Annotated in this window: 56 protein-coding genes and 4 pseudogenes (1 of these 60 cut by a window edge); 19 read left to right on the top strand and 41 right to left on the bottom strand. The window is 45.3% G+C overall.

Going from position 1 to position 57,671, the window contains the following annotated elements:
• The 8 genes from JOY44_RS24300 to JOY44_RS24265 form a co-directional block, all read right to left on the bottom strand.
• Positions 1-346 carry the start of a hypothetical protein gene (locus JOY44_RS24300; protein ID WP_171575894.1) on the bottom strand. The gene continues 482 nt to the left of window position 1, outside the view, so the window shows 346 of its 828 coding nt (coding positions 1-346); it begins with the start codon at positions 344-346; its stop codon lies beyond the left edge, outside the window.
• Positions 347-385: 39 nt separating this feature from the next.
• Complete coding sequence (locus JOY44_RS24295) at positions 386-1,495, bottom strand: acyltransferase family protein (RefSeq protein ID WP_203032115.1); 1,110 nt, start codon at positions 1,493-1,495, stop codon at positions 386-388.
• Positions 1,496-1,550: 55 nt separating this feature from the next.
• Positions 1,551-2,459, bottom strand: a complete 909-nt coding sequence (locus JOY44_RS24290; protein WP_171575892.1) for a phytanoyl-CoA dioxygenase family protein — start codon at positions 2,457-2,459, stop codon at positions 1,551-1,553.
• 38 nt (positions 2,460-2,497) lie between these two features.
• Entirely contained in the window at positions 2,498-3,697 is a 1,200-nt protein-coding gene (locus JOY44_RS24285) for a glycosyltransferase family 4 protein (RefSeq protein WP_171576237.1), read from the bottom strand.
• Between the two features lie 57 nt (positions 3,698-3,754).
• Positions 3,755-5,023, bottom strand: a complete 1,269-nt coding sequence (locus tag JOY44_RS24280; RefSeq protein WP_171575891.1) for a glycosyltransferase — start codon at positions 5,021-5,023, stop codon at positions 3,755-3,757.
• A gap of 5 nt (positions 5,024-5,028) precedes the next feature.
• Positions 5,029-6,168: a glycosyltransferase gene (locus JOY44_RS24275; protein ID WP_171575890.1), complete on the bottom strand. Its 1,140-nt coding sequence runs from the start codon at positions 6,166-6,168 to the stop codon at positions 5,029-5,031.
• Between the two features lie 36 nt (positions 6,169-6,204).
• The gene (locus tag JOY44_RS24270; RefSeq protein WP_171575889.1) at positions 6,205-7,350 is read right to left on the bottom strand and encodes a glycosyltransferase family 4 protein; all 1,146 of its coding nucleotides are present in this window, start codon (positions 7,348-7,350) and stop codon (positions 6,205-6,207) included.
• Between the two features lie 76 nt (positions 7,351-7,426).
• Complete coding sequence (locus tag JOY44_RS24265) at positions 7,427-8,716, bottom strand: glycosyltransferase (protein ID WP_197985731.1); 1,290 nt, start codon at positions 8,714-8,716, stop codon at positions 7,427-7,429.
• A gap of 532 nt (positions 8,717-9,248) precedes the next feature.
• Here JOY44_RS24265 and JOY44_RS24260 point away from each other — a divergent pair.
• The 3 genes from JOY44_RS24260 to JOY44_RS24250 are packed head-to-tail and all read left to right on the top strand — an operon-like array spanning position 9,249 to position 12,464.
• Positions 9,249-10,349 carry a glycosyltransferase gene (locus JOY44_RS24260; RefSeq protein ID WP_171575888.1) on the top strand — a complete coding sequence of 367 codons (1,101 nt, stop codon included), beginning with the start codon at positions 9,249-9,251 and terminating at the stop codon, positions 10,347-10,349.
• Positions 10,350-10,353: 4 nt separating this feature from the next.
• Complete coding sequence (locus JOY44_RS24255) at positions 10,354-12,210, top strand: ABC transporter ATP-binding protein (RefSeq protein WP_245404945.1); 1,857 nt, start codon at positions 10,354-10,356, stop codon at positions 12,208-12,210.
• A gap of 29 nt (positions 12,211-12,239) precedes the next feature.
• A complete protein-coding gene (locus tag JOY44_RS24250) occupies positions 12,240-12,464 on the top strand; it encodes a glycosyltransferase family 2 protein (protein WP_171575886.1) in 225 nt (74 codons plus the stop codon).
• Here JOY44_RS24250 and JOY44_RS31695 read toward each other — a convergent pair.
• Positions 12,447-13,561, bottom strand: a pseudogene (locus JOY44_RS31695) (ISAs1 family transposase). The gene JOY44_RS24250 and the pseudogene JOY44_RS31695 sit on opposite strands and share 18 nt — an antisense overlap.
• 68 nt (positions 13,562-13,629) lie before the next feature.
• On the opposite strand from JOY44_RS31695, the gene JOY44_RS32250 reads away from it, so the two are divergent.
• The 4 genes and pseudogenes from JOY44_RS32250 (at position 13,630) to JOY44_RS24220 (ending at position 17,026) form a co-directional block, all read left to right on the top strand.
• Complete coding sequence (locus JOY44_RS32250) at positions 13,630-13,926, top strand: glycosyltransferase family 2 protein (RefSeq protein ID WP_171576235.1); 297 nt, start codon at positions 13,630-13,632, stop codon at positions 13,924-13,926.
• Positions 13,886-14,638, top strand: a pseudogene (locus JOY44_RS24230) (IS1 family transposase). Before JOY44_RS32250 ends, JOY44_RS24230 begins: the two are co-directional and overlap by 41 nt.
• Positions 14,639-15,165: 527 nt before the next feature.
• On the top strand, positions 15,166-16,461 hold the full coding sequence (gene ltrA / locus JOY44_RS24225; RefSeq protein ID WP_171574412.1) for a group II intron reverse transcriptase/maturase: 1,296 nt from the start codon (positions 15,166-15,168) through the stop codon (positions 16,459-16,461).
• Positions 16,462-16,669: 208 nt separating this feature from the next.
• Positions 16,670-17,026, top strand: a complete 357-nt coding sequence (locus tag JOY44_RS24220) for a hypothetical protein (RefSeq protein WP_207211207.1) — start codon at positions 16,670-16,672, stop codon at positions 17,024-17,026.
• 9 nt (positions 17,027-17,035) lie between these two features.
• Here the strand turns inward: JOY44_RS24220 and JOY44_RS24215 are convergent, their stop codons facing one another.
• The 10 genes from JOY44_RS24215 to JOY44_RS24170 all read right to left on the bottom strand — a co-directional run bounded on the left by JOY44_RS24215 (position 17,036) and on the right by JOY44_RS24170 (position 28,377).
• Positions 17,036-19,144 carry a hypothetical protein gene (locus tag JOY44_RS24215; protein ID WP_171575885.1) on the bottom strand — a complete coding sequence of 703 codons (2,109 nt, stop codon included), beginning with the start codon at positions 19,142-19,144 and terminating at the stop codon, positions 17,036-17,038.
• Between the two features lie 251 nt (positions 19,145-19,395).
• Positions 19,396-20,595, bottom strand: coding sequence for an ISAzo13 family transposase (locus JOY44_RS24210; RefSeq protein WP_415881134.1), 1,200 nt, complete (start codon positions 20,593-20,595; stop codon positions 19,396-19,398).
• 78 nt (positions 20,596-20,673) lie between these two features.
• On the bottom strand, positions 20,674-21,951 hold the full coding sequence (locus tag JOY44_RS24205) for a glycosyltransferase (RefSeq protein ID WP_171575884.1): 1,278 nt from the start codon (positions 21,949-21,951) through the stop codon (positions 20,674-20,676).
• Positions 21,952-22,171: 220 nt separating this feature from the next.
• Positions 22,172-23,107, bottom strand: a complete 936-nt coding sequence (locus JOY44_RS24200; protein ID WP_171575883.1) for an IS5 family transposase — start codon at positions 23,105-23,107, stop codon at positions 22,172-22,174.
• A gap of 154 nt (positions 23,108-23,261) precedes the next feature.
• Positions 23,262-24,335 (bottom strand): IS630 family transposase, encoded by a 1,074-nt coding sequence (locus tag JOY44_RS24195; protein WP_171575882.1) that lies wholly within the window; start codon positions 24,333-24,335, stop codon positions 23,262-23,264.
• A gap of 39 nt (positions 24,336-24,374) precedes the next feature.
• Positions 24,375-24,635, bottom strand: a complete 261-nt coding sequence (locus JOY44_RS24190; RefSeq protein ID WP_203032114.1) for a transposase — start codon at positions 24,633-24,635, stop codon at positions 24,375-24,377.
• 25 nt (positions 24,636-24,660) lie between these two features.
• Entirely contained in the window at positions 24,661-25,029 is a 369-nt protein-coding gene (locus JOY44_RS24185) for a helix-turn-helix domain-containing protein (RefSeq protein ID WP_171575880.1), read from the bottom strand.
• Between the two features lie 175 nt (positions 25,030-25,204).
• On the bottom strand, positions 25,205-26,446 hold the full coding sequence (locus JOY44_RS24180; RefSeq protein WP_171575879.1) for a glycosyltransferase family 4 protein: 1,242 nt from the start codon (positions 26,444-26,446) through the stop codon (positions 25,205-25,207).
• On the bottom strand, positions 26,436-27,401 hold the full coding sequence (locus tag JOY44_RS24175) for a hypothetical protein (RefSeq protein WP_171575878.1): 966 nt from the start codon (positions 27,399-27,401) through the stop codon (positions 26,436-26,438). Before JOY44_RS24175 ends, JOY44_RS24180 begins: the two co-directional genes overlap by 11 nt.
• Before the next feature lie 73 nt (positions 27,402-27,474).
• Entirely contained in the window at positions 27,475-28,377 is a 903-nt protein-coding gene (locus JOY44_RS24170) for a glycosyltransferase family 2 protein (RefSeq protein ID WP_171575877.1), read from the bottom strand.
• 555 nt (positions 28,378-28,932) lie between these two features.
• Here JOY44_RS24170 and JOY44_RS24165 point away from each other — a divergent pair.
• Entirely contained in the window at positions 28,933-30,510 is a 1,578-nt protein-coding gene (locus JOY44_RS24165; protein ID WP_171574974.1) for a DUF6399 domain-containing protein, read from the top strand.
• Here the strand turns inward: JOY44_RS24165 and JOY44_RS24160 are convergent.
• Complete coding sequence (locus JOY44_RS24160; RefSeq protein WP_203032113.1) at positions 30,507-31,070, bottom strand: hypothetical protein; 564 nt, start codon at positions 31,068-31,070, stop codon at positions 30,507-30,509. The genes JOY44_RS24165 and JOY44_RS24160 overlap by 4 nt on opposite strands.
• 185 nt (positions 31,071-31,255) lie before the next feature.
• On the opposite strand from JOY44_RS24160, the gene JOY44_RS33040 reads away from it, so the two are divergent.
• A protein-coding gene (locus tag JOY44_RS33040) for an IS1 family transposase (protein ID WP_415881097.1) occupies positions 31,256-32,006 on the top strand; the annotation gives its coding sequence in 2 pieces (ribosomal slippage) (positions 31,256-31,525 and positions 31,527-32,006; 750 coding nt in all).
• Positions 32,007-32,029: 23 nt separating this feature from the next.
• On the opposite strand, the gene JOY44_RS24145 is transcribed toward JOY44_RS33040, so the two are convergent.
• Positions 32,030-32,278, bottom strand: coding sequence for a glycosyltransferase (locus tag JOY44_RS24145; RefSeq protein ID WP_171575875.1), 249 nt, complete (start codon positions 32,276-32,278; stop codon positions 32,030-32,032).
• Positions 32,279-32,413: 135 nt separating this feature from the next.
• Entirely contained in the window at positions 32,414-32,713 is a 300-nt protein-coding gene (locus JOY44_RS24140; protein ID WP_171575874.1) for a hypothetical protein, read from the bottom strand.
• Positions 32,714-32,744: 31 nt separating this feature from the next.
• Here JOY44_RS24140 and JOY44_RS24135 point away from each other — a divergent pair, with 31 nt between their 5' ends.
• Together JOY44_RS24135 and JOY44_RS24130 are read left to right on the top strand one after the other, a co-directional pair.
• Positions 32,745-33,161, top strand: a complete 417-nt coding sequence (locus tag JOY44_RS24135) for a helix-turn-helix domain-containing protein (RefSeq protein WP_171571820.1) — start codon at positions 32,745-32,747, stop codon at positions 33,159-33,161.
• Entirely contained in the window at positions 33,074-33,715 is a 642-nt protein-coding gene (locus JOY44_RS24130) for an IS630 family transposase (RefSeq protein ID WP_171571819.1), read from the top strand. The genes JOY44_RS24135 and JOY44_RS24130 overlap by 88 nt, the downstream gene beginning before the upstream one ends.
• Before the next feature lie 228 nt (positions 33,716-33,943).
• On the opposite strand, the gene JOY44_RS24125 is transcribed toward JOY44_RS24130, so the two are convergent.
• The 16 genes and pseudogenes from JOY44_RS24125 to JOY44_RS24045 all read right to left on the bottom strand — a co-directional run bounded on the left by JOY44_RS24125 (position 33,944) and on the right by JOY44_RS24045 (position 51,152).
• A complete protein-coding gene (locus JOY44_RS24125; RefSeq protein ID WP_171575873.1) occupies positions 33,944-34,543 on the bottom strand; it encodes an ISAs1 family transposase in 600 nt (199 codons plus the stop codon).
• Positions 34,544-34,772: 229 nt separating this feature from the next.
• Complete coding sequence (locus tag JOY44_RS32245) at positions 34,773-34,913, bottom strand: hypothetical protein (RefSeq protein WP_197985727.1); 141 nt, start codon at positions 34,911-34,913, stop codon at positions 34,773-34,775.
• Positions 34,914-34,980: 67 nt separating this feature from the next.
• Positions 34,981-35,952: a glycosyltransferase family 8 protein gene (locus tag JOY44_RS24115; protein ID WP_203032112.1), complete on the bottom strand. Its 972-nt coding sequence runs from the start codon at positions 35,950-35,952 to the stop codon at positions 34,981-34,983.
• A 49-nt stretch (positions 35,953-36,001) separates the two neighbouring features.
• Positions 36,002-36,289: an ABC transporter ATP-binding protein gene (locus tag JOY44_RS24110; protein WP_307822064.1), complete on the bottom strand. Its 288-nt coding sequence runs from the start codon at positions 36,287-36,289 to the stop codon at positions 36,002-36,004.
• Positions 36,290-36,361: 72 nt separating this feature from the next.
• Positions 36,362-37,495 carry a transposase gene (locus JOY44_RS24105; RefSeq protein ID WP_197985726.1) on the bottom strand — a complete coding sequence of 378 codons (1,134 nt, stop codon included), beginning with the start codon at positions 37,493-37,495 and terminating at the stop codon, positions 36,362-36,364.
• A 70-nt stretch (positions 37,496-37,565) separates the two neighbouring features.
• Positions 37,566-37,808, bottom strand: a complete 243-nt coding sequence (locus JOY44_RS33035) for a transposase (protein ID WP_171576231.1) — start codon at positions 37,806-37,808, stop codon at positions 37,566-37,568.
• A 12-nt stretch (positions 37,809-37,820) separates the two neighbouring features.
• Positions 37,821-38,935, bottom strand: a pseudogene (locus JOY44_RS31690) (ISAs1 family transposase).
• A 116-nt stretch (positions 38,936-39,051) separates the two neighbouring features.
• Positions 39,052-39,906: a class I SAM-dependent methyltransferase gene (locus JOY44_RS24085; protein ID WP_197985725.1), complete on the bottom strand. Its 855-nt coding sequence runs from the start codon at positions 39,904-39,906 to the stop codon at positions 39,052-39,054.
• Between the two features lie 75 nt (positions 39,907-39,981).
• Positions 39,982-40,143: a hypothetical protein gene (locus tag JOY44_RS24080; protein WP_171575870.1), complete on the bottom strand. Its 162-nt coding sequence runs from the start codon at positions 40,141-40,143 to the stop codon at positions 39,982-39,984.
• A gap of 461 nt (positions 40,144-40,604) precedes the next feature.
• Positions 40,605-42,356: a serine/threonine-protein kinase gene (locus JOY44_RS24075; RefSeq protein WP_171575869.1), complete on the bottom strand. Its 1,752-nt coding sequence runs from the start codon at positions 42,354-42,356 to the stop codon at positions 40,605-40,607.
• Positions 42,357-42,468: 112 nt separating this feature from the next.
• Positions 42,469-43,182: a YdcF family protein gene (locus tag JOY44_RS24070; RefSeq protein ID WP_171575868.1), complete on the bottom strand. Its 714-nt coding sequence runs from the start codon at positions 43,180-43,182 to the stop codon at positions 42,469-42,471.
• Between the two features lie 57 nt (positions 43,183-43,239).
• Positions 43,240-45,522, bottom strand: coding sequence for a GumC family protein (locus tag JOY44_RS24065; protein WP_171575867.1), 2,283 nt, complete (start codon positions 45,520-45,522; stop codon positions 43,240-43,242).
• 139 nt (positions 45,523-45,661) lie between these two features.
• Entirely contained in the window at positions 45,662-47,131 is a 1,470-nt protein-coding gene (locus JOY44_RS24060) for an SLBB domain-containing protein (RefSeq protein ID WP_171575866.1), read from the bottom strand.
• A gap of 356 nt (positions 47,132-47,487) precedes the next feature.
• Entirely contained in the window at positions 47,488-48,900 is a 1,413-nt protein-coding gene (locus JOY44_RS24055; protein ID WP_171575865.1) for a UDP-glucose dehydrogenase family protein, read from the bottom strand.
• Positions 48,901-48,984: 84 nt separating this feature from the next.
• Positions 48,985-49,953: a UDP-glucuronic acid decarboxylase family protein gene (locus JOY44_RS24050; protein WP_171575864.1), complete on the bottom strand. Its 969-nt coding sequence runs from the start codon at positions 49,951-49,953 to the stop codon at positions 48,985-48,987.
• Positions 49,954-50,897: 944 nt separating this feature from the next.
• Complete coding sequence (locus JOY44_RS24045; RefSeq protein ID WP_171575863.1) at positions 50,898-51,152, bottom strand: hypothetical protein; 255 nt, start codon at positions 51,150-51,152, stop codon at positions 50,898-50,900.
• 350 nt (positions 51,153-51,502) lie between these two features.
• On the opposite strand from JOY44_RS24045, the pseudogene JOY44_RS33030 reads away from it, so the two are divergent.
• A pseudogene (locus JOY44_RS33030) lies at positions 51,503-52,057 on the top strand (reverse transcriptase N-terminal domain-containing protein); the annotation flags it as partial.
• Between the two features lie 33 nt (positions 52,058-52,090).
• Here the strand turns inward: JOY44_RS33030 and JOY44_RS32240 are convergent.
• The 3 genes from JOY44_RS32240 to JOY44_RS24030 are packed head-to-tail and all read right to left on the bottom strand — an operon-like array spanning position 52,091 to position 54,015.
• On the bottom strand, positions 52,091-52,957 hold the full coding sequence (locus JOY44_RS32240) for a zinc ribbon domain-containing protein (RefSeq protein ID WP_245404944.1): 867 nt from the start codon (positions 52,955-52,957) through the stop codon (positions 52,091-52,093).
• A gap of 31 nt (positions 52,958-52,988) precedes the next feature.
• Positions 52,989-53,819 (bottom strand): recombinase family protein, encoded by an 831-nt coding sequence (locus tag JOY44_RS24035; RefSeq protein WP_171573165.1) that lies wholly within the window; start codon positions 53,817-53,819, stop codon positions 52,989-52,991.
• Positions 53,806-54,015, bottom strand: coding sequence for a hypothetical protein (locus JOY44_RS24030; RefSeq protein ID WP_171573166.1), 210 nt, complete (start codon positions 54,013-54,015; stop codon positions 53,806-53,808). Before JOY44_RS24030 ends, JOY44_RS24035 begins: the two co-directional genes overlap by 14 nt.
• A 252-nt stretch (positions 54,016-54,267) precedes the next feature.
• On the opposite strand from JOY44_RS24030, the gene JOY44_RS24025 reads away from it, so the two are divergent.
• From JOY44_RS24025 to JOY44_RS23995, 7 genes are all read left to right on the top strand, one after another.
• Positions 54,268-55,143, top strand: coding sequence for a group II intron reverse transcriptase (locus tag JOY44_RS24025; RefSeq protein ID WP_197985068.1), 876 nt, complete (start codon positions 54,268-54,270; stop codon positions 55,141-55,143).
• Positions 55,144-55,450: 307 nt separating this feature from the next.
• Positions 55,451-55,897: a metallophosphoesterase family protein gene (locus JOY44_RS24020; protein ID WP_171575861.1), complete on the top strand. Its 447-nt coding sequence runs from the start codon at positions 55,451-55,453 to the stop codon at positions 55,895-55,897.
• Positions 55,898-56,076: 179 nt separating this feature from the next.
• Entirely contained in the window at positions 56,077-56,361 is a 285-nt protein-coding gene (locus JOY44_RS24015) for an HNH endonuclease (RefSeq protein ID WP_171575860.1), read from the top strand.
• Between the two features lie 171 nt (positions 56,362-56,532).
• The gene (locus tag JOY44_RS24010; protein WP_203032110.1) at positions 56,533-56,715 is read left to right on the top strand and encodes a hypothetical protein; all 183 of its coding nucleotides are present in this window, start codon (positions 56,533-56,535) and stop codon (positions 56,713-56,715) included.
• 41 nt (positions 56,716-56,756) lie between these two features.
• Entirely contained in the window at positions 56,757-56,990 is a 234-nt protein-coding gene (locus tag JOY44_RS24005; protein WP_203032109.1) for a hypothetical protein, read from the top strand.
• The gene (locus JOY44_RS24000) at positions 56,962-57,282 is read left to right on the top strand and encodes a transposase (protein WP_242541829.1); all 321 of its coding nucleotides are present in this window, start codon (positions 56,962-56,964) and stop codon (positions 57,280-57,282) included. Before JOY44_RS24005 ends, JOY44_RS24000 begins: the two co-directional genes overlap by 29 nt.
• A gap of 136 nt (positions 57,283-57,418) precedes the next feature.
• On the top strand, positions 57,419-57,598 hold the full coding sequence (locus JOY44_RS23995; protein ID WP_171571961.1) for a hypothetical protein: 180 nt from the start codon (positions 57,419-57,421) through the stop codon (positions 57,596-57,598).
• Positions 57,599-57,671: the final 73 nt, after the last annotated feature.

Here is a 57,671-nt window from a genome sequence, read left to right as displayed (position 1 = left end):
AAAAATCAACTGAATCCCTTAAATATTGGCTATTTTCAAGGGCATACTCAACAATTTTGCCCTCTCCATATCCTTTGCCATATTTTTGGGCACCATCATTGCCTTGAAAAAGAATGACTTCTAGTATTTTTCCCTGACTACTTGCAAATTCAATAATCTTTGAAAAATCATAAGGAGTATTCGTATTTTCACAAAAAACAATTGTTTTAATATTAGTTAGCTTGATCCAGGAAACCAAACCAATTAAATATTGAAGTAATCTTTCTTCCTTATCCGTAATAGATACATAGGGAGTAGCTTTTATATTGATAGACGCTGTTACAAGCAACACTTCATTGGATGACATAAAAAAACCTATTGATAAAAGACTTAATTTGCTGATGTTCTAACGTACAAGAGCTTTGAAGCCAAACCGATCGATCTGAACAGCCACACCCAACGAAATAAATAGCAAAATAATCCAGCCGATTAATCTAAATGCAATAACTTCTGGTAGACCAAATGTTTCACCCTTAAAAATAGAATGACCTGCGATCGAAAATACTTGACTAAGAATGCCATTAATACAAAAAATACCTAAGCTATATCTAGAAAGTAAATAAATAGTTGGTAATAGGATTGGACTAATTTGGTTTGATTGAATTGAGCAAGCACAGAAAAATACGATAAGAGCGCTGCCAATACAAGCAATCAACGCATATTCAAACGTGTAAAAATGACTTCCAATATTTGGAATAAGATGGGCGTATTCTAGTAAGAGTAGAAAGCTAATCGTAAAAAAAGCACCTATTTTATATTTGAAAGCTATTGAAGATGATAATTTTAATAGTGATTCATGATGGTGATATAAGAAATATCCCAAAGGCAAGTAGACAAACCAGTAAATAATAAATGGACGATCAATCTGACTTAACATATAGACCGCAGCATTGCCAAAAATTCCATTGCTATGTGCCCAAACTTTAATAGCAACGAATATCGCTATCTGTAATCCAACTATAATCAAAACATTTCTAGTCTTCTGAAACCAGACACGAGTTAATACAAAAATTGGGATTAGCTGGAGTAATATCAGTAAAAAGTAAGCTCCAATAAAAATATTTCCGGTTAGGATTTCAAGTGCAATTTTGTTTAATGAGTTTCCTTTCAGTAAATTTAGAAAAGCAGTCAAGCCAAACCAAAATGCTGTGGGAATCGCAATACGCACTAATCTTTTCTTACAAATTATCCAAGGAGAGATAGTTTTGGATTTATTCAAGTCTCTTTCAAGTAGAAAGAAAGAAATAATCAATAGAAGTGGCACACAAAATCTTAAAGGACAAGAGAGAATAAGCTCTGGAATAGCAACCGAAAAGTAAGTATCGATCGGTAAAAAAAGTGCATGAAAAAAAACTACAATACTGATATTCACTGCTTTTAGAAGATCCAAAAAAAAGATACGATTACCCTGATCTGTAGAAGTCATAAGTTTTGGATTAATAGTTCTTTGATTCATAGAGTAAAAATAGACTTTGCCAAGCTTAAAATCTTTATAAACCAAATAAAAATTTTCACTTCTCAGACCTACCACTAGCCTGAAGCAGTGATGCCTTTAGCTCACGGATAGGCTTGAGTAGTTTAGAGCTACGAAGAAACCAATTTGCCTTAAAGTTAAGTTGATTCAAGAGTGAATATTCTGGATGAGCACTGTAGCAAAGAACATCATCCATCTTTTTATAAGCAATTGGTTTTTGCTTGAATAAATTTCCAAACTGATAATGGGCCGGAATATAATGAGCCGTGATTGATTTTCTTGAAAAAGTTGGGTCAATTGTTGGTAATGAACCATGAATAGTTCTAGAGTTTAGTAGTAGAACATCCCCTTGCTTAAGAGCCGGCGCATCAATCTTTTCTGGATGGGAATCCACATAGTTTTTGATCCGTTTCAACCACTCTTCATGCGAGATGCCTGGGCGATCGCTGTGAAAGTCTAAATTGTCTGCATCAGTTGGAATCACGTAAAATCTGCCTGCTCGTTCATCAATATCTTCCAGTGCAATCCAAGCGATCGTTAAATGACCATTGGGAATGGTATCCAAATACCACCATTCTTGATGAGGAAATGTACCTGTATTGGCATCAAACATCATGCTTTGTACAAGATTAAAAGACTCATTATCAAATATCTGTTTCAAAGCAGACTGAATTTCAGCACTACACACAATACTACGAACATGTTGGCTAAATTCAGGGTAGTTGTGATAGTCGTGAATATCTAAAAAAGATTCCTTGACATAACCAAATTCAGTCAGTTCATTTTTAGAGTAAGAGTAAGTACTTTGCCGAAAGAAAGGACGAGAAGACTCTACAATATCTTGGTGATAATGAGTTAAAACACTTTGAATTAAGGAGCCTGGAATTAAATTTTTAAAAATTACATAACCCTGTTGTTCGTACTGTTCACGTTCGTTGCTGTTCATAATAGGAAATAGTTGATTGACTTAAGTTGATTGATTTATTAATTTATCGAAGAAGCGATTTCAGATTGTTTTTGAGGTTCGCGCAAGATAGAGGTGTAAATTTCCATCAATCGTCGATAGTTTTTATCGGGTGTATATTTCATTTCAAACTCAGCCCTGACTGTTTGCCGCATTTGCAACATTTCTTGAGGATGGCTCAACGCCCATTCAACCTGGGTAACGAGATCCTGAGAATCGCTTGCTTTAAAGTGCAGACCTGTCTGGTAAGGAGTGATTAATTCTGAAATCGCTCCAATGTTGGCGGCAATCACAGGCGTGCCTGTGGCAAACGCTTCCATTGCGACCCGTCCAAACGTTTCATACCATTCCGAAGGGAAAACCAAAAAGGATGCTTCTCCCATAAGTTGGTAAACTTCTTCCAAGGGCTTACGTCCTACCCATTCTAAGTTGGGAACCCGTGCTTGAGCCGCTTGCACAAGGGGTGCCATGGGACCGTCTCCCACAACTTTTAATGGAATTTTTTGCCCTAGTTGCTCCCAAGCATCTAGCATCACTCCTAACCCCTTCTCTGTTGAGAGCCGCCCAACAAACAAGGCATAGTTTCCCTGTCCCTGACCTACATCCGGTGCTGGATGGAGAGAATTGGTTTTAAATGCTAATTTTTCGCGGGGAATTCCGCCTTCCACAAATTTATTCCTGGCAAACTGGCTGTAGGCGATGAAGACATCGACTGCTTTTGACCATGTTTTGAGAAATGTGTGCAAACTGAGCATGGCAGCGACTCCCGCACTAGCAACCCGACTGTTTCGGTAACAGCCATGAATCACGCCGGGTAGTGGAATAGCTTTGCCTAAGCAATCCTCGCACACCTTACCTTCCCGAAAAAATAAACCATTAGGGCAGAGTAATCGATAGTTATGGAGTGTTTGAACGACTGGCACGCCTTCTGCTTGTGCAGCATAGTAAGCAGCGGGAGAAATGAGGGGGAAAGTGTTGTGAAAATGGACAATTTCAGGGCGAGTTTTGCGAATCGTTTGTCGTAGCTCCTGATAAACTTTCTGGTTCCAAAGGGTTTTAGCAGCAAGAACAAGAGGATTAGCACCTGCAATATCATCATTATGAAGACTATATAAATCGACGGTATGCCCTTTGGCTTCCAACATTGTTGACTCTGTTTCAAAGATACTTTCTTCTCCACCTCGCTGTTGATAGTAATTGTGAACCATTAAAACTCGCATTAAAGATCTCCTATCCATTGTTCAGCGCTCTTAGTGGGTTCGATCGCACTTCCTTAGTCAACCCGCAATCTCATCAGAATCATCAGTTTTTTTTGAATTCATTGATTCATCTAAAATGGTTTGATAAGTCTGCACCAGTTGTTGTCCTTTTGCTGACCAATCAAACTTTTCTTTCACCATCGTTCGTCCAGCCTGAGCCATCTGGATTCGCATTGCTCCACTCTGATTAAGCTGAGTCATGGCAATCGCCAAATCTTCTACTGCTTGTTGGGGATTTACAGCGGGGATTTTAATCCCTGTAGCGTCTGTCACTTGAACGGCTGGACCACCCAAATCAAAACAAATCACCGGACGACCTGCCGCCATCGCTTCCAAGCAAACAAATCCTCCCGATTCATGCAGGCTAGGATGCACTAGCACCTGGCATTCTGACAGCAGATGAAAGACCTTGTCACGGGGGAGTTCTTGCCAGAAGGTGATCCGATCTGCAACGCCTAATTTCTCTACCAGCGTGATCAGTGGTTGATGTTCTGGACCGTCGCCAATGATCCAGTATTCCGAATTGGCTAGATTAGCCTTGGCAAATGCTTGGACACTTAAGTGGAAGCCTTTCCAATGCAACAGTCTACCGATACTGATAAATTTGATGGAGGTGCTGTCGGCGATCGAATATTGAGAGAGGCGAGCAATTTCTTCAGTTAGCAATCCAACTTGAGAATAAACCTCTACAGGCGTTGCGCCGATTTTGAGTAAGCGTTGTCGAGTTTCCTCAGTTGTCGCTCTGGTCAAGCAGCTTCGTCGAGCTGTCATCCGAGTGAATGGATCGCGTTCCCCTAGCCAACGGCTAACGTTACGTAGTGCTTCATAGATTTTGCCTCGCAGACTAAAATCTTGTGAAAATGCCATTGGCGCAGATTCACCGCCGCCGACGGGTCCCCAAAGAAAGGGAATAGGCAACAAGGATAAGAAGCTAGGGTTAGAGTATTTGACGAAAGTAACGTGATGAACCAGATCGAAGTCAACTTCACGATGGAGTTTACGAGCGACAAAGTAAGCCTGGATTTGCCAGAGGTAGTAGTGAATCTGAAAGGCACCCACTCCTAGTTTCCAAATGCCGCCAATGATCGGCAAGGTGAAGTAAATAAAGTGGAGGTTGGGCTGAGGGTGACGGGCTAGCTCTGCTTCGATCGCCTCGCGTCCATCATCTGGGCGGGTCAACACCCACACTTCACAATGCTTGGCGACTTCCCAGACCGTATTCCAACCCACTCCCGGTTCTGTGCCGCGTCCCGGTTCACAGGCATAGGCAGATAGCAATACCTTCATGGTTCCTATCCCTCTAACTGGTACAGTGATTCATAGAACTCAAGATATTGTTTGCTAATTTTGAGGTAGTGAAAATCCTGAGATCGCTGCTTTGCTTGCTGTTGATAATGCTGCTGTAGATGTGAATCACTCAAAATTTGAACAATTCCGGCTGCCAAAGCATCCACATCTTCATTGGGCACCATCATCCCAAATTTGCCATAATCCACCACATCCTTTGATCCACCGGGCGCATCATTCACGATAATAGCGGCACCACATGCCATCGCTTCCTGAAGTGCGATCGGACAGCCCTCCCAGGCAGACGCTAAAACAAAAACACCACACCGAGCCATAAACCGATAGGGGTTATGGTCAAACCCCGGCATCTCCACCCATTGCTGCACATCTAGACTTTGGCAAAGTTTTTCCAGATCAGTCCGTAATGCACCTTCTCCTAAAATGAGCAGCCGAGCGGGGGTCTGTTTCACGACTTGAGCAAAGGCTCGAATTAAACCATCAAGCTGCTTTTGTTTGGCAAGTCGGGCAACGGTCAAAATGACTGGCGGACTGCCTGCTTGAAACCACGGGTGATTTGCAGGTTCTTCAGCCAGTTTCTCAATCCGAACCGGATCAATGGGATTAGAGACTGCCTGCATTGGAATAGACAGCGGCACCTTCATTTCAGTGACGAGATCAGAAATCGTATCTTTTGAGACTCCAATTAATCCATTGCCATAAGGATAGGTATATCGCATTAGAACTGGCAGAACATACCGAATTCGAGGGTTATTTTGATGTTCAATTTTTGCCTCTAAACTCCCGATATTATGTTCTCCAATCACAATTTTTGTCTGCGATCGGGCTAAAGCCTTTGCCCAAATTGCAATCACATTAAAGTACCAGGGCATCGGAAAAATAACATCAGGTTGTTGTTCACAGATATATTTGACGGTCTGAGGCAAAGAAAGAATGGTTCGCTTGGCATCAAGAGAGACAATCTTAACGTCTGGATAGCGACGACGATTATCAGCGCTAGCGTTTAAGACAACGATGTCACAAGTAACACCCAATTCTTCAAATCCACGAGACAAAGAGTGTGCCAGATTAGCAAATGCCCCCCCGTCCATGTCGTGTGTCAATATGGCAACTTTACGCTTATTCATTGTTTTTCTTGAAGTGTCTCTCGCCTAGCCGATTTGTTAAGCCAAAGCAGTTTCCGCAATCTTCGCTAAAACTTTCGCGGCGGCGGCTGGAGTATATTGCGACATAATATGCTGTGATTTCTCACCCATTATCGTAGACAGAGTGGGATCAGTAATGAACTGAAGCATCTGATTCGCTAGTGCTTCTGAGTCATCCGGTGAAAAAGTGTACCCATTCTCACCATCAACGATTAACTCTGAAGTGCCTGCGCCTTTAGAACACAAAACAGCTTTGCCAAACAACATTGCTTCAAGCACGACAACACCCCAGGTATCCTCTTGGGTGGGCAAAACAAAGATGTCAGCCGCTTGAAAGTAATATCCAATGTCCTTATAGTCAACTCTTCCCCGCCATTGAACGCAATCTATTAAATCATTTTGTTCACAGAATGCTTCAAGTTCTTCTTGTTGAGTTCCATCTCCAACCACCAGCAGGGTGTAGTTAGAGTGTCCCTGGGATTGCAAAATGGCACAGGCTTCTAACAGGCATTTAAGCCCTTTTCTAGGAACCACATGACCCGCAAACAAAAATGTTGGATGTTTTAATGAAGAGAAATCTACCTTGGAATCTGATGTTTCAGCCAAAAATGCATCTAATACAGGAATTTCATAGGGTTCAACAAACACTCTTTCTGCTGGAGCTTTGAGAAATTCGGTTAAATAGGCTTTGCCTGCATGGCTGTTTGTGATACAAACATCTGCTGCTGATACCATGATGCGTCGCAGGGTTAAGCGCAACCAAGAATTACGATAATCAACTCCCGGCGCACTGCCTTCATAGGCGATGATTAAACGCCATCCACCAATTGGCTTTAATAAGACTGCGAATAAAGTCCAGATTCCAAAAGAACTGGTAAAAACTAGATTGGGTCTCAACTTAAGCAATTGTCCAATAATGGCGGGAGATAAGTAGGTGAAGTTATCACCGTACCCTGTCTCAGATTTAGTTAGCCCGACGACCTTCATTTCACCCACTAACTCGATATTGACAGAATCCTCATATCCTTTAGCAAAGCCAGGAAATAATCCTGTGAATACCGTTGTTTTAGGAAATATTCGAGTGAACTCGCTCAAAACTGGTTGCCAATAAAACCAGGCAACGGGTAACAACCAGGCAACTTGCAGACTTTCATTCCCATCCATAAAATACCTTTGAAGCTGATCAATGCAGTTAACGTTTAGCTTGTCATCACTCAGTCTTAAACTAGTGTGATTATGACTATTTGAGAATATGCTCAAAAATAGTTTGGGCAAACAATCGGGCTGAATTTTTCTCTACAAATGTTTTCATTTCTGTGCGATCGCTAAATGATTGAGAAGATTCCGACAAAAACTGGGTTAGCCCTGTTGCAATTTCTTCAGGCGCGGTTGAATCGACTGTTAAACCGAGATGATGGCGCTTAACTAGCTCTCCCATCAAACCGTAGTTTGAACTTAACACTGGCTTTTGGGCTGCTGCTGCCAACAGTAAAATACCACTCATCCCCACATGCCGCTGATAAATCGCTAGCGCCACATCTGTCACCAAAAAATATTTTTCAACATCCGGATCTGGGATGAATTCAAACCGCGTTTCTATCTGAACGGGTTGATGTTGGCAAAGATGATCAATGCGAACCTGAATTCGAGCCTGTTCTTCGACGTTCGCATTGCCAACCAGCAGGATACAAATTTTTTGACACACACTAGCGGGTAAAAGTGCCAATGCATCCAATAGTTGATAGATGCCTTTGCGCTCTGCCTCAAATGACCCAAACAATAGAAAAACCTGGCGATCGGGCTGAATATTTAGCTGGCTGCGGAAGTTTTCTAGTTCAGAGTTTGAAATTACGATCGGTTCAACGGGATCGGGTAGAGAGACTGCGATCGCCTTTTTAGAGCCAGAATTTAAACATTCGACAGCAAAGGGATCAAGACAAAACAGCGTTTGCAGCTTTGGGTGATGCAGTGTACGGGTAATAAATAGTTTCTCTCGAACCTGCTGCATCCGCTCTTTCCACGATGGAACGAACTGACTTAAATCACTGTAATGAAAGGTGGGTCGAAAATAAATTCCTGAGAAAGAACAGGGTAGCTTCGCGCCTATCAGTAAGGGTAGTTCACAAGTATCCAAATACATCAATAGACAATGGGTTGCAGCAATGGACTCTGCATACTTCTGAAGTAAGTTCCATTCCCGTAGATTACGAAATGCCCGGTCAAATTTGGTCTTTCGCGAGTTAAGTGTCTCCTCCTCCTCTTCAGTAATAGCAATAAACTGAATGCCCTCTACATGACTTTCTGAGGCTAATTGCACAACATCTGAGTGTGCTTGAAGGAATTTAGGCGAGACGATAAAGATTAATTCGCCTGGTGCTTGCAGATCAATCCAATATCGGAGTAAGTGTTTGATATAAGAGGCATGGTGCCCCAAGACTGAAAGATCGAAGACGATGATGCGAGAATTGAAATCAGTCAGCCCCAATCCCGGCTTAGGTTCTATATCTGTATTGCTGATGGCAGTAAACATATAGTTTAGAAAGCCTCACAAGTTTTAGCATAGGGTAGTCAACTTAACAATTTGAGGAATTGTATCTGACTATTTAGCAGTACAATAGCTCATTAAATCTAGATCGTTATAAAGAGTTAAAAGTTCATCTTACAACTTGTACAATACAAAATATTTTTGTGGGATCAAACGCCGTCATCGGAAACTTCGCCAATTCTTTAACAAAGGCTTAGTTTCCACAATTTTTCTGCGAAGACTTAGTAAGCTGCTAAATCGAACGATCTGCGTGGAGTCAGAAGTTGCTATACATTAATAGCTAGTGGATGAAGTAGTCGAACAAGTGAGACTGCTTTATTAGACGGTTAAGTAGTTCAGTTGTGTTTCGCGGTATTTTTTTGACTGAGTAGTTAAAAATAGTTAGTCAGATTTATTTTCTGATGCATTTTTTAAAAGAGTTGAAATATTTCAATTTTTCTACTCTGCAAAGTTAGACTATGCCGTAAAAGTGCAAAAAAAATTATTTTAAGATTTTCAAAGTAGAGCCTAAATAGAGATGAAAAAGAAGGTATTAGTTATTTTTCCTAATGAGTGGCTGGCGTATACCCCAACACTGTTGAACTTAACTAAGGAAACGTCTGATGATTTTGACTTTAAAGTCTTAACGATCGATGATGGCACTTATAAAAACTCTGCTCTTTCAGGAGAGCAGTTTGATTTCATTCCAATTCATCCTTTGATTCCTAAAGTGCAATCCTGGTTAGTTAATGCGTTTGGTGCTTCAAAATTTTATCAACTAGCAAAAATCATAGTTCTTTTTATAAGAACAAAAGCCTATGTTGGCAAGGTTGATGAGGTGATTGCGATCGATTCAGCAGGGTTATGGATTGCTCAAAAAGCTTTTGGTAATTGCCACTTTATGTCTTTGGAGCTATTTACAGATCTGTTATTTAAACAATGTGATTTGAGTTTAATAGAGTCAGTCATTATTCAAACTCAAGAACGATATGATTATCTATTTGGCGATGTAGACATTAAAACTTCTTTCATTCAAAATGCTCCCGTTTATCAGCCATCTTTAATCAAGCAAAGAGACATAACCTCTAAAAAAGCGATCTTTTTGGGTAATGCAAATGCTAGAAATGGAGTTTATTACTGTATCGAAGCCATTCGGAATATTGAGGATATCTCTTTAACGATCAAGGGCACTATTTCGAGTGATGACAGAAAGCAGATAGAAACTCAGTATGCTGATCTGTTAAAGAGTAAAAAAGTGATCATTGACGATCGCTATCTTGAACAGGATGAGCTAATCGAATATCTATCCCAGTTTTATGTAGGATTTTGTTTCTATGATCTAAGCTGTACTGACGATACAACTCGATTTAATTTCGTTTCTGTCCCTTCGGGTAAGCTGTTTAATTATTATGCCGCTGGAGTTCCAGTAATCGGGTCTAGTTTGCCTGGATTGATTAGCGTCAAGGAGTTCGAGACAGGTCTTTTACTGAAAAATATTTCCACAGAAGAAGTTTTACAAGCTCTGGAATATATTGATAACAGGCATGAGGAGTTGAGTGAAAATTGCCTTAAAGCTGCTGCACACTTTGACTTTAACTCATCAGTCAAGCCTTTTAGAGAGTATCTTTTAAGCAGATAGCGCTTTGGGTCTTGTCTTTTTGTTGTTTAGTTTATATTACTCCTTAAAAATGCTTACCTACCTTTCAAGAATCTTGTATGTAGTCACAGGTAAAAAAATTGAACTCCTAATCATGGCATTCGTTTTTTTTGCCGTCTCATTATTGGATACCGTTGGAATTGGTCTAATTGGTCCCTTTATGGGGCTAGCAACCTCTCCAAATACTGTTGTTCAAAATAATTTTTTGAACAGCTTCTATACTCAGCTAGGATTTACATCTCCTTATCAATTTATTGCTTTTATAGGATTTCTCATTGTTCTGATTTTTTGCTTAAAGTCTTTTCTAAATTTTCAAATGCAAGCGTATGTATTCAGGTTTAGCTTTAGTCAATGGGGCAAGCTAGTTGAAAGATTAATTCAAGCTTATCTGGCAGCAGACTATACGTTTCACCTGCAAAGAAACACCTCTGCAATTTTACAAACGATTCTAGTTGAAACCGGGCATTTCGCAAATGCAGTTTTAATTCCAATTTTAATCTCAACTTCCAACGTAGCTGTTTTATCGTTTTTATTAATTCTTCTGGCGTGGACAAGTCCAGTTTGTACAGCGGCTGTCTTGGGAACTATATTGATTACCTATTTTATCTCAAATAGTTTTAAGGGGAAAATGTCGCTATGGAATCAAGAAAGTAACATTGCACAGAAGCAGATTATTCAGGTCGTTAACCACAGTATGGGTGGAATTAAAGAGTCCAAAGTGATTGGTTGTGAGTCTTACTTTGAAGATCAAATCAGTGGTTTAGCTAAAACGTATGCCACTTCAATGAGTTCTTCATTGGTGTTTGGTAACTTACCACGAATTTTAATTGAAGTTTTTCTAATCACTTTTTTGATTGGCTTTACCTCTTTATTTCTAATTTCTGGTCAAAACCCACAGCGACTCATCCCTGTCTTAAGTATTTTTGCGGTTGCTTCAATTCGTATGTTGCCGGCTGCTAGTGCATTATTGGGGGCTGTAACCACCGTAAGAAGCTATAGCTATGTGGTTGACAAGCTTTATTTTGATTTAAAGGAGGTAGAGGATAAACAGTATGGTGCTAATTTGGGTGCGTCTAAGTTTGGCATAGACGGATCAAAGAAAGGATGGCAAGAGTCGCAGCAAGCTATGGTTTTTTCTGATCAGGTTGTTTTGCAGGAAGTGTCCTACAGTTATCCTAATTCAGCTAGCTTAGCCACTCAAAATATCTCTCTGATGGTGAAGAAAGGGGAGGCGATCGCCTTGATTGGTAAATCAGGGGCAGGTAAAACCACCTTAGTGGATATTATCTTGGGTCTTTTGTGTCCCCAATCAGGAGATATAAAAGTTGATGGCATCTCAATTTATGACGACCTACGCCAGTGGCAAAACTTAATTGGATATATTCCTCAGTCTATTTTCTTGATGGACGATACGATTGAACGCAACATTGCCTTTGGTGTGCCCGACGATCAAATCAATTCACAGCGGTTACAAAAAGCAATTGCTGCGGCTCAAATATCTCAATTAATGGCTGAGTTACCAGAGGGAATTAAGACTCAAGTTGGAGAGCGGGGCGTTCGTTTGTCGGGTGGACAGCGACAACGAATTGGGATTGCTCGTGCACTGTATCATGAGCGCGAAATATTGGTTTTAGATGAGGCGACAGCGGCATTGGATAACGAGACGGAGCAGCTAGTGAATGATGCGATCAAATCATTGAGTGGTCAAAAAACACTGATTATTATTGCTCATCGTTTGAGTACGGTTGAACACTGCGATCGCATTTATTTAATGAAGCAGGGAAGAATTGACAAGGAAGGTAGCTATGCAGAAGTTGTTCTAGGCGAATCACCAGTTACTTAGTAATTTTAGTAAATGAAGAGAATTTGTATATGAACAGATCCACCAATCATCCTTTAGTTTCAGTCATTATTTCTTCCTATAATTACCAGCAGTATCTAGCAAACGCGATTGATAGTGTATTAGAACAAAGCTATCAACCAATTGAAATTATTGTTGTTGATGATGGTTCTTCTGACTGTTCACCTCAAATTATTAAGGATTATGGCGAGAAAGTTATTCCTATTCTTAAGACAGGGTTATTTCATTCTAAATAGCTTCTTCAACAACTTCAGCCCATAACCTGCTTTCCGCCTTGCCTGTGCCATATTAGTTTCTCCGGCATCCCGATAGAGGTTGAGGGCTAGATTCCGGGCAGTGGCAAATAGGACAGGTAGTGCGCTGACTCGGATTCTAGAACCATCTTCGCCTTGAGTCACATCTCGCACATGATGGACTTTATTCTCAACGTGCCAGTAATCCCGTATCCGTCGCCCAAACTGTTCGACTGTTTCGTCTAACGAACTGATGTAATAACGGATTTCAGGCTTTTTAATCAAGATATATTGCCCCTTGAGGATGTGCCGATAGCTCTTGACTCGAATAATGCTTCGTAATCCTGACCATTCTTCTGCTCCGGGCAACCCATCCCAGGTCTTCCACAAGCTGACGCTTCGGCGTTCGACTCGACCATGCCCCGTTTCAACGCAATTAATATGGGATTCGGACTGAAATTGTGCCGTAATTGCAGCGTAAAAATTGCCGTGGTTTCCTTTCAATGCGCCGAGATAGTCGTTTTCAGAGTCGATGATTTGCGCAGATATTTTTTTTGAGTGTTCAAAGCGTCGAAAGCAAACACCACTCCGCGTTTTGCCAGTTGCTCTAAGATCGGCGGAATCGCTTTAATTTCATTACTTTTGCAATCCACGGGCTGGGGAGGTAGGATCAGTCCTCGTTCCACGACGTATGCCGTGACTAATTGAATCGCAGGATGAGATTCTGTCGTACTCGCGTTCGTCTCAATCTGGTAAGAACCCCGTAAGACCTTACCATCAAGAGCGATCGTTTCTCCCGCTTTCGGTTCTATTGTGAAGAACTCTGAGATACAAGCTCCGTAGGATTGATAGTCCAGCGTTAATAGCACCCGACGGATCGTACTATAGGATGGTAGTCCATGTTTCGGTGACCCAAACAGGAGAATCAGGGATTCACGGTATTCCTCTAACCAATCTCCCATCGCGATAAATCCGCCACAGCCTGCACTGATCGCTAAGGTAAACAAGGCTAAACAGACGGCATACTGATGACGGCTGCCCGCGCCTCGGCGGGGGTCGGGTAGGTGAGAAAATACTTCTACGATTGCAAGCGTACTCATCACGATCAAAGGGGGGAGAATGGACTTCCATACTCTGGACCCTATGCTCACCTACTGTCTAGAATGAAATAACCCTGATTCTTAAGAGCAACGGAGGACAAGCATCTTCATTGAATGCTGGTTTTCTTGCGAGTCATGGAGAGATCATCTGCTTTCTCGACTCAGATGATTTTTACACCATTAATAAAATTGAAAAGATAGTTGAAATATTTCAGTCCTATCCTGAGATCGGTTGGTGTTTTCATCCTCTTAAATATATCGGTAATGTTCTAGACGTGTGGAAATGGGGGAGAATCAGGCAGGTCGTTTTTCCTCAATTTGTATATGGTTTTGGAACCCGTTCTTTGCCCCGACTGTGGCAGTGATGATGTGGTTAAGCATGGTCGTTCTGGGGCAGGCAAACAACGTTACAAATGTCGAAATAGGGAGTGCCGTCGTAGCACCTTCATTCGAGCATATGGCTATCGAGGTCTATCTGCCTGAAGTCAAACAGCAAATTGTTGATATGGCACTCAATGGCAGCGGGATTCGTGACACAGCAAGAGTCCTCAGAATCAGCCCGACTACAGTGATCGAAGCCTTAAAAAAAAGAGCGTCACCTGAAGGCGATTAATGAAGCCCGTTTAGCCGAGATTGAACCCACTCAAACCATCGTGCGGTTGTGTCAATGGCAGGACGTAGAAGCTGAACTCGATGAGATGTGGAGCTTTGTTCAATCCAAGAAGCACCAACGCTGGCTGTGGCATGCTCTTGACCATAATACCGGTGAGGTGCTGGCTTATGTATTATCAGATCACAAAGACATAGCCTTCTTAGAACTCAAAGTTTTGTTAGCGCCATTTGGGCATCACCCAGTTCTATACCGACGGTTGGGGAGCCTATGAACGCCATCTTGAGCCTGCTGTGCATACCATTGGTAAAGCCAATACTCAAACCATTGAACGTAAACATCTCACCTTACGTACTCGGATTAAACGACTGGCTCGAAAAACGATTTGCTTTTCCAAGTCCACTTGGTTGCATGATGCTGTCATTGGTCTATTCATCAACCGCTATGAATTTGGCTTAGACATCTAAATCTAAGGGCGATCCACAACTCTAGAAGACGAGTGCGCCGAGCGAAGCTCGGCTCTGCCAACCAGGGGAAGAACCTGGTCAGGGAAGCCTTGGCAAGGCACCAAGTACCGAGTGTTGCGCTGTCATCGGCAACGAGGACAGTGAAGCGTACACAGGGAGATGATGGGCTGCAATGCGAAAGCGTGAAGGGATTGAGCCCCGAAATTAGACATACACGTGGATGCCGACACAGTTCGTGTTGTGGAAGGCAAAACCAACAGAGCCAACTGCCAGGGTTCTGGAGGGTCCACCGGGGTCGGAGACCGTAGCACGTCATCAAGGTAGAGTCGGGAACTCGGGAGGTCCCATGAACTCCTCCATCGGGGGGTAGAGCCGCACAACCGGCAAACCGGAAGAACGCTCAACGATTCATGGGAAGTCGGATGTCCCCATAGTAGTGAAGAAGTGGGGTAACGCCCACGGAGCGAAGGGGGACACATTGGGTCGAACACTCGAAGGCAACATCAACCACACTCAGAGGTGGAAGTATGGTGACAACAGGAATCGAGCGGATAGCCGAACGGGCTCACAGAGAACCAGGGACTGTCTTCAGTGCCCTGATACACCACTATAGTGTGGAGAATCTGCGAGCCTGCTTTCAGTCGCTAGACAACAAAGCGCCTGGAATCGATGGAGTGACGAAAACGGAGTACGGACAGAACCTGGAGGAAAATCTACAGGGGTTGCACCGGAAACTGAACCAGATGTCGTATCGACCCCAAGCGGTACGACGAGTCGAGATTCCCAAAGAAGATGGCAGCTTGCGCCCTCTGGGAATTAGTTGCGTTGAAGACAAAATCGTTCAGGAGATGACTCGTCGGGTCTTAGAATCAATTTACGAACCGGTATTCCTCAGTAACTCCTATGGGTTTCGACCCCATAAAGGATGTCATGATGCCCTGCGGCAACTGCATCAGGAGGTCATGGGGCAACCCGTTGGGTGGATTGCAGACCTAGACCTGGCTCAATTCTTCGACACCATGCCGCACCAGGAAATCCTCAAGGTATTAGCCCTGCGGATTCGGGATAGAAGATTCCTACAGGTGATTGCGCGAATGCTCAAAGCCGGAGTCCAAACCCTAGGCGGCGTAGTACAGGATGAATTGGGTAGCCCGCAAGGCTCGATAGTCTCCCCCGTCATTGCAAATGTGTTCTTGGATTTTGTGCTAGATCAGTGGTTTACCACCATTGTGCGCCAGCACTGCCGAGGCTACTGCGCTCTGATCCGGTATGCGGACGATAGCATTGCCTTGTTTGAGTTCGAGGACGATGCTCGACGATTCATGCGGGTTCTGCCCAAGCGATTGGAGAAGTTCGGCTTGCGCCTCAATGAGGAGAAAACCCAACTTCTTCCCTGCGGCAAGCGGCAAGCGGGTCTAGCCCTCAAGTACGGGAGAAAATTCCCCAGCTTTGATTTTCTGGGGTTCACCCATTACTGGGGCAAGAGTCGCAACGGAAAAGCCCGATTAAAGCGCAAGACTTCAAAGAAACGATTTCGCCGTGCGTTAGTCACCCTCAATCAATGGTTGCAGCAAAAACGCAATGCTCATAAGCTGCCTCAGCTATGGCAAGCAATCGGGCAAAAGCTGCGCGGACACTTCAACTACTTTGGGGTCACCGACAACGGTCATGCGCTCTACCACTTTGAAGACGCAGTTCACAAGCTGGTCTTCAAATGGCTGAATCGACGGAGTCAACGACGTAGCTTTCGCTGGGAGAGCTTTCTACGCTATCTGGCGTGGCATCCTCTCCCCAGACCTGGTCGCTTAGTGTCGCTTTATTAGAGCAGGTGAATGGCTCAATGAAGAGGCTTGTGCGGGAAAACCGCAGGCAGGCTTCTGTGAGGGGGAGGTTTCCAACGATGCAAGGCTAAATCGTGTGACACTCTCGTATTCCGAAAGGGGAGAGCAACGGGGAATACAAAGCAAGCCTAAACATTGGAGGAACCCTCTCTACTCGACCCGTAATTATCCTGGATACTCATATTTGGGTTTGGTTTCTGACATCCAGGTATTCAAGATTGTTGCCCCAGACGGCGACATTGACTACTGGGCAACTAACGACTTGAAAATGAGTGAATTACAACGGTTGCAGTGGGCTGAGTTTGAGTGGTCGATTGAAGAATACCATCGCGGCTTAAAGCAGTGCTGCGGGGTTGAAAAAGCCCAAGTGCGTTCCTCGCGTTCTCAACGCAACCATATTGGTTTAGCCATTCGAGCCTTCTTGCGCCTGGAGATGCATTGGTTTAATACGGGCATCAGTTGCTATGAGTCTAAGCTCAGCATTGTTCGTGAGGCGGTGCGATCGTACTTGGCTGCTCCCTGGTTATCCCTCTCACCAACCGCGTAAGTCCTGACACTACCCACCCTGTCCATTTTGAAGTCGATAGATTGTCGGTTCTTTCTTAGGGTCTTGACCAAATACAAGCGTAAAATGCCCAGCAGGGTTTTCCAACCAGCGAACCTCCCGAGGTTGCCATCCCATCTTTTCTTCCAACGGACCCACTGCAACACCACTAACCTGCTGTTGTTTGAGATCATCTACCCATTGAGACAGCGATTCTGAGCGAGACGGTACATACAAAACTTTTTGCTCCCAATGCTTCCCGTAGAAAAAGTAACTGCGGTAGCTCAATAAATATCCCAGCGTTTCAGTCGGCTTCAGATTACCTGCGATATATTCATAAACGCCACCGTAAACCTCTTTGCGGTGAATGTCTCTTGCTTCCCGCGCTCCCCAACTGGTAATCACCAACAGCCCAAGAAGTATCGATATAATTGCAAATCGATTTGGTCTGTTAAATAGTTGACTTGCTTTTGCCGCTAGTATCCTGTTAACACGCGATCGTGATGCCCCCCAAACAAGCAGGACAAAAGCGATAACGTAAATCAAGATGTAGATCAGCACATTGATCAGGTTACTACTAACAATTTTAAGGAGTTGATCAACGGCAGTCGTAGGATTGCTCCTAAAACCATCCAGAATAGCACTTGCCCACCCGACACCTCCTCTAAATGCGGTCGATACCCGAATAATATCGAAAACTGTACTACTAACAATTCCAAGTAAACTGCTTACAAAAACGACCGCTGCCACCAAATAACTGGAAGTACGAAGGCTGCTAGCGGTCACAGCGGCAATAACTCCTAGCATACCCATGAATGGCATCGCGAATCTTGCTTGTTGACCGATGTACTGGTTAATTGGTTGTGGTGGTAGGGGGGGTAAAAGATTTGTTCCAGTAAATGGTGTCTTCCAGTATAAATACCCTGTACCGACTAGAACGAAGCAACAAAGACTAAACAACAATGGGGCATACGTAAATCTCTGTTTAGGCAGGAGAAGCTTTGGTAGGAGAAGCGCTTGAAAGACTAATGCCAAGAAAGGTACCTGCAATCGCACAATTGCTTGCAGCACCATAATCTTCCAATGGGAAAGATCCGTAAAGTGAAATAAATTTGCCAAACTGGTCTGCTGGAGAGTAGAAAGCTCCATTGACCCAGGAGAGAGTAAAACACCAGCAAGACTGATCTTAATGTCGCCCAGAGGATTACCAGCTTCAATAAAATTCTTTAGATACCAATAAAATCCTATAAACAATGCCCCTAAAATACTGACCACGATCGTAGGAATCGCAAGTCTGGACTGATTTAGTACATCTTTAAAGGATACTTTGTAGAGGAAAGTATTTCTAATTTCTAAAAATAGAAATATAGTGATTGGTAAGACCGCATAACCAATCGAAGACAGTTTAATTCCAAGCAGCATGAAAATGGCTATAAAGAATGAAGACAAGTCCACGAACGAGCGATTTTGGCTGTAGGAGATCGCAAAATATAAACTTGTCAGGAAAAAGGCTGCAAAGGGCAAATCAATATGCAGCGAATTCACATGTTGAATAATCAATGGAATTGTTAGAACCAATGCAGCCGCTGCAATACTGTAAATTCTTTCTGCTCCAACCTTAGTACTGAGAAGATAAACTGACAGACCAAGAATAAACCATGAGATTAAGTTTGGTAAAGTGACCAAAAAGTCTTCTCGGAAAGGCATTACAAAGAGAGTGCATAGGATCTCCCAGTTAAAAGGGTAGTACGCAATAGCGTCTGTAGCCCATTCGCCAGTTCTTGAAAATTCATCGAGGCTGACAAATTTTCCCTCCTGATACCACCTTGCCATTGTTGGAAGGTGGTACCATAGAGAGTCATAATTAATAATTACTTCAGTCGCCAACTTTACTACTAAGATAATTGCAGCTAAAAGTATAGAAGTAATGATAAGAATCTCAGCTTTAGTAAGTCGCTCTTCAAGTTTAAAAGTATCTCTGAATGAAGCTAATGTTAAGCGCTTCTTAACCGACAAAAATAGGGCTGTTCCAAATATAAAAATGCCCAATTCAAGTACAACTACTGAAACCAGAAAAAGTTGACCAACGGCTCCTAAAAGAAGAGCAACAAAGACCTGCACAGCGCACCAGCAATTTAGACCCGTTAGTATATCGTGAGCTAAACTTGACTGATGTTTCTCACTCTGAGCAATTGAAACTAGCCAGAGACATGTAGGGACAGGACCGAGGAGGATAACAAGAAATAGGATGAACTGCCAAAGGTGTTGCAGAAGTGATATGTTCATTAGAAGTAATCTTCAACATTAAAGTTTGAACAGACGAGAAGCTAAAATTGTCCTAAGAGAACTCCAAGAAAAGATTAGTCCAATAGCTAGGGCGACTTGCCCCGAATCTCGACAAACCACTTTGGCAAGCTTGGTAGTCGCTGAATTTGCTGCTCAGTCTCTGCCATAGCCTGCTTAGACAATTTGACTCCAGTCTCATAAACCTGTTTCACCAAACTAACAGCTGAATGGTTGCCCTTGAAACTCAGCGTCTCGGCAAAGCGCACGACTGTCTCGACACAATCGAGTAAACTACCATTCCAATGCTGTTCTAGCCAGCCAAAACTGCGCTCTACCGGGTTGTACTTGCTGTGGTAAGGCGGATAATAGGCCAGTTGAACCGTCAATTTGTGCTTGTCAGCAAACTCAATAATCCGCCTCATAAATTGCGTGCGACGAGAGTGATTCTCTGGCCCATTATCTTGATTGAGCACTAGGGTTTGGATGTAGCTAAAGCGCTCCTTTTCCCGCTGCCACCATTGTTCTAGCAAGTCCACAATACAATCTGCCGTAAGTGTCGAGTAGACGAAAAATAACGATAGCTCATTGTGCTCAGGCAAGAAAATTCCGTAGGGCGTTAGGCTCTGTACTTCGCCAAAATCATGGTCTAAGGCCACAGTCGGGACTCGCGTTTTGCCGCCTCGGTCAAACTCTCCAACCTTGAGCGCGACTTTGGCATCCATTGACAAGCGCAATACATGAGGCTCAGCATCGGCTTGCTGATTCACCTGATGCAGATGCTCAAAGATGGCTTCTGTCTGAGCGATGCGCTTTTTGGGCTTAATCTGAGCGACTCGTCTGAGATGGTATCCCAATTCGTTCAAGCGTTGGCGGATAGTCTCTTCACTCGGCAACGCTTCGTCTGGGTAGCCCTTCTGAAGAATCAGTTGCTGGCGCACTTGAGCCGCGCTCAGTCGAGTGTATAAGCGGCTGGACTTGAAACTGGGGTCAATTTGGCTCTGAGCATCCACGATTGCTTGGATATCTTCAAGTAGGTGCGGTAGCCGGGTTTCTACCCGCTTGCGTCCACTACGACTGTATCCATCCACCATTGCTTGTCCAGTGGTCAACTCCCTCATCCCTTTGCGAATTGTGCCACGATTCCAGCCCAGTTGTTGTTCAGCTTGGCTCTGTCCACCGATGCCAAGTCCTTTGACCACTTCTGCCATAAATTGGCGGCGGTCGGTGCCTTTGAGCTTTTGAGCCGTTTTGATATAGAGCGCTTTGAGTGCGTCCTTGAGTTCAATCATTGCAATAAGGGCTATGACGAGACAGACACAGGCTAGTTTATCAGCATTAATGGATTAATCTTTTATTGGAAGTCTCTAATACTTTGATTTCACCTCAGTTACTCGCCAGCTCAATTTCAAGTTGATCCAGAAGTTCCATAAGGTGACGATCGCGATCGCTATTAAGTTGGCTGCGTACCGATTGATACCCAAGACATTGAAGAAAAAGTTCAATATGAGGACATTCAAAATCAACCCCATTAGGCAAATAATGTTGAATTTGATAAACCGTTTTAGTCGTTGATAGTTTCCTTTTTGATGACTGGATACATCACGAAATGTCCAAAAGTCATTCCAAAAAAAGTTATTGATAATTGCTATCTCAGCAGCAATTATTTTGCTCCGAGTAAGACCCAAAGCCAATGTTGTTGGGTCACTCAGCAAGTAAAACATCGTCATGTCTACAAAAACGCCACTTAATCCTACTAATCCAAATCGGATAAACCGATCCATCGGAAATCTCAAATACCCTCTTAGATGTCCGATACGTCCTCGTGAGCGCAATTTCAAAAGGTGCAGAATGTACTCTACATATTGCTCCCAGGAAACCTTGCTTTCCCCTGCTTGTCGCTCCTGAAAAACATAGCCAACTTCAGCTATGTGTTCAATGTTCCCCCGACCCAACACTTCAATCAAAATTTTGTATCCCACTGGGTTTAGTGTTGGTCCAGCAATTGCCTGACGACGTACCAGAAAATAACCGCTCATTGGATCTGAAATACGACCCACTACTTTGGGTAATACAATCAGACCTAAAAGCTGGGCACCACGTGACAGAAACCGTCTGGCAATACTCCATTCACTTACACCTCCACCTTCTATATGGCGACTGGCAACTGCAAGATCCGCTCCTTGCTCAATTGCATCTAGAAGGTTTAATAGCACCTCTGGGGGATGCTGCAAATCGGCATCAATGACACCTAGTAAATTTCCCTTTGCTGCCTGCCATCCTCGAATTACAGCCGATGATAGCCCTCGTTCGCCTTGACGGCGCATTACCCGTACATGGGGATAGTCATCTATCAAAGCTTGTGCTACTTCCCAGGTCTGGTCTGGACTATTGTCATCTACAATAATCAATTCGTAGTTATTCACTAGCTCAGCCTTATCAAGTAAAGAAGTCAATAACTGGACAACATCCTTGATATTGCTGGACTCATTGTAAGTTGGAAGCACCAGAGAGAGCCAAATAGAACAAGATAACTCTAATTTATCTGACTCGGTAAAATCATTATTATCTGCCGTCTGAGCATGAGATAAGCTAAGTACTTTCAAATCCCCTGATGGTACCTCAAGAAGAGTTTGCGACTTCATGAAAGTTTTGCCTCTACTCTAGTTTTTGAAAAATAAAACGTTTAGGCATTTCATCTTGAGATTGATCTCACAGAATTCCTGTTTTGAGTAGAATATAAGCTTTTCCATTGACTTAAAAGTACTCTGACAGATCTTCATCAGTTTTTCATCATTGTCATTAATTACGGCTTTGTTGCATGATTGAGAAAGAGACAGAGGATGTACCTGAGAGGCTCCTCAATTAAGCTCCAACCCCATAGCTATCAGGTTTACAGATCTGGATCATGCGATTAAGAGCCGCACATTTGATAAACAATTCAACCGCTTGATTGTCAAACTTGCGCGGACTAAGATTCCCCCCAAAGATCGTTTTGAAACGAAACATCGTGGTTTCAGCCAACGAGCGGCGATGGTAATTGCTCTCTCGCTTCCAGGCTTTGCGCCCACCTTTGCGGATGCGACGGAGATTTTCATCCCGGTTGTGCCGCTCGGCTTTAGAGTTGCCATGCTGCCAGATTTTGGCTCCTTTACGCGGTGGAATGGTCGCTCTAGCATTGCGTTCTCGAATCGCGTCGTAGCACTTGCGCTGGTCGTAAGCTCCATCTGCCGACACCTGCTCAATCTCATCCTCAATTCCATCGAGAATATCGGCTAGCACTGCTCCATCGGTCATATCGTTCGTTGTCACTACTGCTGCCAGGATTTCACCCGTTTCCTCATCGACTCCTAGATGCAACTTGCGCCAAGTGCGGCGCTTGCTGACTCCATGTTGGCGGGTTTTCCATTCTCCTTCCCCATACACTTTTACCCCAGTCGAATCGACTACCACATGACGGGCACCGCTCTTCGGCAGCACTGGTAACGCGATGGCAAGCTTACCCACTCGCCGTGACAGAGTGCTGTGCTCTGGCACCGACAACTCAATGTCCATCAATTCAAAAATAGATTCTAGAAATCCCTGACATTGCCTTCCTGCCAATCGATACACGGCTTTCACCGTTGCCATCGTCATAATCGCCAAGTCGCTATAGTAGACAGACGCTCCGGGCTTACCGCTCAAGTACGGGTCAATCCATCCCTCTACCACTGCTTCGTCGATCCAGAAGGTGAGACTTCCCCGTTGCTTCAGCGCAGCGTTATACTCAGACCAGTTGCGGATGCGGTATTGAGCTTTCATGGCAGTTTTTGATGTGGTAATTAAAACCTACCATTTCTCTCCCTTCCGCAACTCCTCTTCATGCAACAACGCCATTAATTACCTTAATGTCCCACATATAGAGCCTATTTGATATCTAATACGGAATTGCGGAAAGCAGTACTTTTTGACCAGATTAAATTGCTTGAATCCAATCAAAGCCCACTTTGCCTTGAACTATCACAGGATGCTGCATCAACCATTGGCACCGCTTGACTAAGACATCCTCTAAAGCATCAAGATTGTCAAACACTTGATTAGCGATTGCTTCGCGCAGCAAAGACCAGACACATTCAGTGGGTTGCAGTTGGGGGGTATAGGGCAATAGCGGGTAGAAGAAAATGCCGGGGGGCACCTGAAGTTTTTGGCTCATATGCCACGCGGCCTGATCAACCAATAGAATGATCAACTGCTGACGATGGGGATTGACCTGAGCCGCAAATAGCTCTAACGCCATCTGCATCATGGAGACATTGGCACGGGGCAATAAAAGGAAGTAGCTCGCTCCAGTGGCAGGATGGACAAAACCATAGGTGTAGACCCATTGATAGCGGCGAGAATGATGCGCTGATGGGCGTTCTCCTATGGGTGCCCAAACCCGCCTGACAATGGGTTGCAAGCCTAATCGAGCTTCGTCTTCCGCCCAAATTACAATCTCCCGATTGGGAAACAACGAGCGCAACCACGCCACATGACCTGCTAATCCTGCTTTGAACTCTGCTTGCTGCTCAAGGGTTGCGCTTTGATGATGCACCGGATGCGGCACCTGCAAGCTCAACCCCAAACGTCGTAGATACTTCCAGGCTGTTGAGGGGTGTAAGCAAATGCCAAAGTAGGTTTCGATATACTCCCCAACTTTCGGTCCACTCCAGAGTCCGCCATCATCCGGGGCACTCTGTAAGCGTTGCCGCAATAGCCGTTGCTGTTCATCACTTAAAGCCAACCGATTGCCCCCAGGGTTCAAGCGTTGCCGATTGACTAGTCCGACTGCACCCTCGGCGTTGTAGCGACGGGCAATTTTCCGCACTCCACTACAACTGAGTCCACAAATCTCAGCGGTTTGTTCGATGCTCATCGGAGTCTTTGGATGACTGAGCAATCGAATCACCAACCAACGGTTTTTCTCGCCAGCATCTTGGCACTGAACATACCGCTGAGTTAGATCTGCGTAGTCTAGATGAGGGCTAATTTGAGTGCGGGGTCGAGGCATGGACAGAGTACCTTTTTCATCTTGCTAAATGATACTCCCCTACTCAATTCCGTATAAGAACACCTCGGTATTAACGCTGCCGACAATGCTCATGGTGGCAATCAAGCCATTGATGCTCATGCCCCCAATTAACGAAATATTCTGTCCTCGTTTAGCGGGAGTTTTTGTATCATACAAGCGCTCACCTTTTGGAGCGCGACCATACAGACGGGTGAATCTCAAATGCATCCCGGTTTCATCAATGAATACCAGATTTCGCGGGTCTACACTGCAACTCCAAAGTCGATGAGCAAAACGCATGTCTTTCACCCGTTGTGTTTCTTGCTCACAGGCTATCAATGTTTTTTTTGACGCTCAATTCAAGAGTTTGTACAGCCCTTTGCATGGTCGATAGACTCACCTGAATGCCTGTTTTCTCAGTCAAGCGCTCACATAACTCCTTTAACAAGGCATCGGGTTGAGCCTCCACTAACGCTTTGACAATCGGTAGCTGGGCGACCCCCAGTTTAGCAACCGCCCCACCTCCATGCGCTTTTGGTGCAACTGTGCCACTCTGTCGATAGTGCCGACTCAGGTCTCTGACAAAAGATAAACTGACCTTGAAGCGTTCTGCTAGTTGCCGCATTGACCCTTCTTTGGCTTGATAGCCTGCAATCACCCGTTCTCGTAAATCAACAGAAAGTGGGGCTCGCATCAGCGACGATTCCTCTTTCACTCAATGCTTCTCAATCTATCAAAATGTGGCTTACTCAATCAAGAATCGCTGTATCTTCTGAGCCAAGGGCAAGTGGTTAAGTCTGGTAGTTATCAAGAGGTCATTTTGGGCGAGTCAACGGTACATTAAAGCCCTATGGCATTTTGATGAATGTTTAAGTCTTCAAAATTTGAGTCAATAAATTCACATATTGATGAGCCTGTATCTCAAGTGCATAGGTTTGTTCAGCTTTTTTTCGAGCATTCTTTTGTAAAACATGATGGCGTTCTTGATCTTCTAGCACCCAAGCGATTCCTCTAGCCAGATCTTCAGTATCGCCATGCTCAGCGGTATAGCCATTCTCTTGATGATCAACAATATCCTGTAGCCCTGTGTCATTAAAAACGACAACGGGCGTGCCGCAGGCAAGAGACTCCGATGCAGTTTGCCCAAAGGCTTCTTCGATCGAGGGCGCAATCATCACATCTGCTGCAACATAGGCAATGCGTAGAGAGAGATCATCCTGCAATGATCCTAAATAGTGGGCTTTGAAGCCTAAATCGATCGGGTTTTCTGGTTCAGAGGAGCCAAAGATCACTAATTCAATGCGATCTCCCCATCCATCTTGGCTCAAGCGTTTTAAGGCTGCTTGCAAAAGGTGAAATCCTTTACGAGGATCTCCGGTTGCATTGATTGCACCAAACAACACTAACTGCTTATCTTGCGGCAAATTTAATAGATCACGAGCAGCCCTTAAGTCGGCTGGCTTAAACCGTTGCGTATCCAGGGCAAAGGGAATCACTTCTACTCGGAGTCCCTGAAATAGGGCTGAAGCTTTGGCACAGTCTGCCATCCAGATACTTGGAGCCACAATCGTTAAATTCAAATCTTTCCATGCCTTTACTTTACGCTGCCACACCCAGCGGGAAAGATCATTCTCCTGGTTACTGTGCAATTGAGGGCAATTGCCACAAGAACTCTGATAGCGATCGCAGCCTTCGCTATAGTGGCACCCTCCCGTAAAAGACCACATATCTTGTAGCGTCCAGATCAACGGCTTGTTGAATTTTGCTAGGGTTTCAATTTGCAGGAAGCTATTACAAACCCAGTTTAAGTTAATGATATCTGGATTGATTTGAGCAACCTTAGCCGCGATCGCATCAGGAAACCATTGGGGTGAAAAAAGCCGTGCGGTAGGAGTATTTACCTTCCAAATTAACAAGTCCGCAATGGATCTCAACTTAGTAGAGAGCTTATTTTCGGCTGCAATGACTGTTCGATTATTACTCGAACGAAATTGAACCAACATTTCGGAATCTATGCCAATCTTCTGTAATCCCTGGTGAATGCGATAGGCTGCCCGTGCTGCTCCGCCAGATGTATCAAAAGAACTCAAATGAAGAACTTTAGTGCTCATGGTTCGTCACGCTCTCAGAAATTTCTTCAGTTTCGGCTGGCAGTTTTGGGTCTCCTGTCGCTTTAAATAGATTATCCTTTCCGCCAACTCTTAATATGAGAGCATCTCGCCAGAACAAATGCCGCACTGGTCCAATGTAGTGACGAGCGACCCAGTTTTTACCTGCATATTGCGGTCTAGTCGTTATCGCATCTTCTGCAAAACAAGCGATTTCATCTCTTAACCAAATGCCACTATTCAACTGATAATTTGCTTCTGCAAAAATAGTTTGTTCTGCATCATTACAGGGTTTCTCAGCAGCCAAGTCTAGCAAAGGTTGCAATTTGCAATGCTTTAACACTTCCCCTTGAATGTAGATTAAGCCTGCATTTCGATAAGGAGGCTGAGTCAGATGGCTGAGACCGGACTCAATCAGCCGAGGATCATAGGAGGGTTGGAAGTCTTCAGAAATTTTTAAGACGGGGCGCGTATTCGTCTGATCAACTTTAGGAATATTTGGAAGTTGTTTGAACCAAAGAATATCAGAATCGCACCATAGGGTTGGTCCTTGCTCACCTGCCTTCAAAATTACCGCCAATTTCTTACCCATGACGTTACTTTGGGCAAACTGGACAATAGATCGCCGTCCTCGCTGCTCATGATACGCAACACTCTCTTCCCAAGAGCTAAACTCTTTGGTGCCCGACCACCAATGCAGGGCATTTTGCAATTCTGATACGGTTACTGAGCCATCAGAAACAATGTGCAACTTTGGCAACAGCGTCCATTCCCGATAGAGGGAAAGAAGCGATTGCTGAAGCAAGCCGATATATTTAGCTCCACACATTGAAACGAGCGTTAGATCTTGTTCTGACTTGGGAGGAGTTTGAGGGAGTGGCAAAACTTTGAGTACAAGCCTATAAACAGTTCGAGCGCGAAAAGCTACATAGTCCTTTAGAGCAGTAGGCTTAAGCATAGATTTCAACTACCTTACCGGATAAGACTTTGTGATAAACGCGGAAACATCAAAAACACCCGCTAGAAAAGAGCTACTTCAATAGACTTCTAGTCTTTCTCTGAAGTCGTGTAAAAAGATTAGGAGTAAAACCTACATTTTGGATTAACGCATCTAATTGCATATCACGAATTACAAAAGATGGATGTTTTAGAGGCAAGGTAATTGCCTCAACTGGATCACTAGCATTAGGATGATCGATGTTTACGGTGTGAGTTGCCCCAACCGTACAACCAATATTAGAGATCAAATTGACGCTGGGAAGAATCGTTAAACCACTGCGTATCCAGCAGGCGAAAAGCCATTGATAATCCCAAGTATTGATCTCGCCATCATAAACACCCTGAAAAATTTCTGACCAATACTTGACACTACGATCATCAATTAAAAGGTCTTTCATAAAACCACCATCCCGAATCTCGGGCCATAGGTCAAGACGAACATCAAAATTTTGGAAAGCTCGCCTCCAAGATGCCCATCCCCACACATGGAAATATTGAGAAAAATAATAGCTGTATTGAGTCCGGTGATACTGTAGTTGAGATTTTTGTCCAGAAATTGCCATCACTCGCTCATCATCTCGATAGCGATCGAGTAGCTGTTCACAAAAGGGAAAGAATGTTGCATGGGGAACACAGTCGTCTTCTAAAATAATCGCTTCTTCAACCGTGTCGAAAACCCATCTCAGCCCACTGGATATCCGTTCTCTACACCCTAGATTAATATCTGAGTAATTTGTTAAGACATCACACTCCCAATCAACGCGATCGATGATGGCACGAGTCTTAGAACATTGTTCAACTTCTTCTAGTCGATTAGCCCTTGCCCCATCTGCAACAACTAAAAGCTTTGCAGGTTTTGCCTGACGGATGACTTCAAACACCTTTGCAGTTGTTTCGGGGCGATTAAAGATTAAGAACGCAACGGGTGTTTTCATAACTAAAAATTTTATCCGTATTACTATTTCACTTAGAAATTTCACCTAGAATATTATTATTTTACCTAAAATCTAAAAACCTAAATAAAGTTAATTTAAAGTTGTTTCCTTATTCCTGTACAGCGTTTCCGATTCTGGCGAGGTATGGGCAAGGGGCTTACTATACTTCCAGGGCTATTTCATTCTAAATAGGTCTTTAAGAGGATGTTTGAAAAGGTTCTATTTGTCAGGTTAAGCACTTAAAGATCCCCCTAGCCCCCCTTAAAAGGGGGAAACAGCTTTGAAGTCCCTCTTTTTAAGGGGGATTTAGGGGGATCTAGATGATTTGCTACTAACATTCAGACTTCTAAGACACTCTCTAAGAGTAAACTGCACTTTACTGATTGATTAATATTGACCCAAAACAATCATGAGTTTTAGTATTAAATCTTCGGCTACCAACATAAAGCGGGACAGCAATGCCCTGAGCAGGTAGAATTGGCCTCATCATAGAAAAACCCTGTGACTAAGCGCGAGGGCAAGTATCCTACCCTCAAGAGTTAAATGAGGGAACGGATGAGACTCAATATACGAGAACGGTGTCAAAAAGTCTTCCAAGCATTTTCTGCAAAAGGACCCCTGACGATTCGAGCCATTGCTCAGGCAACCGGAATTTCCAAGAGTAGTGTGCATCGACATCAGCAAGCCATGACGCGTCGGCATCAGTATCCAGAGTCAAGGGTGTGGGAGAGTGCCATCGGAGCGCAGTGGTTAAAACGGCTGGTGGTTGCCACGGTGTTTATCTTCTGCTTCAAGCGAGGAGTGGGCTGTGAGAGCTTAGCTGAGTTCTTCCGACTGCTGGGACTAGAACAACAGGTGGGGGTTTCCGTTAGCTCCTTGCGCCAGATTCGTACCCAGATGGAGACGCAAATTCTGGACTATCAACGTCTGCAACAGTCTCAGTTGGAGCACCCTCAAACGCCGGTTGAAGCGTGTGTCAGCGTCGATGAAACGTTCCTTGACCAGGTAGTGTTAGTCCTGTTGGACTTACCCAGTGGCTTCATCCTGGTGGAGGAGATGTCCCAAGACTATCGCTACGAAACCTGGCAACAGCATACCCAGCAAGCGTTGAGCAAACTAGGGTTGAACATCCATTACTGTGTCAGTGACCGAGCCAAAGCCTTGGTCAAACTTGCGCTTGATGAACTGGGGTGTCCGAGTATCGCCGATCTGTTTCATGCGTTGCGGGAACTGTCGCAAGGGATAGGCAGTGAGTTGTCTGAACACCTGTTTCGAGTCAACCGACGACTGCGCGAGTTGGATGACTCGACAGCAAATGCCTCCTTAAAGCAGCAACTGCAAGTCCAGCAAAGTGGGTTAGAGCAGGCTCAAACCCAATACCGATCCATCTTGCATCAACTGACGACCACGCTCCATCCTTTTGCGATTCGGTTGGGCATTCCTCAGACGAGCAAAATGGTTGAATCTGAATTCCAGCAGCAAGCGACCACCCTGCGCACCCTGAAACAAACCGATCAACTGTCAGATAAACCGGGCAGTCTCTCCAAGTTTGAGCGTCAACGGCACGACTTGGCAGCCGTGGTTGACCTCTGGTGGAAGTGGGTCGAGCAAAGCTTGAGCGTTCGAGACTGTGAGCGATCCACGGGCGATTGGGTGAAGCAACACCTGTTGCCGGTCCACTACTGGCACCAGCAAAGTGTTCGCACGAAAAACCCAACCCTTAAGGCTGCTTACCAAATCGCGGCCCAACACGCTCAAGCCGCGTTAATGCGCCACCCTATCACCACGGCGATGTCTTGTGAGCAGTTCACCCAGTGGCAAACTTGGGCAACCTCGATGGTGACTAAATTCCAACGAACCTCTTCTCCGGTTGAAGGACGCAACGGCTACCTGAGTCAGATTCATCACAATCGCCGAGGTTTATCGACCCGACGCTTACGGGTGATGACCACGATCCACAACTTCCACCTCCAACGCTCTGATGGCTCGACAGCGGCTGAACGTCTTTTTGGTAAACCCTCTCCTGACCTCTTCGAGTGGCTAGTTCAACAGATGCCAGTCCTCCCGCAAGCGCGGCGCGGCAAAGCTGCTGCCAAAGCTAGAACTCCCTTCCTACCCACTGTCCCGGCTTAAATCGGTAGCCAATCTTCTAATGGATCATTGAAATGAACTTTAGAATTAAAAATATAACTCAAGCGCTGTCTCTGAGTGTTAGGCTTTCTTAAGTGAAAAAGCTCTTCTATTAAGAGTCGTTGATTTGTCGGCATATCAGGGTAAGTTTTCAAAAAGGCTTCCCCTTGAATTAAGAAATCAACAATGGGATTATTTTGAAATAGTCGCTGTAGTAAATCTTTCACTCTAAATTTGAGCCTGAACACCGGATCAGTTTTTAATTTGTGACCGATCGAGGTATTGGCAGAATGTTCTCGAAACTGAATTTGGGGTTCTGCATCATAAACAATGTGTCCAAACGCAGTGGCGACTAAATGAACCCACCCATCGTGCGAAAACTTGTCGTAAGGCTTTCCTTGAACATACAAATCTCGAATTTTGGAGCCAAACACCATTGTGCAGCCGCATGGATCGCACTCCACCAATGCATTGCCAAAATCTAAATATCGGGGATTGGGAGATAGCCCCAGCGATCGCAGATTGCTATCCACAAAAATTAGGCGACAGAAATACAAACCCATGTGAGGGTCAGAAGACTTTTGCAGAAAATTTACTGCACGAGAAATCTTTTGAGGACTCCAAACATCATCTTGATCACAAAAAGCATAAAACTCCTCTGGTTCAGATCCAGCAAGCAGCGTCGGTAATGGACTAGACCTGTAGAAACAGGTAACAATCAAAAGGGTAGTTGTCTGGAGACTTGAATATGGTGCTTGAACCGATTCTTTGCCCAACCTGCGGAAGTAACGATGTCGTCAAGCATGGTCAATCAGGTGAAGGCAAGCAACGCTACAAATGTCGCAATTCCCAATGTTCTCGCTCTACTTTTATTCGCGACTATCGGTATCGTGGATACCTCCCAGAAGTGAAACGGCAAATTGCAGATATGGCAGTCAACGGGAGTGGGATTCGAGATACCGCCCGTGTTCTCAAGATTAGCCGCACAACGGTGATTGAAACGCTAAAAAAAAGACCGTCACCTCAAAGCAATCAATGAAGCTCGTTTGGCAGAACTTGAACCGACTCAAACGATAGTGAAACTGTGCCAGTGGGAAGATCTGGAGGCTGAAGCTGACGAAATGTGGAGTTACGTCGGTTCAAAGAAACAGCAACGGTGGTTGTGGCACGCCATTGACCATCAGACGGGTGAAGTGTTGGCGTATGTGTTGTCTCATCATCAAGACAGTGCTTTCTTGGCACTCAAAGCGTTGTTAGAACCCTTTGGGATTATGCAGTTCTACACCGATGCTTGGGGTGCTTATGAAAGACACCTCGATCCAAGTCTACACAGGGTGGGTAAACGCCATACTCAGAAGATTGAGCGCAAGCATCTGACCTTACGCACCCGAATTAAACGGTTGGCTCGCAAAACCATTTGCTTTTCCAAATCCATCTGGTTGCATGATGTCGTCATTGGATTGTTCATCAACCGCTATGAGTTTGGCTTAAATGTTTAGATTTATTCCACAGGTCTAGTCCATTACCGCAGCGTCAACTCAAAGAAACTACGCTTATATCCAACGTTTTCTCCTAGTGTTAAATCGACGTTAGAAAACTGTTTTTGATAGGTTTGTAGGAAGGCAACTGTGCCATCCGTTGAGCCATCATCTCGAATATAGATAAAAATATTGGGATAATCTTGAGCTTGTAAACTATCAAGCTGCTCACCCAGAAACTCCATACCATTAAAAGTTGAAAGAAGAATGTTGACTTTGGGAAAGGCATTCATAGTTTACTCAGAATAATAAGTAAGCAGTTCAAGTTTATTAGACAACCTATAGTATGAATGTCTTATTTGCATCACGTCTTAATGACCCTGATTTAGCATTTGGACTGAGCGCTTTAACTCCCTGAAAATCCAGGGTTATTTCATTCTAAATAGCTTCTTCAACAACTTCAGCCCATAACCTGCTTTCCGCCTTGCCTGTGCCATATTAGTTTCTCCGGCATCCCGATAGAGGTTGAGGGCTAGATTCCGGGCAGTGGCAAATAGGACAGGTAGTGCGCTGACTCGGATTCTAGAACCATCTTCGCCTTGAGTCACATCTCGCACATGATGGACTTTATTCTCAACGTGCCAGTAATCCCGTATCCGTCGCCCAAACTGTTCGACTGTTTCGTCTAACGAACTGATGTAATAACGGATTTCAGGCTTTTTAATCAAGATACAGCGGATTGCAGTCAGATAGAGGACAATGAAGGATTACAACGTTGGGTCAAAAATGAAGCCGTATTCCATAGACTTTCGAGAGAAGATTGTAAGTGCTATGGAGAAGGGTGATAGCTCGATCCGAAAAGTTGCTGCCCGCTTTGCTGTCAGCAAGAGTTGCGTCGAGAGATGGATGATTCAGAAGCGCACAGAAGGTCACGTCGTTCCCCATAAGCAGGGTGGTTCGGTGAGTCCTGTGATGGAGCACAAAGACCAGTTAGTGGCGATCTTCGAGAACCAGCGCGATGCGACCTTAGCGGAATATTGTGAGCTACTCTTTGATGAGACTGGGCTATGGGTTAGCCAAAGTACTATGTGCCGAACCTTTCAGAGACTCAATTTACCGCGCAAAAAAAAACGCTCCGCTCCAGCCAAGCCACCAGCGAACGAGTCCAACTCCTGAGACAGGAGTACTGGGCACAGGTGACGAGTATAGAACTCAAAGATTTAGTGTTTCTCGATGAGATGGGTGTTCTACTGGGACTCATGCGAACCCATGCCCGTGCTGCACCTGGGGAACGAGCGTATGACTTCAAACCTTTTTATCGGGGCAAGAAGGTGAGTGTCATGGGCGCGATTACCGTCTCAAAGGTGCTGGCTGTGATGACGATAGATCAGTCGATGGACGCGGTTGTCTTTGAGGTGTACGTCTCAAAGTGTCTTGTGCCTCAACTGTGGAAAGGGGCTGTCGTGGTCATGGATAACCTGCCTGCTCACAAGGTAAAAGCCATTGCACCTTTAATTGAGGCGGTTGGAGCGAAGGTTCTGTATCTGTCTCCTTACTCTCCCGAATTTAATCCGATTGAGCATTGGTGGTCACAGTTAAAGGCTTTCCTAAGACAGTTCTCGCCGACAACCTCGAAAAGGGTAGATACCCTCATTGCCACAGCGATGGATTTGATAGATCCTCAACATTTGCACAACTGGTTTGCACACTGCTGTTACTGTCCCTCTTAACACTGCAATCCGCCGTATATTGCCCCTTGAGGATGTGCCGATAGCTCTTGACTCGAATAATGCTTCGTAATCCTGACCATTCTTCTGCTCCGGGCAACCCATCCCAGGTCTTCCACAAGCTGACGCTTCGGCGTTCGACTCGACCATGCCCCGTTTCAACGCAATTAATATGGGATTCGGACTGAAATTGTGCCGTAATTGCAGCGTAAAAATTGCCGTGGTTTCCTTTCAATGCGCCGAGATAGTCGTTTTCAGAGTCGATGATTTGCGCAGATATTTTTTTTGAGTGTTCAAAGCGTCGAAAGCAAACACCACTCCGCGTTTTGCCAGTTGCTCTAAGATCGGCGGAATCGCTTTAATTTCATTACTTTTGCAATCCACGGGCTGGGGAGGTAGGATCAGTCCTCGTTCCACGACGTATGCCGTGACTAATTGAATCGCAGGATGAGATTCTGTCGTACTCGCGTTCGTCTCAATCTGGTAAGAACCCCGTAAGACCTTACCATCAAGAGCGATCGTTTCTCCCGCTTTCGGTTCTATTGTGAAGAACTCTGAGATACAAGCTCCGTAGGATTGATAGTCCAGCGTTAATAGCACCCGACGGATCGTACTATAGGATGGTAGTCCATGTTTCGGTGACCCAAACAGGAGAATCAGGGATTCACGGTATTCCTCTAACCAATCTCCCATCGCGATAAATCCGCCACAGCCTGCACTGATCGCTAAGGTAAACAAGGCTAAACAGACGGCATACTGATGACGGCTGCCCGCGCCTCGGCGGGGGTCGGGTAGGTGAGAAAATACTTCTACGATTGCAAGCGTACTCATCACGATCAAAGGGGGGAGAATGGACTTCCATACTCTGGACCCTATGCTCACCTACTGTCTAGAATGAAATAACCCTGTCAAGAATAATGGCTTCTTCGACAAGGCCAAAAACCCAATCCAAGCCGCTGGAGACACGCTTAGCACAGCCCAGGTTGATCTCAGAATAGTTTTTGATTACTTCACACTCCCAGTCAACCTGGTCAATAATCGCGCGAACGGCAGCACACCTTTATGCTTCACCAGGTCGATCACTGCGAGAACCATCGGCAATTACAAATAATTGAGTTGGTTGTGCTTGTCGAATTGCCTCAAAAACTTTTTGAGTCGTATCTGGACGTTTAAAAATAAAAAGAGCAACTGCTGTGTTCATAGTTATTTGACTCAAAAACAGTAATTAGGATCCAAACTAAAAACACTCTTGATAAATTTTATGATGCTTAAAAAGCTTTCGTGAGCTTCTTCAAAAGCTGGTTTTGCTCCTTAAATTGTCTAGCTTTTCTAAAGACAGAAAGAATAAGAAAATTTATTTTTTCAATAATCATCTCTTCAATCACTCTTTCTCGATTCAAATAGGCATCTGACCAAGGAGACATTTTTAGATAATTCCAATAGATCTCTTTTCTGGTATCAGAACACTTTTGCCAAGGCTTAAGTGCACCGACAAAATGAATAATGGCTGCACCCTCAACTTGTCTAAATACTGGTCTATCCATATATATAGTATTATTCCACTTAGCATCTAAAGACTTAAAGCCACCATCTATAATCTTATTAATTCCATCTTGATCCCAAAAACGGATTAATTCTGGTTTTTGTTCAATAAACTCTATAGCTTTTATTGAAACTTGATCATTCATCCATTTGTTTAAATTTATTAGCATGACTCCGGTATTGAAATATCTTCCACTCGCTAGCTCAAGTTTATCAATTCTTTCCTGGTCATTTATTGGACAGGCTGCTAAAGGGAAGTCATTTATGTTGGTATTCCACAAATCGGTTAGTTCAGCATTACATACTAGATCTGCATCCAAGTAAAGGACTTTATGAATACCCTCTGAAAGTACATAAGGAATAGCTAATCTGTAGTAATTTGCCGGGGAGGCATGGAGCGAAATTTTCAGTTCTTTAAATGGATTGTCTTTTCCAAGTAGATAAAAGCTTATACACCTCCTGTAAAGATTTGATAGTATTGAGAATTTTTCAAGATCTGATTCCTGTAATTCATCACAGATTATGTGAAACTCAATATTTCTGGAATGGTTATTAACACACACAGAAGTCATGGCGCATCCTAAGTGCTGTATATAGTTTTTGTCTATGCAGAAAACAATATGTATTATTTCTTCTGACTCACAGGGCAGTACTTGTAAAGGCTTAGCTTGCAATTTATGAATTTTACAAAGTTCCACAACTAAATCCCTCAAAATAAACTTTTAGATGTCCTACTGGTTTCTTCAATTAAGCTTTAACTACCTCAACATAGCTACCTGACCTAATCACCTTGCCCTGCTCTAGTAAGTAGATTTGGTTACAGTGTTCTACTGTTGTCAGGCGATGGGCAATTATAATCACCGTTTTCTTGCCAGCTAACGCCCGAATCGCCTCACTTACCCGCCGTTCCGTTTCATTATCCAGAGCAGAAGTTGCTTCATCTAAGACCAAAATCTCGCGCTCATGGTACAAAGCCCGTGCAATGCCAATCCGCTGGCGCTGACCTCCAGATAGCATCACTCCTCGCTCTCCCACACGGGTTTGAATGCTTTATAAGGCTATACTATCTTTAATTTTATTTGTAGTAAAGCAATAGTTCGGACAATTTTAAGCGGCGATGATGCCGTAATTGCAAAGGGTTGAGTAGTTGGGGTGGGATTTAATCAAAGTTGGCTCCAAGTCGAAGGTTTCAATAAATCGGTCGAGGAGATGCTGGTTAAGCGCCCGTCGCTTCGCCGATGCCATTGAGAAGGGCACCCGCTCCTGCCCGGAATGTTGCTGGCTGGCTTCCACTTTCGCGAGGTTTAGGGCAGTTAAACTGGCATTGAAGTGGAACTCGGTCCTCACTAAGTCACGGGCTTGGCAATCCTCCAGCCCTGCAAACTGTTTGGCATCGCGGAAGAGAAACTCGATCTGGAATCGCAACTTGTAAAACTGAACGATTTGCTGCGGGTCTTGTTCGACATCGGTACTGAATAGCAAGCAGGTGCCGACTCGGTGAGGGGAACGACGGTCGATGAGGTAGACGACGCGAATCTGCCGCTTTAAGGAGACGTGCCACACCCGCTGGGTGTACAAATCCACATTCGGTTGCACGGCTTCGAGGAACGTAAAGCGGCTCAGGTCTGTGAAGGTGACTTTGCCATCATACTTGCGGGGTCTACCCCGTGGCTTCTGCTCCCCCGTGTAGAGATAGCGCAGATTGGCATCAAAACGCAATTTACTGATTACGTCCAACTGACAGCCCACTGCCCCGCTGACAAAGTGGGCTTTGGCATAGGCTCCATCCACGGTTAGATAGCGCACTTGAGGAGGTAAATGCGGACGCACGCCTTCGAGATGATAGAGATATTGATCCAGGCGCGTAATGTCCCTGGGAATTTCAGTTTGGGCAAGGGTTTGTTGAGCAGATAAGGCGTATGCTGTCTCGGTTTCAATATCCACTACACCGACTAACGAGATCTCTAGCCCTTTCTCGGCGCGACTCGCACAGCCATTCCAATACCAGTCGATGCCCTCCGTCCTCTTGCCGCTCTTGGTAATAAACGAGCCGTCCATCACTAATAGCAGAGGCTGTCCTGAACCTTGGGCGAGGCTGACCAGTTCGACGTTGAACGGCATAAAGTCAAACGCTGCCTTGAAGTGCCGTCGATACGTTTTCTCATTGAAGCGACTGTAGCGGCTCAAGTTCGTGAAGTTGACTTTGCCACACACGACCAAAATCGTCGAAAACAGCGTCACGAAAAACGTCACTTGCGGTTTGCGAAACCGCCCACTTTTGCCAGTAGGCTCTGTACAATAACTTCCATAGCTATCTATCCGGTGCTTTTTCTTTGTAACTGCACCCTATTCGATGGATAGCTTTCTTGTCAAAAATTGTCCGAACCATTGGTAAAGAGGAGGCATAGGAAAGTAAATAAGCTAGAGCTAATGGTGGAAAATCTCTTGGTAAATCATTCCAGTTACAACCATTTTTAAGTTGGTAGAGAATGCCATCAATGATTTCCCGGAGGCTCCAGTTGCTCGGTCGAGTCCGTTTCTTTCGGGGTAGGATCTCGTGTCAGGGTTATTTCATTCTAAATAGCTTCTTCAACAACTTCAGCCCATAACCTGCTTTCCGCCTTGCCTGTGCCATATTAGTTTCTCCGGCATCCCGATAGAGGTTGAGGGCTAGATTCCGGGCAGTGGCAAATAGGACAGGTAGTGCGCTGACTCGGATTCTAGAACCATCTTCGCCTTGAGTCACATCTCGCACATGATGGACTTTATTCTCAACGTGCCAGTAATCCCGTATCCGTCGCCCAAACTGTTCGACTGTTTCGTCTAACGAACTGATGTAATAACGGATTTCAGGCTTTTTAATCAAGATATATTGCCCCTTGAGGATGTGCCGATAGCTCTTGACTCGAATAATGCTTCGTAATCCTGACCATTCTTCTGCTCCGGGCAACCCATCCCAGGTCTTCCACAAGCTGACGCTTCGGCGTTCGACTCGACCATGCCCCGTTTCAACGCAATTAATATGGGATTCGGACTGAAATTGTGCCGTAATTGCAGCGTAAAAATTGCCGTGGTTTCCTTTCAATGCGCCGAGATAGTCGTTTTCAGAGTCGATGATTTGCGCAGATATTTTTTTTGAGTGTTCAAAGCGTCGAAAGCAAACACCACTCCGCGTTTTGCCAGTTGCTCTAAGATCGGCGGAATCGCTTTAATTTCATTACTTTTGCAATCCACGGGCTGGGGAGGTAGGATCAGTCCTCGTTCCACGACGTATGCCGTGACTAATTGAATCGCAGGATGAGATTCTGTCGTACTCGCGTTCGTCTCAATCTGGTAAGAACCCCGTAAGACCTTACCATCAAGAGCGATCGTTTCTCCCGCTTTCGGTTCTATTGTGAAGAACTCTGAGATACAAGCTCCGTAGGATTGATAGTCCAGCGTTAATAGCACCCGACGGATCGTACTATAGGATGGTAGTCCATGTTTCGGTGACCCAAACAGGAGAATCAGGGATTCACGGTATTCCTCTAACCAATCTCCCATCGCGATAAATCCGCCACAGCCTGCACTGATCGCTAAGGTAAACAAGGCTAAACAGACGGCATACTGATGACGGCTGCCCGCGCCTCGGCGGGGGTCGGGTAGGTGAGAAAATACTTCTACGATTGCAAGCGTACTCATCACGATCAAAGGGGGGAGAATGGACTTCCATACTCTGGACCCTATGCTCACCTACTGTCTAGAATGAAATAACCCTGCCTGAAAATCTGTGTAGAGTTAACACGATCGCATTGGAATTATTTGACTCCAATCATTGTAATTCCTCTAAAAAGTAGAGCCTTTGCTGTTTTACGCTTTAGTGACACAGGGAGTTGATCGATTAATGTTTCTAAGGTTCTAATTGCCGTTATCGTAATTGAATTTAGGGGGAAATTAATGTTCGCTCCTTTACCATATTTGTAATAGCTGATTTTGGTAAATCCAACCTGGCGAAACAAATCATACAGTTCGCTGAGGCTATATTCTTTTAGATGCCAACCCGTTGCAACATCATCAAAAAACTGGGAGGCATCATGCGGTCCAGAAAGGCGATTGGGAGTCACGCAAATGTAAGACCCACCTGGTGAGATCGCTTTATAAACATTTTGGAGTTGCTCTACTGCATCTTCTGGATGGAGATGCTCCATTAGTTGATGGCTAAATGCGAGACTAATACTGTTATTTGGTACAGGAATAGTCAATCCATCTGAAACAATAAATTCAAAATTGGCTGGAGGATTTAGCTGTTGTCCAACTTCAAACGAAACATCGATCGCATACACTCGTTTTACATGCTTTGCCACTTCAAGCGACACGCCGCAACTTCCAGCCCCAATCTCCAAAAAAACAGTGCCAGGCGTTAAGAAAGGCTCAACAAGTTCCATCCGACGAGCGACAACCCAGGCACCCACTTCCGGATCAGTTTTCTCGTGCAAAATCGGGTTAAAGGTTAACTTTTGAAAGAGGTTATCGTACAGTGAAATATAGAGTTGTTGCCGCTCTGCTTTAGTAGAATTTTTTAACCGAGTCCCTAACTCTTTTTCAAGCAGGTAAGTCTCTTCAATAATCTCAACGCTTCTTTTATACATGTCATCTTCCATTTTTACAGGCATACTCATGACTCTCTATTACAAAAGTTAAACAAAGATCAACTTGATTAAAACCTTTCTATTGGATAAATTATCTCTTTATGAAAACAATTGCGTCTGAAATTCTGGCTTACCTTTAGAGCCAGTCGATCGTGTCTGATTAATATCGAGCGCCGTTGTAGACGTAATTCCTTTAAATTGCTGCATCCAGAACGATTCTGCATTGTCGAGATCGTTTTTTCCCAGAGCTTCAGTAGGCATCACACTTTCCTTCACAATGTTCTGTAAAACTCCCAGCGATCTTAGGAGTATTCATAAGTTTCTAAATACTGATGAGTAATCAATATAGCTGTCGCCGGGTGTGTTAGGACAGATTGGTGATGAACATCAACACCCGTGAGCTTTGTGAATTGACCCTTGTCCTAAGTCTTCCGTCCGTTGCTATAAAGCAAATCTAGATATAAATTCTGAGCAGTAAAGATTGGGCAATCAACCTCATCTGACAACGAAGATTTATAGGTTTCTTTCTAGTGACAAAAATCGCACAGGAGAGCGTAAACTTTCCCAGTGTCTAGAGAATATTCTATCAAGGATTCACGCATGAATATGGCAGATCTACGTAGCAGTTCGGCGAGATGCTAGGAGAGATTCATGGAATCTTTATTAAAGAGTGTTCAATATTTTTTCTGTATAGAATTTAACGGTTATTGGCAAAGCTCGACTTATGGCTTAATTGAAAAGTGTTGTGCTTTTCTATGGTTAAGCACAACATTGGCTTGTTGTAATTGAATTTGAACTAGGAGAACGATAAGGGCGATGCTGCTGCTGATTAGGGGGAGCAGAACAAATGCTTTGGTTAAACCGATTCTAAAACCTAATCCTAGGCTGACTCCAAACGCTCCTGTGAGCAGGCTGAGGACGATCGCTAATATTTTTTGATTCCCATTCGCAATCATCTTTGCGATCGCTAAATTAAGCGCAATTCCAGCGATCGCCCCAGTCACAACCCCTAACCCTGCTCCCAATAAGACTGCTGAACCGACAACCGTTTCAATTGCACCTGAGAAAACCTGGGTGACTACAATACTGCCCAGGATTGCCGCTGGTATGGTGCTTACCACTCCAAACCGCCAACCAGAGGAGCGGATCAACCAGGTAGCAACTTCTAAACCAATTACACCTCCCACCAGCGTGCCCACTTCCGCTGATTCCACAGATCCCGCTATCGTACCGAAGACGAAGGCGAAAGAGCTAATTAACCAGGTTAAGCCCATAAAAAATACTCCCAAAAGCCCCAGAAGCCCGTAGGAAACGAGGTAGTTGGGAACAGGCATACGGGCTGTCTGCACTTGGACATTGAGGCAGTAGGTTTTTGTCAGGGTATTGCTATGCAACAGCAATTTGCGGTGATAGGTTTTGCCCGTCATCAGGTTGCTCGTGTCCACAGTAATCTGACATTTGACCTGATTGCCAGTAAAGGTTTGCGGTTCGATTGCGATCCAGCGACCTACCTCATTTAATGGATCGTGGGGATGGAATGCAACTTCCCATTGCGCTTCTAAGAGGGTCTCTGGAATTGGATTTGTAATATTCACCGTTTTGGTCAGCAATGCGCTTCGCCGACTGGCACTGAATTCCAATGTTGTTTGGCTAAATTGAGCTTCTGGTGGGCGTACCGGGGAGGTCGGGATAGCAGCTAAGGCGGAGACTGCATTGGGAAATCGATCTTTCAACCGTGGTTCTACCATCTTTTCCAGCCAGTTCACCCAATGGATATTGAGCTTGGGAACAAGATGCTTGAAGCTAACGCGATAGCTGATATCGACTAGGTCGCCAATGCTATCAGATTTCGTGTTGGTTAGTAAACAAATTAGGGACATTCCCAACCCGTAAAGGTCTGAAGCTTCGCTCAACTGCCGATTAAACAACTGCTCAGGTGGCATAAAGCCCAGCGTGCCTTTGACCACACTGCTGACACCGACCTCGCCTTCTCCCACGCGAGCAAAGCCAAAATCAATCAGATAGACATTCCCGACTTGATCAACCAGAATATTGTCTGGTTTAAGATCCCGATGAATAATGGGTGGAATCCGGTTCTGCAGGTAAACTAAAACGTCCAGAGCCGCGATCGCAATCTGTTTAATCTCGTCTGGGTTAAAACTACGGGACGTTGCCAGAGAAACTCCCTGCTTGTATTCCTGCACCATACAAAAACCATCCTGGGTCTCAAAGGCATCTAAATATCGAGGAATGCCTGGATAGTTAAGCTCTTTAAGTAATTGAATTTCGCGATCGTACGCATCATAGCTCTGCCAGCTTGAACCCAATTTGGCAAATTGAAACTGTTTGATCACCACGAGCTGCTGATTGCGCATATCGTTCGCCAAATAGGTGACGCGCCCTCCTGCCCGGTTATGACCCAACTCCTTCTCAATTTGGTAATGGTAGTGGGAAAAATCTGGAAAATCGTTCATAAGATGAGCCAGTGGGAACAAGAGAGGATAATTGGCGTTTATTTAACGATTAAAGTTTATGCGAATTTTTGATTCAGCCAAACAATTTTTTGCAGGGAGCATTGCTACCTAGCTATACTCCCCGTACTTGACAGTTCCATTCAGTAAATTTCTCAAGAATTGCAGCGGGTGGATGTTTAAGCTCAGCAATTGACCGTTGCTTAAATCGTCCCGTTAGCGCATATTGAACCAACCCGATATATTCTCGAAAGATAACTGTAATTTGCTGGAGAGAACTCCATTTATCCGGCAGCGGACTGAAATGAGGAATCACTGTAAATCCAGCACTGCGAAACAGCAGGAACGATCGCAACATGTGCGGAGTATCTGTCAGCAAAATAATCTTGCGGACATCATGCGGATAAAGGATCGCGGCGGTATAGAGGGCATTTTCTTCCGTAGTTTGTGAGCATTCCTCACCACTTAAAATGGAGCCTGGAAGCCCTTTTTGCTGAAGCCGTTCAATAATCGGTCGGGCATCCATCATTCCACTGGCAAATACACGGGGAGCGCGATCGGCTTGCCAGAGTTTATGAATCTGATCAACGCGGTGTCCTTGTAATTCCTCCCCGCGTCCCAAAACGATGATGGCATCCGTTCGATCCCCCTTATCTAGTGGTAGCGGGATGGTTAAGCCCCAGGTTGCCAGTTGAGCCATCCAGGGCGAAGTCACTAGCAATCCAGCTAGAACCAGAACCGTCATGGGCTTGATCACTCTCCGCCGCCAACGACGAGAGCTGATCAGCCAAAATATTCCAATCAGTGTCAATAGGATTAAAGCTTCCATATTAGACTTATCACCAATTCATCACTTCCTCTAGAAGCATCGTTTTGAATTTGGTCGCTATTGGTCAAGTTGTTTAAATACAGACGATGTAGATTTTTCCACAACAGACGGACTTTCTAGCTCCATCGGTTGGTAGTGATAATAAGGATCGGTGAGTGAGGTTTGTTCCCTTGAACCATTTATAACCATGCCTAAAACTGGAACCGAGAATACTTTAATTCCTTCTAGAGCTTGAGACAGAACTGAGCGCTTTGTTTTACTCAGACGCACAACCATAACTATGCCATCGGTCTTAGAAGCAATAAGCTTGGTATCGGCTAACCCGACCAGTGGAGGAGTATCGTAAATCACCAAATCATAGGCGGACTTAAACTGCCCCATCAAATTTTGCATCTTCTGGGATGATAGAAGCTTAGTTGGGTCAGGAGGAATCTGTCCAGCCGTCAGGATGAAAAGATTCCTTTCGCCGGGAGATTGCTGAATCAGCCGTTCAACTTCGAGATCTGACGAAATAGCATTACTGAGTCCAGAGGTATTTATCAATCCCATTTGCTCATGAACTTTCGGACGGCGCAGATCGGTATCCACTAACAGAACCCGCTGCCCCAACGCTGCCGCAGCTTGAGCGAGGTGCACAGAAATCGTAGATTTTCCTTCTCCTGGGGTGGATGAAGTGATGACAATGGAGCGAACCTGAGTGTCAGAACTAAGCAGACGGATATTGGTATACAGCGAACGAAAGGCTTCTGAAAAAGGAGAGGCTGTGTAATAACGAGATTTGGCACCGTTATTGAGTTTGATCTTTTGCCCCATCTGCTGCATTAGTCCACCAATGTCACCTAAGGATACGAGCTTCCCAAGAGATCCCAGTTCCTCGATATCCTCTAACTCGCGACTATGTGGAATCACACCCAGAACGGGAAATTTACTAATTTCTTTGATCTCTTCGGGATCGTGGAGAACACTGCTCAATTTGTCTAATAGCAACGCAACACCTATCCCCAGCAATACTCCTAAAATCACGCCTAACATAGTTGTCCGCTTAACGTTGGCGGCAGATGGAACTGGTTCTCCAGGGGGTGTCAAAATTTGCCAGGGAGCTTTTCGTTGTCCGGCATCAATCCGCAGTGCCTCTCGTTTCGTGAGAAATTGATTCAGGTTATCTGTTGCAATCTTCAGTTCTTGTTGAATGTCGGTGTATTGGCGCGACACAACAGATAGCTGTTTCACTTGCTGATTAAGCTGATTTGCCGCCTGCCCCAAAATGCGATCGCGGTATTCTAGCGCCCGAATCTGACTGGCAACTTCTTCCTGAACTCGTCGCCCTTCCCGCTGTAGAAGCGGTACTAGATTTTGCTGCTGCTCCTTCAGAACTTGAACATTGGGAGTATTGTCCTTAAATAGCGATGACTCTTTTGCGATTTCCCCCTCTACGGTCAAAAGCTGACTAAGCAGAGCCTGATAGCGGGCATTACCACTCAACGCTATAGAGGCTGGATCGTCTGCTCGGCGTAACAACTCCTGCAAATCGTTATAAAGTGCACGCGCCTCATTCAACTTGATCCGAGTTTCAAGACCTTGTTGACTCACCGTATTCGTCTGATCTGATAGTCGTTCTGCCGTTGAGTCTGGATCGATCAGGTTGTACTGCTGCCGAAAGGATTGCAGCCGATCCTGAACCGCATCAACCCGCTGTTGCAATTGAGGTATTTGGGCATTCACAAAATCAATCCCTTGCCGCACATCGGCTAACCGCTCCTCCAAACTGTAGTTTAGATAGGAGGCTGCCACAAGCTTCAAGACTGCTTTCACTTTCTCAGAGTCTGAATCTTGAAGGGTCACGGCTAGAATTTCACTGCTGGGAACAGGGATTACGGAAAGATTGGTCGCTATTTCCTCCTCGCTAATCGTTGGGTACTTAGATTTTAATTGGTCGGCGATCGGCGAAAGTACTTTAGGGCTTTTTAGCAGTTTTAGCTTAGTGGCATCCACAGTCACAGTTCTTTCCGATGTGGTTTCACGCTCTTTGTTCCCCAAAGTTTGAGGGACAGAGGATATAACCTGGCTTTCAACCGTCACTGGTTTCGTCAGAATCTCAAACCCAGCCTGATAGATAGGTTTACTGCTTAATGCTTTGAGCATTGCGGCAGAGGTCACAACGATGGTTACTCCAATAATTACGGGTAACCCTCGCTTCAGCGCACTAAAGACTTGCCCGAGGTTTAAACCGCCTTCATCCTCGTCGCCAGAGCGGGCTGGGTTGATTGGCGGTAGCCACTGGAACTGTCGAGCAGTATGGTTTTCTGGTGGCAATGGCTGAGAATTTTGATGATTCTCCATTTTTGTATTAGTCCGTTGGGCGGCTAGGGTGAGAAAATACGCGAAGCCTTACCTGATTTTCCATTTGATTCATGGACACGGTTGTTCCTCAATAATATGTTAGACGCAATTTTTTGCGTTGCGAAAATTTAGCAAATAACTAATTGCCAGTAATGAGTCTGTAAATGCTAAATAACGATAGAAAGTTATTGACGGGAACCAAAACGGAGCTTAAGTTATCTGAAAAAGCGGTTAACGCAGAGCGATTCACGATAATAATGTCGTCGTTATAAAGCGGAGGGTTGGTTTGATCATTGAGCTGGTTATCAAAATTGATAGCAATGTTGCGTTTGGTAATCGTGCCGTTTGGGTTTAGCCGAATCAAATCGACTGACTTAGTACGAGCCCGGGTTGTAAAGCCTCCCGCTGCCAGAACAGCCTGATTAAGCGGAGTATTCGGCGGAATTTTCACGGCTCCAGGCTGCTTCACTTCGCCGACAATATTTACCCGAATGCTATCAGGAGAAAAGCTGGCAGTCGCAATCTGGATTGATTCTGCCGGAGAGATAGTCGTTGCCGTTGGGATGACGATTGTATCTCGATCTTGTAAGAACAGATCTTGGCTTACGTCTCCTCCCTTTAACAATTTCCAGAGATCGATCGTGATCATTTGCTCAGCACCACTTTTGGTCAAACGCCGAACCTGAATTTGACGAATATCTGCCTGGGGTTTAATTCCGCCTGCAATCTGAATGGCGCGGGTGATGGTGGGTGGTGTTTCAACTCCTCCAGAACCACTTGCTTGCCCGGTTTCCCCAGCGGCACCGGTGCGGGCGGTAGCGGTGACTGTGTGTGGACCAGGACGGTAAACTTCACCGACAACAGCAACGTTTAATGCCTGACTTTTATCCGCACTAAAACTAGTTGATGCCAGTTGGATAGATTCAGCCAAATTCGTTTTGGCGAGGGTAGGAACGAAGATAGAATCTCCAGCACGGAGGGTAATATCCTGACGAGAATCACCGATTTGTAGAAAATCCCAAAGGTTGACTTTAATCACCTGCTCACCTGAATGCCGGGGCCGACGAACCTCTATCTGGCGCAGATCGGCCAGTTGAGTAATGCCACCTGCTTGTCGAAGCGCTCGTGATACTGTAGGAACTTGTCCGGTTTCCGTCAGAGTATAAGCTCCTGGACGATTAACTTCCCCTAAAATACTGGTTTGCACTGAGCGAGGGGTCAGTACATTCATACTTACAACTGGGTATTTAAGAATTCGGGCATACCCTTGGGAGACAACACTCGCCGCTTCTTTGAGCGTCATCCCTGTGACAGGGATGCTACCAACTTGGGGAAGGGTCAAGGATCCATCTGCTAAAACTTGAAACTCGCCAGAGAATTGGGGCAATTTAAGTACATCAATTCGGACGCGATCGCCGGGACCTAGAGTATAAGCATCACCTATGAGGGTGGAAGTTGCTCCCAAACTCCTTGAGCCTCCATTGGTGGAAACCCCTGGCTGAGACAGACAGGGTAAAGATGTCGTAACCGTCAACAGCGTTGATATCGTGAAGCCTGTAATGAGTTGAATAAAGCTTGTAGAATGCCCGTGAGGCAAGTTTCGTGGCATATAGTTTGAGCCTCTTGAAGGCACCTCCATTGTAATGAATGGTTAGATGTCCCAATTTTGCGTGGAGCGCACAGCTTTCAATAGAGCGGTTTGATGGTCTATCTTAAAGAGTCTTGTCGAGTGGAGGTGTCATGGTGAATATCGTTTGTGAAGCTCACTCTGACACCTTCTCCCTTAATAGATATAACAGCATCGAAACAACTAAGCCAACTGAGCTTTACTAAATTCACAGTAGCTATTGACCAATCACACTTAAGCAATTGCCGCAGCATCTGCCGCAGTTGAGCAGCTTGCCCGTTGCTCGTCAATTGACTGCGGTAGATGCTGTCAATAGGCGTTGATAAAGATCTTCGCCCTTACCGCCCAATGCCCACATAGCGAAACCCAGCAGCTTCCAAGGTCTGCTGCTGCAAGAAGTTTCGTCCATCAATGATCACAGGACTGTGCATTAAGGATGCTAAATGAGCATAGTCCAAAGTCTGAAATTCCTGCCAGTCTGTGACTAATACCAGCGCATCGCAGCCGTCGGCTAAACGCTCTGGATCGGTTTCCACAATGACATCTGACAATCCACTTCGCAATCCACTTTGGGCGATGATTGGATCGTAGGCTTTTACCTTAGTTCCCAAACGGGTAAGCTGTTCAATAATATTCAGAGCAGGGGCATCTCGCAAGTCATCTGTATTCGGCTTAAAGGTTAAACCGAGCAGCCCAACGGTTTTACCCTTCAGGATTTTGAGCACCTGTTGAAGCTTTTCTACCACCACTAGACGTTGCCGTTGGTTAACACTGACTGCCGCTTTCATCAGTTGCGCTTCAAATCCATAATCATCTGCTGTGTGGATTAGTGCAGATACATCTTTGGGAAAACAGGAGCCGCCCCAGCCAATTCCTGCCTGCAAAAACTTGTTGCCAATCCGAGAGTCTAAGCCTATGCCCTTAGCGACTTCTACTACGTCTGCCCCAACGCGATCGCAAATATTGGCAACCTCATTAATGAAGCTAATCTTAGTTGCTAAGAAAGCATTAGCAGCATACTTAATCATCTCTGCCGAACTCAAATCGGTCACCACGATAGGCACCAGTGGCAAGGTCTGATCTGCGGCAAAGTGGCGATTCACAATAGGAGCATACAGTTCCTGCATCAGCGCGATCGCCTTAGAACTGCTGCTACCCAACACAATTCGATCCGGGTTAAAAGTATCATAAACCGCTGAACCTTCTCTTAAAAACTCAGGATTGCTAACCACATCAAATTCCGGCTCTTTTGCAAAGTTGGCCGCAGTTGCCACCACATCAATCCCAGCTGCACCCACCATCACAGGCGCTTCCGACTCAGCCTTTCGCTCCGCAGAACCATCTAGCACCAGCATTCGCACCCAGTCTCCCGACCCAATCGGCACCGTGGATTTATTCACAATTACTTTGTACTCACCATTCAGATGGGAGCCAATTCCCTGCGCCACCGCCTCCACATAACGAGTATCGCTTTCTCCACTGGGTAACGCCGGAGTTCCGACCGCGATAAACAAAACTTGCCCATGCTCCACCCCTGCCTTTAAATCCGTAGTGAACTCAATCGTTCTATTCTCAATACACGATTGCAGAATTTCCGAAAGTCCCGGCTCAAAGATAGGAGACTGCCCAGATTTCATCAGCTTGACTTTCTCTTCGTTGTTGTCTACACAAACAACGTGGTGACCGATATGAGCCAAACAAGCTCCCGTAACCAAACCCACATATCCCGTACCAATCACACATACACGCATAAGGCTTTCTCTAAAAGACACAACATAATCAAGCAGAATCAAACACGGGCAAAATACATCGGATGCACAAAAAACGTGGCACGGCTAATCTACACCGACACAATCAACAGGATGCGTGGAGCCAGAAATGCCTGAGCGGGCGCGAAAGTCCTCAATGGTATGGCGTAACCCTTCTGATAGAGGTATGGTAGGCTGCCAACTCAGCAACTTTTGCGCCTTGGTAATGTCGGGTTTACGCCGGCGTGGGTCATCCTGAGGCAATGGCTCAAATCGAATATCGGTGTCTGGGTTGACCATTTTTTGAACCGTTTGAGCTAATTCAAGAATGGTATATTCCTCTGGATTGCCCAGATTGATAGGTCCTGTATGGCTCCCATTCATCAACCGGATTAAGCCGTCAACCATATCAGAAACATAGCAAAAGCTGCGAGTTTGCGACCCTGCGCCATAGACCGTTAATGGAGTTCCCTTAAGCGCCTGCACTACAAAATTACTCACCACTCGACCATCGTTTTCAAGCATACGAGGACCGTAGGTATTAAAAATTCGGGCGACCCGCACCTCAACATCATTCTGACGATGATAATCAAACGCCAACGTCTCGGCGACCCGCTTGCCTTCGTCATAGCAACTCCGAATCCCAATCGTATTCACATTGCCCCAGTACTCTTCTGTTTGAGGATGCACCTCTGGATCGCCATAAACTTCGGAGGTAGAGGCTAACAGGAGCCTCGCCTTGACCCGCTTTGCCAGTCCCAGCATGTTTAATGTGCCAATTACATTGGTCTTGATCGTTTTAACTGGATTATATTGATAGTGGACAGGCGATGCGGGACAAGCCAGATGATAAATTTGATCAACCTCTAAGCGAATTGGTTCTGTAATATCATGGCGGATTAGCTCAAAGTAGGGATGCCCAATCCATCTCAGAACATTGTGCTTCCGCCCGGTGTAAAAATTGTCCAAGCAGATCACATCATGTCCTTCGGTCATCAACCGATCAATTAGATGGGAACCGATGAAACCCGCACCACCTGTTACTAAAATTCTCATAGTTCTCAATGACCTCATACGTTAAAATAGACAGTTTCAATCTTGGAGTGAGTCAAATTAAGCCTTATGGCTCAATCCTTCCTTGATTTCGCAGTATGCAAAAAGTAATTTTCAGCGACTACCCTGACAATATAAATCATGTGGAGAAATTTAGCGTTTTCAGTGGTTTTGGGTTCAAAGATGTCGATTCAATAATTGCTAGGTTGCTATTTCCGAGTACGTGAACATAGCACCATAGAGCATATATGACCTTAATCCAACCTATACAAAAATTTTGTCGGTCACTCCGCAGCTATAACCCTTCTACTTTAAAGACCTTACGTGAAAGGATAACAAGGCAGTGAGGTACCTGTAAATACCCATTCTGCTAGCTTTATAGAAGCTTCGTAACTACTCAGATTAGAGAACTCCATAAAAAAGGTGCTCTAGTAGTCAAATTGGTTCCACCTGTCAATTTTCGGTTGATTAAGCAAATTTGCTCGGAGAACCAATATTGCTGGCATTGCCCATTGAATTCGTTGCTAAGAAATATACTCTGGAGCAGTGGGTTGAGCAATGAGGTCAAAGCCAAGAGCTAGAGCCTTTTCTTAAGATTCTTGACCACTCGTTCTTCGTCTGACAATTGTATATTCCAGATAATGGTTATTATCCGGAATATAATAAAAGAAGGATTTTGAACTGCCCACCCTGAACACCTGTTGAACGGGCGAGCGCTCAAATTCACCGGATGCTCGATTGTTGTGATACTTCCTGCGAATTGTCCTATGAACCGTCGGAAATTGATTCCTGATCGGCTTAGTTATAGCAACGGACAAAAAGTGGTCGCTAAGGCTGAAAGACTTATGAATGAAAGCTTTTAGCGGTTGCTTTACTTGGGCATCTGATGACTTTAACTGCCCCATCTTGAGCCACAAATGGGACCGTCCGAATCACAACCAATGATTTTACGCCTCTACAGGCTCCTCAGCCGTGATCGACCAAACCTCGTAAATGGGAGTGCGATTCGTTGTGAGGTGAATCACGGTAACCAGTCCGTAAATAACCTCACCAACCAAATCTAGCAATAGAGACGGTTGAACTCTCGGTCTGATGCAGGTGCAAGTCCTGCCTACCAGACTCAGGTATGACTCCTTATCTGCCCACACTGACCAGACTCGGTTTCTGGAGGGTGAAGCTGGGAGCAGGGCGCAATCAGACATTCGTTGTGGAGTGACACTGGCGCTAACAGGGAGTTCCTACGGTGAAACAGAGCCTAGAAAAGCGACCTATACGAGAGCAGGGCACAACATCCAACCCTGACTCTACTGGAGATAATTCCCGCTGCGTCTTCCCATAACAGCAGCAAGAGTCTAGGGAATCCAGTGGTTGAAGTGGCTCCACCTAACGGAACGAGCAATCTAACCGAGGGAACGAAAAGAAACGAACTGAGGGTCAAGGGGGAGGTCGAACCCCTTCGTAGGCTAGACGAGCAGCACAATTCCTTTAGTTTGGGTAGGACAGACCGTAACTGGTCTGAGGTGTTCAGAAAACACTGGTCTGGAGATAGAGCATGATTAGACACAGCAGCAATGCTAGTGAATCTTGGAAAGCGTTACCGTGGAAGCAATTCCGCCGTAACCAATTCCGCCTGCAAAAGCGAGTGTTCAAAGCGATTCAAGTGGGAGACAAGCGGAAAGCTCGGTCTCTGCAAAAGCTAATTCTGAAATCCACCGCAGCAAGATTACTAGCAATCCGTCAAGTCACGCAACTAAATGCTGGCAAAAGGACAGCAGGTGTCGATGGTCAAGCATTTCTTTCCTTTGAGGAAAGGTTTGCACTGAGTGAAGAACTCGCTTGGCAAGGCAGCAACTGGAAACACCAGAAGCTTCGGGAAATTCCCATTCCTAAACAGAATGGGCAGACCCGCATCCTAAAAGTCCCCACTATCGCAGATAGAGCCTGGCAGTGCCTGGTAAAATCCGCCTTAGAACCAGCACACGAAGCAACCTTCCATGCTAGAAGCTACGGTTTTAGAGCAGGACGCTCGGCACATGATGCCCACAAAATCCTGTTTTCAAACTTGAATTCTCATGCCAATGGAATCGAAAAACGAGTTATCGAACTTGATATCGAAAAATGCTTCGACCGGATCAATCACTCAACCATCCTGGAACAACTCATCGCCCCAAGAGGCATCAAGACCGGAATCTTCCGTTGTCTTAAAGCAGGAGTTAATCCAGCCTATCCTGAACAGGGAACCCCACATCGACGTTTGATCACGCCCTGTACAATGTTGCAAACAATCTTTATCAGAGTCAGGCACAGGTGAAAGGGGTTCGACTCTGAAGACGACATTGACCTGATCTTTGTCAATTTCTACCCGCTTGACCAAGGTGCGAATAATGTCCCGGCGCTGTTGCCAATCCAACTGTTCTAATCCAGTTTTTACTTGAGTGGCAAAGTCTTTTAATCGGCCAATGATCAGCCGAAGCTCTTGTTGGCGGGTCATTTCTGAGGTTGCTTGCGCGATCTGAGTTTCTAAGGCGGCGATCCGGACTCGCATCTGAGTGATGCGCGGCTCAAACTCAGCTTTGTGAATCACCCCCTCAGCATAACTATCAATCAGGCGCTCCAGTCCGCGTCGCAGTTTGGTCAATTGCGTTTCCAATGCGGTAAGGTGTTGTCCCTGTTTGGGCGCTTGTGCTCGACGGGTATACTCCTGAGTCAGTCGCTGCGGATTCTCTAGTAACGCCTGCACCTGCTGCCATACTGCCATTTCCAGCAAATCAGTGCGGACTTGCAAATTGCTGCAAATGCGATCTCCGCCAAAGCGATAAGCATCGGTGCCAATACAGCGGTAGTAAGCATACTCTCGAACCTTGCCTTTCGCCGCTTTGTGACTGACAGGTTTACCGTAATAAGCGTAGCCACACTGCTGACAAACTAAGAGTCCTTGCAGGAGATATTTTGCGCCTCTTTGACTTTGGCGGGCGCGTTGGCGATTCTCCTGCAACTGTTGTTGCACGGCTTCAAGTCAATCAACGCGGGCACCGGAATCAAAATCCACTGCTGCGGGTCTTTGTCGTAGATCGAATAATCTTGACGAGGAAAGGGCGACTGTCTACGACCTGGGCGTAAGCGCGGTCGCTTTGTCCCGATTGCGTGCCTTTATAGGCTGGATTGTTCAGCATTCCCCAGATGGTGGAACGATCCCAGACAGGCTTACCCTTGGGTGAGGGAATGTCCGCTTGCTGGAGGCGGCGACAGGCTTCGCCAATCGTTGCCTGTTCTCGCCCTATCCAATCGAAAATTTGGCGCACGACTGGTGCCTGTTCAGGATGGACTTCATAACGCGCTTGCCCATTGCCTTGTTGGGTATCAATGTAGTGATAGCCATAAGGCGCACCGGATAGCGGATTGACAGAACCTGAACGAGCAGCATGGCGCTTCCCACGGCGGCTTCGTTCTAGGATTTTGGCTCGTTCATATTCCGCCACCATGCCTTGAACTTGCAGTAACAGGTCATCCTCGGGAGAGTCGCCTAAAGCCCGATTGAGAAACACAATTTCCACCCCAGCTCGTTGCAGTTCATCCAGGAGCAAGACTTGATAGGCATATTTGCGAGCCAAGCGATCTGGGGAATGAATGTAAAGTCGGTCGATGCTGCCTGTCGCTGCCAGATCACGCAGTTGTTCCAGAGCTGGACGCAAGAGTGTCGCACCACTATAACCTTCATCAATAAATTGCAAATCGGGTTGTAAGACACATCCATCAGCCGTGATCTTTTCCCGCAATATTGATAGTTGACTCTCAATCGTATGAGAGGACACTTGTTGTTCTGAAGAGACACGCGCATAGATCGCCACTTGAATATCATGACTGTTCATAATTCTCTTCTCCAATTCGTTTTTCTATAGCATTGATATCGATAACGGATGCTTGTTTTGGCATTGAAGCGACGCGCCGTACAGGGGGCAAAATCTGTTCATAAGCACTGGCAAGGTACTCAGGGGAGAGTCGGGAAACTTCAAAGCTAGCGCGAACCTCCAATATCCGTTTTCGCTTCGGGTTGGGCTGATTCATGGTGGCTTCCCTCAAAGTGAGAAGAAGGGGTTAAAGCCACTTTAGGAAAAATGCACATTCAAAAGTTTGGCTCCTCCACCAACGGGATACCAAGATATCTCGAAACCTATCATTTCAGTAGTTCTGGGAAGTTTGAGCTTAAATGAAATGCAAGGGGGCACCCTGAAAGCCATCTCCATAATCAGGGCGCAGTTTCTCTCTGGAAATCGAAATTAAAAACTTTAGGGAGGTGTTTGCAACATTGTACAGGGCGTGATCAGTCCCTTACTAGCCAACATTGCCCTCAATGGGATAGAGCACATCCACCCATCCGTGAGATATGCGGATGATATGGTATTCCTGCTTAAGCCCAAAGACAATGCAGAGGCAATCCTTGAGCGAATCAGCCAGTTTCTTGCAGAACGAGGAATGAAGGTTAGCGAACAGAAGACCAAGGTCACTGCTACGACAGATGGATTTACGTTTCTCGGCTGGCACTTTCGAGTGCAAAGCAATGGAAAGTTTAGATGTGTTCCTTCCGTGAACAATTTCAAGGCGTTCCGTCAGAAAGTAAAAGACATCGTCAACAACTCGAAGTATGGTGCGAAAACTAAGGCTGAGAAATTAGCTCCTATCGTTAGAGGCTGGAGAAACTATCACCGCTTCTGCAAAATGAATGGGTCACGTTTCTCGCTGTGGCATGTCCAAAACAGGGCATTCAGGGTATTTAACAAGGAATCTAAACAGAACCGTTACACCAGCAAGAAATTGGTGAACATAGCGTTTCCATCAGTTCCTTACTCTGAAAATAAACACGGTAACGTCAAGGGGGAGAAATCACCTTTTGACGGTGATATGACCTATTGGAGTGAACGCAACAGCAAGCTCTATGATGGCGAAACTGCTCAAGCCTTAAAACGTCAGAACCATATCTGTGGCTATTGTGGCTTAAAAACGCTGAGTGACGAGAGGGTCCATCTCCATCATGTAGATGGCAATCATAACAATTGGAGAACCAAGAACCTTCTAGCCATTCACGAAAGTTGTCACAAGTATCTCCATAGACGCAAACGCGAAAGCCAAGAACATCGGGAGCCGGATGCAGGGAAACTCGCACGTCCGGATCTAACTGAGAGGGGCGGGGAGTAATGTCCCCCCTCGACTCAACCCAGTTTACTTCTACTGCTCACTAACGACCAGAATTTTTCCGCTGCTATAAATAAGTCAGGTGGAGCAGATTTTTTCATGATCGCGCTCATGGCTCCAGGAGGCGATCAAGGCATTCAGTCCGTCGATATGATTCAAGATCAAACACCTCCAAAACTTCAACGGATTATTCAAGCATGGAATCGTCTTACCAGCCTCAGGCGTCGTTAAACTAATGGTATTGAGGATTGGCTACTAGAACTAGTTGTCAATCCATACCGTGAACATCCATCTAAACCGCAACCTAGACATGAAGATTGGTGTCATCTCTGATACACACGGCTTGCTGCGCCCCCAAGCAGTCGATGCCCTAGCGGGTTCCGACCTGATTCTTCATGCCGGTGATATTGGTAAGCCAGCAGTGCTCGAAGCGTTGAAGGAGATCGCACCTGTCATTGCAGTGCGAGGCAATAATGCCCAGGGCACGTGGGCAGACGTCATAGCTGAGCGCGAAATAGTCGAGATTGGAGAGGTCTCTCACATACTCAAAGATCTGTCGATCGATCCACAAACCGCAGGCATCCAAGTTGTCATTAGTGGACATTCTCACAAACCATTAGTGGAAGAGCGTAACGGTGTCCTCTTTCTCAATCCAGGGAGTGCGGAACCGCGAAGATTTAAGCTGCCGATCACACTGGCACATTTGCATCTTGATGGCACGGCGATGCAAGCACAAATTATCGAGTTGGATGTTTGAACCAGGGGACGCTTGGCAACCATGCTGCCTGAGCTAAGTCCTATCACTCAGGATGATTGCACAGAAGTTGTGTGATTGGGTGGAATTTGAGAGGCTTTTGCTGTCATACGGGGAGGGTGATCGTTAAGATCAAACTAGCCATCATCGTTATTCCCCGACCATCCCCTCACTTCTAAGCGATGCCGCAATCCTGCGAACTCTGCCATCGAGCGATGCCCGCCCTCACAGAGCATCACTTGATTCCTCTTCAAAAGACCAAACGCAAAGGTCTTGACCCTAGCGCCACGATTCAAATCTGCGCTGCTTGCCACCGTCAGATTCACACCCTTTACGACAACTCCTATTTGGCGCTGCACCTAAACACCTTAGAAAAGTTAAAGCAAGACCCGCCGCTTCAAAAGTTCTTAGCCTGGGTTCACAAGCAAGACCCCTATAAACGAGTCAAAATTGATCGCAAGCGGTAAACCTTGCTCCGCGTCCGTTGCTCCGCGTCCTGATGTGGAATACCCGCAGTAGGGGTGTTGGGTAAAAGCGTTACTAGACCTCCTGCACGAATAGTAAAACAGTGTGCCAGTTGAGATCGCGTCGTTGCACAATCATATAGCAGGCAAAGAGCAAGTCCCGGAAAAATCGCCATGTCGTACCGAGAGATCGAGTTTCTTTCAGATGGTGAGTTCAAACGCTTATGTGGGGTGAGCCGTAAAACATGCAGTGCAATGGTCGAGGTGGTAGACCCTGCACTAGACCGACGAAGACGCAAGGGCGGTCAAGCCAAACTGAGCGTGGAAGACCAACAGTTGGTGGCATTGGAATACTAGCGAGAGTATCGCAGCCAGTTTTATATCGGGGTGAGTTGGGATTGCATGAGACCACGGTTGGGCGAATTGTGCGAAAAGTGGAAGACCTTTTGGTCAAATGTGGCAAGTTCCGGCTACCGAGCCAACGCCAGTTGTACCAACCCGGTTGGGAGTGGAAGGTGATGATGGTCGATGTGGGGGAGATAGAAATCGAGCGCCCTAAAAAAACAGAAACGTTACTACAGCGGCAAACAAAAATGTCACACCCTGAAAGCGCAAGTGGTGGCGGAGTTTGACACCGGGCAAATCATTTGTACCGCAGTGGATATAGGTAGAACGCACGACTTCAAACTGCTTAAGCAAAGTCGTTTACCGTTTGTTTCTTCGCAGTTGTGTTTAGCAGACCGAGGCTATCAAGGCTTTGCCAAACTTCATGCTGGCGCTTGTACCCCAACCAAAAAGCCTCGCAAGCAGCTATTACCAAAGGAAGAAAAGCAGCATAACCGAGCTTTAGCACGACTGCGGGTGCGAGTTGAACATGTGATTCGGCTTCAAGATCTTCCGCATCTTTTCAGGGCGTTATCGTAATCGTAGAAGGCGGTTTGGCTTACGCTTAAATATCATCGCTGGCTTGTTGAATTACGAACTGACACAGGCCTCATGATTTATGCAGGAGACATCATGAGCGATTGCTCACACCCTGGGATGAAAGTGGTAACGTCAGATGAACTGGTTTAGAGGTCGAATTGGAACTAGTGCCAATCAGCCTGAGCAGGAGACTGACCGTACCCGCCCTTGGGACACCCATTTGTGCATTTCGCCGACTGCGAGACAGCACGCAAAGCAGGATCAATTAACGACATGGCGGGTGAACCAGCTTAACCCTAATCAAGGAGAAGCCTGATGCAAGTCACCCATGAGCGCTGCGCTGGAATTGATGTTCACAAAAAGACGGTCGTGGTCTGTTGCTTAAGTTT

Origin of the sequence: Leptolyngbya sp. Cla-17 (genome assembly GCF_016807185.1) — a bacterium.
Taxonomy (GTDB): domain Bacteria; phylum Cyanobacteriota; class Cyanobacteriia; order Leptolyngbyales; family Leptolyngbyaceae; genus ULC077BIN1.
This window is presented reverse-complemented; position numbering and strand designations above follow the sequence as displayed.

Excerpts from the sequence above, each read along its gene's own strand:
- JOY44_RS24175 (WP_171575878.1), bottom strand. The coding sequence starts at position 27,401 with ATGCTTAAGCCTACTGCTCTAAAGGACTATGTAGCTTTTCGCGCTCGA.
- JOY44_RS32245 (WP_197985727.1), bottom strand. The coding sequence starts at position 34,913 with ATGAACACAGCAGTTGCTCTTTTTATTTTTAAACGTCCAGATACGACT.
- JOY44_RS24160 (WP_203032113.1), bottom strand. The coding sequence starts at position 31,070 with ATGGGTTTGTATTTCTGTCGCCTAATTTTTGTGGATAGCAATCTGCGA.
- JOY44_RS24285 (WP_171576237.1), bottom strand. The coding sequence starts at position 3,697 with ATGCGAGTTTTAATGGTTCACAATTACTATCAACAGCGAGGTGGAGAA.
- JOY44_RS24135 (WP_171571820.1), top strand. The coding sequence starts at position 32,745 with ATGAAGGATTACAACGTTGGGTCAAAAATGAAGCCGTATTCCATAGAC.
- JOY44_RS24055 (WP_171575865.1), bottom strand. The coding sequence starts at position 48,900 with ATGCGTGTATGTGTGATTGGTACGGGATATGTGGGTTTGGTTACGGGA.
- JOY44_RS24145 (WP_171575875.1), bottom strand. The coding sequence starts at position 32,278 with ATGAATGCCTTTCCCAAAGTCAACATTCTTCTTTCAACTTTTAATGGT.
- JOY44_RS24165 (WP_171574974.1), top strand. The coding sequence starts at position 28,933 with ATGAGACTCAATATACGAGAACGGTGTCAAAAAGTCTTCCAAGCATTT.
- JOY44_RS24180 (WP_171575879.1), bottom strand. The coding sequence starts at position 26,446 with ATGAGCACTAAAGTTCTTCATTTGAGTTCTTTTGATACATCTGGCGGA.
- JOY44_RS24020 (WP_171575861.1), top strand. The coding sequence starts at position 55,451 with ATGAAGATTGGTGTCATCTCTGATACACACGGCTTGCTGCGCCCCCAA.
- JOY44_RS24125 (WP_171575873.1), bottom strand. The coding sequence starts at position 34,543 with ATGAGTACGCTTGCAATCGTAGAAGTATTTTCTCACCTACCCGACCCC.
- JOY44_RS24200 (WP_171575883.1), bottom strand. The coding sequence starts at position 23,107 with ATGAAAGCTCAATACCGCATCCGCAACTGGTCTGAGTATAACGCTGCG.
- JOY44_RS24045 (WP_171575863.1), bottom strand. The coding sequence starts at position 51,152 with ATGTCTGATTGCGCCCTGCTCCCAGCTTCACCCTCCAGAAACCGAGTC.
- JOY44_RS24270 (WP_171575889.1), bottom strand. The coding sequence starts at position 7,350 with ATGGATGGGAATGAAAGTCTGCAAGTTGCCTGGTTGTTACCCGTTGCC.
- JOY44_RS24085 (WP_197985725.1), bottom strand. The coding sequence starts at position 39,906 with ATGCCTGTAAAAATGGAAGATGACATGTATAAAAGAAGCGTTGAGATT.
- JOY44_RS24205 (WP_171575884.1), bottom strand. The coding sequence starts at position 21,951 with ATGAAGTCGCAAACTCTTCTTGAGGTACCATCAGGGGATTTGAAAGTA.
- JOY44_RS24030 (WP_171573166.1), bottom strand. The coding sequence starts at position 54,015 with ATGAATCAGCCCAACCCGAAGCGAAAACGGATATTGGAGGTTCGCGCT.
- JOY44_RS24010 (WP_203032110.1), top strand. The coding sequence starts at position 56,533 with ATGTCGTACCGAGAGATCGAGTTTCTTTCAGATGGTGAGTTCAAACGC.
- JOY44_RS24035 (WP_171573165.1), bottom strand. The coding sequence starts at position 53,819 with ATGAACAGTCATGATATTCAAGTGGCGATCTATGCGCGTGTCTCTTCA.
- JOY44_RS24075 (WP_171575869.1), bottom strand. The coding sequence starts at position 42,356 with ATGAACGATTTTCCAGATTTTTCCCACTACCATTACCAAATTGAGAAG.
- JOY44_RS24015 (WP_171575860.1), top strand. The coding sequence starts at position 56,077 with ATGCCGCAATCCTGCGAACTCTGCCATCGAGCGATGCCCGCCCTCACA.
- JOY44_RS24275 (WP_171575890.1), bottom strand. The coding sequence starts at position 6,168 with ATGAATAAGCGTAAAGTTGCCATATTGACACACGACATGGACGGGGGG.
- JOY44_RS24190 (WP_203032114.1), bottom strand. The coding sequence starts at position 24,635 with ATGCGTTTTGCTCATCGACTTTGGAGTTGCAGTGTAGACCCGCGAAAT.
- JOY44_RS24295 (WP_203032115.1), bottom strand. The coding sequence starts at position 1,495 with ATGAATCAAAGAACTATTAATCCAAAACTTATGACTTCTACAGATCAG.
- JOY44_RS24170 (WP_171575877.1), bottom strand. The coding sequence starts at position 28,377 with ATGAAAACACCCGTTGCGTTCTTAATCTTTAATCGCCCCGAAACAACT.
- ltrA (WP_171574412.1), top strand. The coding sequence starts at position 15,166 with ATGGTGACAACAGGAATCGAGCGGATAGCCGAACGGGCTCACAGAGAA.
- JOY44_RS23995 (WP_171571961.1), top strand. The coding sequence starts at position 57,419 with ATGAACTGGTTTAGAGGTCGAATTGGAACTAGTGCCAATCAGCCTGAG.
- JOY44_RS24060 (WP_171575866.1), bottom strand. The coding sequence starts at position 47,131 with ATGCCACGAAACTTGCCTCACGGGCATTCTACAAGCTTTATTCAACTC.
- JOY44_RS24065 (WP_171575867.1), bottom strand. The coding sequence starts at position 45,522 with ATGGAGAATCATCAAAATTCTCAGCCATTGCCACCAGAAAACCATACT.
- JOY44_RS24080 (WP_171575870.1), bottom strand. The coding sequence starts at position 40,143 with ATGCCTACTGAAGCTCTGGGAAAAAACGATCTCGACAATGCAGAATCG.
- JOY44_RS24185 (WP_171575880.1), bottom strand. The coding sequence starts at position 25,029 with ATGCGAGCCCCACTTTCTGTTGATTTACGAGAACGGGTGATTGCAGGC.
- JOY44_RS24050 (WP_171575864.1), bottom strand. The coding sequence starts at position 49,953 with ATGAGAATTTTAGTAACAGGTGGTGCGGGTTTCATCGGTTCCCATCTA.
- JOY44_RS24195 (WP_171575882.1), bottom strand. The coding sequence starts at position 24,335 with ATGCCTCGACCCCGCACTCAAATTAGCCCTCATCTAGACTACGCAGAT.
- JOY44_RS24070 (WP_171575868.1), bottom strand. The coding sequence starts at position 43,182 with ATGGAAGCTTTAATCCTATTGACACTGATTGGAATATTTTGGCTGATC.
- JOY44_RS24290 (WP_171575892.1), bottom strand. The coding sequence starts at position 2,459 with ATGAACAGCAACGAACGTGAACAGTACGAACAACAGGGTTATGTAATT.
- JOY44_RS24280 (WP_171575891.1), bottom strand. The coding sequence starts at position 5,023 with ATGAAGGTATTGCTATCTGCCTATGCCTGTGAACCGGGACGCGGCACA.
- JOY44_RS24260 (WP_171575888.1), top strand. The coding sequence starts at position 9,249 with ATGAAAAAGAAGGTATTAGTTATTTTTCCTAATGAGTGGCTGGCGTAT.
- JOY44_RS24265 (WP_197985731.1), bottom strand. The coding sequence starts at position 8,716 with ATGTTTACTGCCATCAGCAATACAGATATAGAACCTAAGCCGGGATTG.
- JOY44_RS24250 (WP_171575886.1), top strand. The coding sequence starts at position 12,240 with ATGAACAGATCCACCAATCATCCTTTAGTTTCAGTCATTATTTCTTCC.